Consider the following 57671-nt stretch of genomic DNA (forward strand, 5'->3'; position numbering starts at 1 on the left):
GATCATCGAGGTCTCGCCCTCCCAGACCACCATCCAGCTCGACTTCATCTCGCCCTTCGAAGCGCACAACGTCGCGGAGTTCACGGTCGAGCCGCGAGGCGACGCCACCAGCCTCACCTGGTCCATGCGCGGCCCGAGCACGTACATGACGAAGCTGATCGGCGTCTTCGTCAGCATGGACAGCATGATCGGGAAGGATTTCGAGACCGGCCTCGCGAATCTGAAGTCCCTCGCCGAAGCCGCGTGACGCGTCACGCAATGGAAAGGACCATCGACATGTCCACAGGCACCATCCGACTGCATCGCGTGCTCCGTGCGAATCCCGATCGCGTCTACCGGGCGTTTCTTGACGCCGACGCGATGGCCAAGTGGCTTCCGCCGTACGGATTCACCTGCAAGGTGCACCACATGGATCCCAGAGTGGGCGGCACCTACAAGATGTCGTTCACGAACTTCACCACCGGGAACGGCCACAGCTTCGGCGGCGAGTATCGCGAGCTCGTGCCGAACGAGAAGATCCGCTACACGGACCGGTTCGACGATCCGAACATGCCGGGAGAGATGCAAACCACGGCAACGTTGAGGCAGGTGTCCTGCGGCACCGAGCTCGAGGTCGTCCAGGAGGGGCTGCCCGAAGCCATCCCAACCGAGATGTGCTACCTCGGCTGGCAAGAGTCGCTCGCACAGCTCGCGACGCTCGTCGAGCCCGAGATCCCAGGGTAGCGGCGCCGGTCGGCTCGCGAGCAACCCGAGGCGTCAGCTTGCCCCCGCCGACGGGACGACCGTCGCCATCACCGCGCCCGATCCCTCGTCGGTGATCTCCACCTTCACCGGACCGCCGGGCGGATTCTTCGCGGCGGCGTCGCGCAGCGTGTCGGCGAGGCGGCTCGTGAACTTCTGCTTCACCTCGTCCGGCATCCCGCCCATCGGGAAATTCCGCATGACCACGCGGGCCGTGCCAGGCGTGGTCCAGTCGATCCGGGCGATGCGCGGCCCCATGATCTGGTGCGCGCGGAAGGCGTCCTCGACCTCCTTCTGGAAGGGCGTCGCGTTCGCGGCGGCCGATGGCTTCTCCGGGGTGCCCGCCGAAGGCTCGACCGTCGCCATCACGGCGCCCGACGTCTCGTCGGCGATCTCCACCTTCACCCGGCCGCCGGGCGGATTCTTCGCGGCGGCGTCGCGCAGCGTGTCGGCGAGGCGGCTCGTGAACTTCTGCTTCACCTCGTCCGGCATCCCGCCCATCGGGAAATTCCGCATGACCACGCGGGCCGTGCCGGGCGTGGTCCAGTCGATCCGCGCGATGCGCGGCCCCATGATCTGGTGCGCGCGGAAGGCGTCCTCGACCTCCTTCTGGAAGGGCGTCAGGCTCGCGGCCGGCGCGGCGGCGGGTGACGTATCCTCGGCCGTGGCCGCCGCCGGCGGCTGCCCGCTCATGCGCGCGATGGTCTGATCGATCTGCGCGCGCACGCTGGGCTCCGTCGCGAGCTCGCGGGCCTTCTTCACGGCCGCCAGGCCCGCGGCCTTGTCGCCCTGCTGATCGAGCGCGATCCCCAGGTAGTACTGCGCCGGCCACGTGTCGGGCTTCTTCGCGATCACGTCGCGCAGGATCGCGGTCGCCTTCTCGACGTTCCCGGCCGACAGGTACGACGCGCCGAGCGCCGTGCGCGTCGGCTGGTCGTCGGGCTTGATGGCGAGGTAGCGCTCGTAGAGCGCGATCGCCTCGTCGGGCTCGTCCTGCTCGAAGTGGACGCTCGCGAGGCCGCGGAGCGCATCGGCGTTCTTCGGGTCGATCTCCAGGATGTGCTCGTAGGTCTCGCGCGCCTTGTCGTAGTAGGCGGGATCGACCTGCGAGGTGCGGTAGTAGACCTGCGCAAGGCGACTCCAGGTGGCGATGTCCTTCGGGTCGGCGCTCGCCTTCTTGGCGAGGTCGTCGATGAAGGTCTTCACCTCGGCCGGGATCTGGATCGGCACGCGCGGGTGGTCGGGCGGAAGATCGTCCTGCGCCGTCGCCTGCGCCTGCGACGCGTTGGGCCGGCCGGCGCCGCGGCCCGGACCCGGCTTCGGACCCTCGGGCGAGAGAATGGCCGCCCAGATGCCGAGACCCGCGACCAGGAAGAACCCGAGCACGCTGCCGCCGACGGCCGTGAGCTGCCACCCGCCGCCGCGCGCCGCCGCGGCGCTGGCCCCGCCCCCGGTGAGCGACGCCCCGCACTCGATGCAGTACTTCGCCTTGGGGGCCGCAGGCGTCCCGCACTGCGGGCAGAATCGAGCCGGCATCGAAGCATCGGATCATTTCCGATGGTCCCGCGACGGTCAAACAGCTTGACAGCGAGGTCGAAGCTGGGCGAGCAGCAGCCATGGGCTGCGATACGTTCGTCGCGCTCGGCCCGGCCACCCGCGGCGGAGCGACGCTGTTCGCGAAGAACAGCGACCGGCCGCCGCGCGAGTGCCAGCGGATCGTGCAATTCCCGCGGCGTCGCAGCGACGCCGGCGCGCGCCTGCGCTGCCAGTACGTCGAGATTCCCGACGTCGCCGAGACGGCGGCGGTCGTGGGCTCGCAGCCCTGGTGGCTGTGGGGCTTCGAGCACGGCGTCAACGAGCACCGCGTCGCGATCGGCAACGAGACCGTCTTCTGCAAGGAGGGGCTCGGTCCGACTGGGCTCGTCGGGATGGACCTCGTGCGGCTCGGGCTCGAGCGGGGACGCACCGCGACCGAGGCGCTCGAGGTGATGACCGGGCTCATCGAGGCGCACGGGCAGGGCGGCTCCGGCCACGTGCACCTCGAGTGGCCGTACCACAACGCGTTCCTCGTCGCCGACCCGTCGCGCGCGTGGGTCCTCGAGACCTCGGGGCGGCACTGGGTCGCGCGGCCGGTCGTGAACGCCGCGAACATCTCGAACGGGCTCGCGATCGGTCTCGAGTGGACGCGCGGCTCGGGCGACGTGACGGCCTTCGCGGTCGAGCAGGGCTGGTGGCCCGCCACCGCGGGCCGCGTCGACTTCGCGAAGGCCTACAACGACGACGCGAGCATGCCGCCGAACCTGTGCGCCGCGCGGCGGCGACGCGGCGGCGCGCTGCTCGCCGAGGCGCACGGGCAGGTGACGGCGGCGACGCTCCGATCGGTGCTGCGCGACCACTACGACGCCGGCGCGGTTCATCGGCCGCTCGACATGACCGACCCGCACTACTTCTCGATCTGCATGCACGCCGATCCGCTCGACAACACGACGGCCTCGATGGTGATGGAGCTGCCCGCGGATCCCGACGCGCTGGTGCGCGGCTGGGTGTCGCTCGGGAGCCCGTGCGTGGGGGCGTTCCTGCCGTGTTATCCACAGGCGCCGCTGCCGCGCCGGCTCGCCGTCGGGGGTGCCGATCCCGATCCCGCGAGCCCGTGGTGGCGCATGCGCGAGCTGCTGACGCTCGTCGAGCAGGACGTCGCGCGCCACGGTCCCGTCGTGCGTGCGCGCTGGGACGAGCTCGAGGCGGTGCTGGCCGCCGAAGCCCGCGACGTCGAGGCGGCCGCCCGCCGGGACGTGGACCCGTCGGCGAGGCTGACCACGTTCATGGAGAGCGCCGTCGATCGCCTGCTCGTGCGCGCCGCCGCGCTCGCGCGCGAGATCGCCTGAAGGTCAGCTTCCGGTCGCGCGGCGCTCGACCTCGGCGTCGTGTCGCACGCGCTCGAGATCCTCGCGCGTCACCGCGCGCAGCGTGGGATCGCGGCGGAAGAGCAGGATCAGGCCGCCCGGGATCGAGAGCGGCACCTTCTCGATCCAGAAGCCGAGGTTGCCGATGAGGAACGCCTTCGCGGCGCCGGCCTTCGAGCCGAGGAGCCACACGAAGACGAGCTCGCGGACGCCCTCGCCCGACGCCGACGGCGCGACGAACGTGCCGAACGTCATCACGGCGGACGCGAACAGCACCTCGCTCGCGTGGACGTTCTGGGTCGCGATGGACATGGCGTTGCAGAAGTACATGAGGGTCGTCGTCAGCTGGCCGACGATCGCCATCGCGAGGGCGATGAGCAGATGGCCGCGGTGGGTCGAGTACGCGGTCGCGGCGTCGATCACGTTGCCGGCGAACTTCTTCGCACGCGCCGTCGGCACGAAGCGGAGCAGGCCGCGGAACCACGCCGGCTGGAGGAGGAGGAGCACGCCCATGAGGAGCGCGGCGGCGAACGGCACCTTCATGGCGCCGACCATCTCGCCGAACGATTGCCCCTCGGTGATCCGGCCGGCGAACGGCATGAACATCAAGATCACGGCGAAGAGCCCGACGAGCCCGATCACGCGCTCGACGGCAAGGGCCGTCGTGCACTCGATGGGCTTCCTGGTGAGTCGGATCGTTTCGTAGAGCCGCCAGGCGTCGAGCCCCATCGTGCTCGGCGTGACGATGCCGAAGTACCGCCCGATGAAGTACGTGCTGGAGAGGAACCCGAACTTGAGGTCGATCCCCTGGCCCTGCAAAAGGATCTGCCACCGCCACACGTTGGCGAAGATGCCGACCAGCTTCACCAGCATGGCCGCGATGAACCACGGCACGAAGATCGACGGCTTGAGGTTACGGATCTCCGCCCACAGCTCGGAGAACTCGGCCGGCACGAGCTGGAAGCCCTGCCGGCGGAAGTAGACCGTGCCCGTCGCCTCCGCGAGCGGGACGGGCTCGTAGGTGTCTTCACCGGTCTTGCGGTAGACCGTCGTGAGGCCGCCGTCGCCGCAGTGGCGGAGCGGCTTCCACCGCGCCCAGCCGCCATCGGCCGTGTGGACGAAGACCGCTTGCTCCGAGGCCTCGACGCACACCTTCTCGATCGTGGTCGCAATGCGAGCCGGCGGAAGCGTCGTTCCCCGCAGGCGGGCCTGGAGCTGGCCGACGATGCCGGACGCAGCCGGGTTCGACACCTCGAACGCGCCGGGTTGACGCAGCGACGACGCGTCGACCGGCACCCAGCCGCCGCCGAACTCGAGGAAGATGCCGACGAAGATCGCGACCGTGACGCCGAACTTGAGGAGGAAGCTCAGGAGCGCCTTCATGCGGGGGGCCACGACAACACGGGCCCGCCGCAAAACACAAACGGCGGAGGGGCCGTGGGGCCCGCTCCGCCGTGTGGTTTGCGATGCACGCGATCCGAGCGATCGGGTGGCTAGTCGCTCGCGTGACTCCTCTTCTTCATCTCATCGAGGATCCCACTCAGGTTGTACGACTCGGGCGCCTGCAGCGGCGGGAACTTCTCGTACGACATCAGCTCCTCCATCCACAGCTGCTGCCCGATGGGCAGCATGTTCCAGTCGTACTGGAAGGCGGTCATCGGAGCGCTGAGCGCACCACCAAGGCTCATGGCCGACTTCTGGTCTATGCCGACCATCTGCTCGAAGGGATCGCGCTTGATGTTCTGGACCAGGGTGAAGTGGAACGGGACGAGCGGCATGATCCAGCCGGCCGGCCCGGGCTGCGACATGTTGTAGTACATCTTCCAGTTCTTGTAGCGGACCGCCGACGGCGTCGCGCCGGAGAAATAGAAGAAGTAGTCGCGCGCCGACTTGTCGGTCTTGCCTTCGAGGTACTCGCGCTGGTCGAAGCCGTCGAGCGTCGTCTTGACGATGCCGGGATACTTGCCAGCCTCGATCTGCTGCTTCAGCCCGTCGCCCTTGGGACCGCCGGCGATGTCGACGAACGTGGGGACCCAATCGAGGGCGGCGAACAGTTGGTTGAACACGGTGCCGGGTTTGATGTGCCCCGGCCAACGGATGACGCAGGGCGCCCGGTAGCCGCCCTCCCACGCCTCGCCCTTCTGGCCCTTGAAGGGAGTGACGCCGCCGTCGGGGAAGCTGATCGACTCGGCCCCGTTGTCGGTGGTGAAGACGACGATCGTGTTGTCGAGCTGGCCCATGTCCTCCAGCTTCTTCAGGACGAGGCCGATGTTGTCGTCCATCTGCTTCATCCCGGCTTCGTTGACGCCCCAGTCCTTGCCGCCCTTCACGCCCAGCATGGCCTCGTACTTCGGCGACAGCACGGTCACGACGTGCATGCGCGCCGGGTTGTACCAGACGAAGAAGGGCTTGCTGGTCTTCTTCGGATCGTTGCGGTCGAGGAAGTCGATCACGTGGCTGGAGATCTCCTCGTCAACCGTTCTCGAACGGTCGAGCGTCAACGGTCCCTCGTCCTTGCAGGTCTGGTTCTTCTCCGTGCCGTCGGAGGACTTGCACGCGAGGACCGGGCGCGGCGGCATCAAGCAGAGCGTCGTCTTCTGGTCCACGGCACCGGGAACCTCCGGAACTCCAGGGATCGGCGTGTTCTTGCAGGGCGGAGCGACGCCCTGCACCGTCGGCGTGCTGTTGATGTCTGGGAAGCTCACCTGCTGCATCGCATCGAGGTGGTAGAGGTAGCCCCAGTACTCCTGGAAGCCGTGCGCCGTCGGCAGCGCCGCCGTATGGTCGCCCAGGTGGTTCTTGCCGAACTCGCCGGTGGTGTAGCCCTGGTCGAACAGGAACTGGGCGAGCGCCGGCGTACCGGGGCGGAGGTAGGAGGGGCTTCCGGGCAGCTGCGGCGGGATCATGCCCGTGCGCAGCGGATACATGCCGGTGAAGAATGCGTTGCGCCCGGAGGTGCAGCTCTGCATCGCGACGTAGTCCATGAAGATCGCGCCTTCCTGTCCGATGCGGTCGATGTTGGGCGTTTCACCGACCATGAGGCCGCGGTGGTAGATGCTCGGCTGCATCCAGCCGATGTCGTCTCCCATGATGAAGAGGATGTTGGGCTTGTCCGCCGCGGTGGCGGCGACGACCGGTACGAGCGAGGCGAGAACGAGTCCGACGACGGCGATCGCGTGCTTCATGTGCTCCTCCCTCTGGTTTTGCACGGCGCGCGAGACGATCCTCACGCTGCGCAGCCTCACATGAGTTCGTGTCGCCTCATTGGAAGGATGCGCGATCCGGGTCAATGGCCGTCTGGACATCACGACCACGGGTTGCCTCGTTTGGGCCAGCCTGTGGCATGCAGGGGCGCATCATTCCAGGCGCATCGAACTTCCGCAGCGTCGCCATCCGGACCGGCGCACGCGCGCTCGCATGAGAAGAAAACGACGACGGCGGAGAGGCCCGTGGCCCCTCCGCCGTCGATTTACCGCGCGAGATCCGAGGGATCAGGCGTCGTAGTAGAGGTGGAACTCGTACGGATGCGGGCGGAGGCGGAGCGCGTCGATCTCGCCCGTCTTCCACTCGATCCAGGTCTCGATCAGGTCCTCGGTGAAGACGTCGCCCTTCAGCAGGAACTCGTGGTCCTTCTTCAGGTTCGCGACCGCATCCGACAAGGAGCCCGGCATGGACGGAACGTCCTTCAGCTCCTCGGGCGTGAGGGAGTAGATGTCCTTGTCGAGCGGGTTGCCCGGGTTGAGGCGCCGCTCGATGCCGTCGAGGCCGGCCATCAACATGGCCGCGAAGGCGAGGTAGCCGTTCGCCGTCGGGTCGGGGAAGCGCACCTCGATGCGCTTCGCCTTGGGCGACGGCGAGTACATCGGGATGCGGACGGCCGCGGAGCGATTGCGGCTCGAGTACGCGAGGTTCACGGGTGCTTCGAAGCCCGGCACCAGGCGGTGGTAGGAGTTCGTGCCGGGGTTGGTGATGGCGGCGAGCGCCGGCGCGTGCTTCAGGATGCCGGCGATGTAGTGCAGGCCGAGCTCGCTCATCCCGCCGTACTTGTCACCGGCGAACAGCGGCTTCTCGCCCTTCCAGATCGACTGATGGCAGTGCATGCCGCTGCCGTTGTCGCCGAAGACCGGCTTCGGCATGAACGTCGCCGTCTTGCCCCACCGGCGCGCGACGTTCTTGACGATGTACTTGTACCACATGAGCGCGTCGCCCATCCTCGTGAGCGACAGGAAGCGCATGTCGATCTCGGCCTGGCCGGCCGTCGCCACCTCGTGGTGGTGCTTCTCGACGCGGATGCCGACCTTCTCCATCTCGCGCACCATCTCGGCGCGGATGTCCTGCTGGCTGTCGGTCGGGCCGACCGGGAAGTAGCCTTCCTTGTAGCGCGGCTTGAAGCCGAGGTTCTTGCCCTCGACGATGCGGCCGCCGCGATCGTTGACCGGATCGCTCGCGCGCGCGGTGTTCCACTGGCCCTCGGCCGAGTCGACCGAGTAGTAGCCGGTGTGCTGGTTCTGCTCGTAGCGCACCTCGTCGAAGATGAAGAACTCCGGCTCGGGGCCGAAGTACGAGATCTCGCCGATGCCGGTCTGCTTCAGGTACGCCTCGGCCTTCTTCGCGATGTTGCGCGGGTCGCGGCTGTACTCTTCCTTCGTGATCGGATCGATGACGCTGCAGGTGAGCGACAGCGTCGGGTTGGTCATGAACGGATCGATCACCGCCGTCGCCGGATCGGGGATCGCGAGCATGTCCGACGCGTTGATCGCCTGCCAGCCGCGGATCGACGAGCCGTCGAAGCCCGAGCCCTCTTCGAAGACCTCTTCGGAGAGCTCGCTCGTCGGGATCGTGAAGTGCTGCCAGGTGCCGAGGAGATCGCAGAACTTGAAGTCGACCGCTTCGACCTTGTTCTCCTTGGCGAACTTGAGAACGTCCTTGGGTGTCTGTGTTGCCATGCGAGCCCCTCCTAAGGCCCCGCGCCCGCGGCGCGTGTCTGCGTGTCGTTTCTGGGGATCAGATGGCGGCGCCGCCGCGCTCGCCCGTCCGGATGCGGATGATCTCGTCGACGGGAAGAACGAAGATCTTGCCGTCGCCGATGCGTCCGGTTTTCGCTGCCTTCTCGATCGTCTCGACCACCTCGGCGACCTGCTCGTCGCGCACGATGATCTCGAGCTTCACCTTCGGGAGGAAGTCGACGACGTACTCGGCGCCCCGGTAGAGCTCGGTGTGGCCCTTCTGACGACCGAAGCCCTTGACCTCGGTGACCGTGAGCCCCTGGACTCCGACCGACGAGAGACTCTCCTTCACCTCGTCGAGCTTGAAGGGCTTGATGATCGCCTCGATTTTCTTCATGGAACCCTCCGTTTGAAACCGGGGAAAGGGCTTCCCTTACGCCAAGCTCTCCGCGGTTGTAAAGATCGTCCGCTTCCTCGCTGCGTTTTGGCGGTCAGCACGACGGCTCGCTCGTCACATCGCATGCGCCGTCCCGCCCGCCGACGTCGTGGACTCGTAGCCGCCCGCGCCGAACACGTACGCGCTCTCGCTGTGCTGCGAGAGGTCGAGACCCGAGAACTCGTCGTCCTGCTGGACGCGGAGACCGCGCGTGACGAGGCTCGTGATCGCGAGGCAGACGACGCTGCCCACGATCGCGAGTGCGAACGTCACCAGCACGGCCTCGATCTGGATCACGAGCTGGCCCATCTCGCCCGACACGAACAGGCCCTGCGTCTTCACGACCGAGTTGACGGCGGTCGATGCGAAGAGCCCGGTCGCGAGCGCGCCCCACGTCCCGCCGACGCAGTGCACGCCGACGACGTCGAGCGCGTCGTCGTAGCGCTTGATGCGCATCTTGAGCGAGCACGCGTACCAGCACAGGACGCCCGCGACGCCGCCGATCACGATCGACGCCATGGGTGTGACGAAGCCGGACGCCGGTGTGATCGCCACCAGGCCCGCGACGGCGCCGGACGCCGCACCGAGCATGGTGGGCTTGCCGTTGCGGGCCCACTCGGCGAGCATCCAGGTGATCGCCGCCGCCGCCGATCCGGTGTTGGTGGCGACGAACGCGCTCACGGCAAGGCCATTCGACGCGAGCGCGCTGCCCGCGTTGAACCCGAACCACCCGAACCAGAGCAGGGCCGCGCCGACGAGCGTGAAGGGCAGGTTGTGCGGCGGCATCGGATCGGCGCCGAAACCGAGGCGCTTCCCGAGCGCGAGCGCACACACGAGCGCCGACATGCCGGAGCTGATGTGGACGACCGTGCCGCCGGCGAAGTCGAGCGCGCCGAGGCCGCCCGTGCCCGTGATGCCGAGGAATCCGTCCTTGCCCCACACCATGTGGGCGAGCGGATCGTAGACGAGCGTCGCCCAGAGAATCGAGAACACCAGGAACGCGCTGAACTTCATGCGCTCGGCGAACGCCCCGGTGATGAGCGCCGGCGTGATGATCGCGAACGCCATCTGGAAGGCCATGAACAGCATGTGCGGGATGGTGGCCGCGTAGTCCGGATTCGGATCCGCGCCCACGCCCGCGAGCCCGACCCAATCGAGGCCGCCGACGAAGTGGCCGTGGTCGGGTCCGAACGCCAGGCTGTAGCCGTACACGATCCACTGGATCGAGATGACGGCCATGAGGATGAAGCTCTGCATCAGCACGCTGAGCACGTTCTTCCCGCGCACGAGACCGCCGTAGAAGAGCGCCAGCCCCGGGGCGGTCATGAGCAGCACCAACGCGGTCGACGTGAGCATCCACGCCGTGTCGCCGGTATCGATCTTCGGCGCCTCGTCGGCGAAAGCGAGGGTGACGGGACCGAGGACGGCGGCAGCCGTCGCAGTCGCAGTCACCAGATGTCGGATTCTGGGCAAACGAAGTCCTCGCATCGAAAAGTCCCCCCTTGAGATGTGGTGAGCAACCGTGATGCCACCCCCGTCCGGAATTGGAATCGGAGGAAAATCCGCGAGCTGAGGGGTAGTCCCCCCTCCGCTGGTGCTTATTTCCCAAGCGCCGCCTGCTTGTCGAGCAGGACGTCCGGAGGTGGGGTCAGAGGCGGATTCGCGGGCGGCGGTCGCGGCGGACCTGCAGCGCCCAGTGCACGATCCATCCGATCATCGCGCCGATGGCGAGGAAAATGACGGCGGGACCCGCGCTCGGCTCCGGCCCGGAATCGATCGGCCCGGTGCCGTCGCGCTCGAGGCGCTGGACCAGCTCCTGCTGGTTGGTCGCGAGTCGGGCGACCTCGGTGCGCAGACGTTCGAGCTCGGCGCCCACGGCGGGCTCGGGCTCGGCCGCCGGCGCGGGCGGCGGGACCGGAGGTGGTGGAGTCGGGGTTCGCGCCTCGGTCGCGATGGTCGTGGGCGGGGCCACGGGTACGGTGGTCGAGCTCGATGCGGGCGCTGCAGTAGTGACCGTCGTCGGTCCCGACACGACGCGCTCGCTCGGGTCGAGGTTCAAGTGGTCCTGCCAGATGTACCCCGTCTGGCCGTCGGGCGTGTGCACGAGGTACCAGCCGGCGCGCTCGCCGTCGGTCGTGACGACGGTGCCTTCCTCGATCCAGCCGAGCAGGGTGGTGTCCTTGCTCGGCCCCACGCGCAGGCGCGCCTTCTTGTTGACGGTGGCTGCGTCGGCGCGGGCGAGCGCCACGAGAGCGGCGACGGTGGCAACGAGCCATCCCAGCTTCCACTGCGAGCCCCGCCCCACCGTCGTCGCGCCTACTCTCCTTGAGCCCGAAGGCCGTGGCACCCGATCGCCGTGAGGGAGATGGTCGGGGTGACTGGATTTGAACCAGCGACTCCTGCGTCCCGAACGCAGTGCTCTAGCCAGGCTGAGCCACACCCCGTGCAAATCACGGCAATCGAGCGAAGTCGGGCATTAACACACGCGTTTCCGAAAGGGAAGATTGCGACGGCGCTGCTATTTCGGGTGGATCCGGGTGATCTTGGCGCCCTGGATCCCGATACCGCCCATGAGCCCCTTCTGGTTGAAGATGAACGCGTAGACGTCCTGGGTGAGCGTGGTCGACGAGATCGACTTCGCGAACCCCTCGTCGACGATGACGAGGCTCGGACCCGAACCGAGCTCCCATCCCTTGGACTCGTTCAGGTACTTCACGGCGGAGTCGGTCATGAAGAAGAGCGCGTACCCGAACCACTGGACGCCCGCCTGAAAGCCGTACGACGCGGCGACGCTCCGGTAGTAGCCGACGGTCTTGCCGCCCTGGCGCATGACGCCGTCGCCGCCCTGCCCGCCGAAGATGAAACCGGCCTTCACGATCTTCGGGAAGACGAGCACGGCCTTCGCCTTCTCGCCGAGGATCTTCGCGCTCGGATTGGTCGCGTACAGCTGCTTCAGCGCAGCGCTGGAATCCGCCCGCAGCGACGCGGCGCTCGCATGCGCCGCGGTCGGGCGCATGGCGAGGACGGCTACGGTCGCGGCGGCGAGGATCATCGTTCGTCGTGTGGCGTTCATGGCGCCCGCTTAGGACGCGAGGCCATGCGCCGTCAACAGCGGGCCTCTTGACGCGGCAGTCGCTCCCGGGTCTTGGTGCGCGTCACGGGAGGGGATCGATGAGCCCGAACGCCGCCCAGGACGTCCCGCCGTTCCTGCTGACCGAAGGAGGGCCCGGCGCCGTCCTGCTCCGCACTTTGCGGCTCGCGCCGATCGCGCCGGGCTCGCGGCGAGAAGCCCTCGTGCTCGCCGGGGTGGCCTGGGTGCCGCTCCTCGTCCTGTCGCTGAGCGAAGGGCTCGCGACGGGCGGGGTGCCGATTCCCTTCCTGCGTGACATCGCTGCGCACGTGCGGTTCCTGTTCGCCCTGCCGGTGCTGGTGCTCGCCGAGATCCCGATCGGGCGCCGGCTCCGGCAGGTGACGGCGCACTTCATCGTCTCCGGGCTCGTGCGCCGGGAGCAGCACGAACGGTTCGCCAAGATCATCGTGGACGCGGTGCGGTTCCGCGATTCGCGCGTCGCCGAGCTCGTGGTGCTGGCTGCGGCGTACATGACCGCCGTCGGCGTCCTCACGAGGATCACCACCCAGCAGGGCGACATCTGGTTCTCGCCGCACGAGGGCGAGATCTCACGCTCCGGCTACTGGTACGTTCTGGTCTCGATACCGATCGTCCAGTTCCTGGTCTACCGCTGGATCTATCGCATGGTCGTCTGGACGCGTTTCCTCGCCAAGGTCCAGTCGCTCGACCTGGAGCTCACGCCGACGCATCCCGACGGCGCCGGGGGTCTCGGTTTTCTCGGCGCGGCATGCGTGCCCTTCGGCCTGCTCCTGTTCGCGATGAGCGCCGTCGTGTCGAGCCAGATCGCGAACCGCATCCTGTTCACCGGAGCCAAGCTCGAGCAGTACCAGTTCAGCTACGCGGCCCTCTTCGTGCTGGCGCTGGCCATCTTCGGAAGCCCGCTCCTCGTCTTCGTGCCGAAGCTCGCAAAGCTGAAGCGCGAGGCGCGTCTGGAGTACGACACCTTCGCGACGCAGTACACGCAGCTCTTCGCGCGCAAGTGGATCGACCCGGGCACGCCCGGCGAGTCGCCGCTCGGCTCCGGGGACATCCAGTCGCTGGCCGATCTCGGGACCAGCTACGAGCGAGTGAAGAACGTCCGCCTCGTGCCGGTGCAGCTCGGCGACTTCATCGGCATGGTGGTGCCCGGCCTGATCCCCGTGCTGCCCCTGGTCGCCACGGTGATGCCGGTGTCGGAGATCGTGAAGGGGTTGCTGCACCTGCTCACGTGAGCGCGCGGCTCTCGCGCAAGTCGCGCCGCGCGACCTGCGCGCGACGGGGAACGGCGATCACGAGAGGTGCCGCGATGGCGCGGCCGTGATCGAGCCGTCAAGGGACTTTCGTCGCAGCAACGCGACGTTTCGAACGGTCGTTGCGCCGTCGGCGGCGTCGGCCCGCCGATCCGTGGCGAGTTCGTGGCACCTCGCTTGCACTTCCACCTTCACACCAGCGGCGCCCGCAGAGGCGCCACGCAAGGAGGTGGATGATGACGGCATGGAAGAAGGTGGTGGCAGCGGGGCTCCTCTGCGGGCTCACCCTGGCGCCGGTCGCGCGCGCCGTCGCGGCCGACGCGCCCGGAGCGCGCGTGAACCTCAACACGGCGAGCGCCGCCGAGCTCGCGCGGCTGCCCGGCATCGGTCCGGCGAAGGCGCAGGCCATCGTCGAGTACCGGGCGAAGGAGCCGTTCGAGAAGCCTCAGGACCTGCGCAAGGTGAAGGGCATCGGCGACAAGCTCTACGACAGCATCAAGGACCAGGTCACCGTCGGCGACGCCGCGTCGCGGGCGGGCCGCGGTAGCTGACCGCGGCGTACGGCCGGATACGGGGGCGGGTCGATCACCTGGGCGGGCGGCCCGTCCCCCCGGCCTCAGCCGCGCAGCGCGCGGATGGCGGCCGCGTAGTCGGCTTCCTTGAAGACGGCGGTGCCGGCGACCAGCACGTCGGCCCCCGACGCGACGGCTTGCGCAGCGTTGTGCGGGTAGATCCCACCGTCCACCTCGATGGGGAAGTCGGCGCCAGCCTCGGCTCGCATGCGCCGCGCGATCGCGAGCCGCTCCATCGACCCGTCGACGAACGGCTGGCCGCCCCATCCCGGATTGACGCTCATGACGAGGAGCAGGTCGATCGAGTCGAGGTACGGTTGCACCGCATCCATCGGCGTCGGTGGGTTGAGGGACAGCCCCGGCTTCACGCCGGCCTTCCGGATCGCATCGAGCACCGAGGGCACGTCGCGACACGCCTCGACGTGCACCGTGAGGCGGTCGGCGCCCGCCTTGACGAACTCGTCGATCTGCCGCTCGGGCGACTCGATCATCAGGTGGACGTCGAGCGGAAGCCGCGTCATCGGGCGAAGGCTTCGCACGACGAGCGGGCCTATCGTGATCGGCGGAACGAAGTGCCCGTCCATGACGTCGACGTGGATCCAGTCGGCGCCGCCAGTGGTGACGGCGGCGACCTCCGCGCCGAGACGCGCGAAGTCCGCGGACAGGATCGACGGCGCGACGAGCGGCACGGCGCTCTCCTACCGGAGCGCCGGGACGTGCGCCAGGCGCGTCGCGGTCAGCTCGCCGCGCGCAGGCGTGCGGCGAAGAAGCCGTCGAGACCGTGCGTGTGAGGCGCCGTACGCAGGAAGCCGTCCGCGCCGGCGCACGCGATGGCGAGAGGTTCGACGGCGAACCTCGGATGCGCGGCGAGGAAGGCGTCGGTCACGCCGGTCGTCTCTTCGGTCGTCTGCGTGCAGACGGCGTAGACGAGCGCGCCGCCGGCGACCACGAGCTGCGCGACGCCGGCGAGAATCTGGAGCTGCAGCTCGGCCAGACGGGGAATGTCTTCGGGGCGGCGGTGCCAGCGCAGCTCGGGATGCTGGCGGAGCGTGCCGAGCCCGGAGCACGGCGCGTCGACGAGCACGGTGTCGAACTGCTTCCGCGTCGCCGGGCGGCGGGCGTCGGCGGCGATCGCAGGTGCGGCCGGCTCGCCCAGGCGCCGGCGCTCGGCGACGAGGCGCCGGAGCCCGGCCCGCATGGGATCCATGGCGACGACCATCCCTTCGGAGCCGAGCCGCTCGGCGATCGCGAGCGTCTTGCCGCCCGCACCGGCGCAGGCGTCGAGCACCCGCGGGCCGGTGGCGAGGGATGCGACGAGCTGTGAGGCTTCGCCCTGGAAGGCGAACCGACCTTCCCGGTAGGCGGCCAGGGAGCGGAGCCGTCCGGCGGCGCGTTCGATCACGATCGCCGTCGGAACGTACGCCCCCTCGACGGCCGCGAGACCGGCCTCGCGCAGCTCGGTGAGCAGCGCCGCCCGCGTCGTGCGCCGGAGGTTCGTCCGCAGGACGGTCGCGGCCGGCCAGTCGTTCGCCTCGAGGGCCCGAGGGAGCACGTCGAGGCCGAGCTCTCCGGCCCATCGCTCGACGAGCCAGCGCGGGTGCGACCACTCGACCGCCAGCCGCGCGATCGGGTCGGCAGCGTCGGGGAGGGAAAGTCCCGATCTCCCGAGGCGGCTCGCCCGCCGCAGGACCGCGTTCACGAGCCCCTTGGCTCCGCGCCCCGACGACCCGGCGAGCCGCACGCTCCCGTCGACGGCGGCGTAGGCGGGGACGCGGTCGAGGAACAGGAGCTGGTAGAGGCCGAGACGCAGCGACAGCAGGACCGGCAGGTCGAGGGCCCCGAGCCCGCCGCGGACGAGAGAAGATAGATGATGGTCGATCCGGCCCTGCCAGGTGAGCGTCCCGTAGACCAGCTCGGTCGCGAGCCCCCGATCGGCCCCCTCGAGCCCGGCCGACTCGAGGCGGTGCGACAGCAGGACGTCGGCGAAGGCCCCGGTCGTCGCGACGCGCTCCAGGACCTCGAACGCGACCCGGCGAGGATCGGCACCCGCGGCTACACGCCGAGGCATGTGCCCGGAGCGACCCGGTTCCCGGCGAGGAACGGTCCGATCGCCATCCGGCGCCGGCCCTGGAGCTGGACCTCGTCGAGCGCGAGGCCCCCGTCCCCGCACGCGACGACGAGACGGCGCGAGGTCGCCACGACGACGGTGCCCGGCACCCCCGCGGGCGCGTCGCTCGCCACGGTCGCCCCGTACACCTTCAGCGTCGCACCCCGCAGGGTCGTGAAGGCGGCCGGTTCGGGGGCGAAGGCGCGCACGGCCCGCTCGAGCTGGTTGGCGGGCTTCGTCCAGTCGAGCCTCGTGTGCTCGTGCTCGATGCGGGGCGCGAACGTGATGCCCGTCGCCGGCTGGGGCGTGGGGTGGATGGCCCCCGCCGCGAGGCCGTCGATCGTCTCGCCCAGCGCCTCCGCGCCGAGCTGCGCGAGGCGGTCGGTGAGCGTGCCGCCGGTGTCGTCCGGCAGGATCGGCGTCCTGCGGACCAGCAGCACGTCGCCGGCGTCCATCTCCTCGCTCATGGCCATGATGGTGACGCCGGTCTCGGCGTCTCCCGCGAGGATGGCGTGCTGGATCGGCGCCGCGCCACGGTGTCGCGGGAGGATCGATGCGTGCACGTTGATGCAGCCGCGGGGCGGGAGGTCGAGGATCGCGCGCGGCAGGATGCGTCCGTAGGCCGCCACCACGATGAGATCGGGGGCGAGCGTTCGCAGCGCATCGAGGAACGCGGGAGCCCGGACCTTGTCGGGCTGGAAGACCGGCAGGCCGTGGCGGAGCGCCAGCACCTTCACCTCCGGCGGAGCCAAGGCGAGCCCGCGGCCCCGAGGTCGGTCCGGCTGGCACACGACGCCGACCACGGGATCGGATCGAGCGAGGAGCGCCGCCAGGCTCGGGCACGCGAAGGTGGGCGTACCCATGAACACGATGCGCCAGGGCGCCTGCGACGTGGTGGTCAGATGATGTGGGGCGTACGCCCGGTCGGGCCGGGGCGTCCCTGCCGATCGAGCTTGCGTTGACGGGCCCGATAGAGATCGCGCTTCAGGCGCGACAGGCGATCGATGAAGAGCTTGCCGTCCAGATGGTCGAGCTCGTGCTGGAGGGCGACGGCGAGGAGCCCGTCGGCCTCGATCTCGATCTCCTTCTCGTCCGGCGTCCAGGCCCGCAACAGGATCCGCTCGGCGCGTTTCACCTCGGCGGTGAAGTCCGGCACCGAGAGGCAGCCCTCCTCGAAGACGATCTCGCCTTCGCGCTGGGCGATCTCGGGGTTCACGAGCTTCATCAAGCGCTTGCCGGGGCCTTCCTCCTTGTCGTGGACGTCGAGGACGATGACGCGCACGGGCTCGCCCACCTGCGTTGCGGCGAGGCCGATCCCCGGCGCGGCATACATGGTCTCGGCCAGATCCTCGCACAGACGCGCGATGGGCGCGTCGATGTTCGTGACCGGGGTCGCGACGTCCTTCAGGCGCGTGTCCGGATAGGTGAGGATCTTGCGCAGCGCCATCGACGTTGCGGCGAAACGCTACATGCTCACCGGGTCGACATCAACGACGAGTCGAAGCCCGCGCTGGCGGATCTCGCGCGCGAGCCCGCGCGCCGCGCGTGCGAGCGCCCGCAGGCTGCGGACGTCGGCATGGCGCAGCAGGAGCTGCCAGCGATAGCGCCCCCGGACGCGCTCCACGGGCGGCGGCGCGGGACCGAGCACGGCCTCGTCGCCCATGCCGAGCGCACGTGCCTGTGCCCGCAAGCGCTGGGCGAGGCCGCGCGCCGCCCGCTCGACCCCGGCGTCGACCTTGCCGTCGAGCCGCAGGAGCACGAGCCGCGCGAACGGCGGGTAGCCGAGCGCCTTGCGGCGCGCCAGCTCCTCGGTGACGAAGGCACGATAGTCGTGCGTGCGCGCCGCGACGAGGCTCGGATGCGTCGGCCGCAGCGTCTGCACGATCACGCGACCGGCCCGCGCGCCCCGCCCCGCGCGCCCCGCCACCTGGACGAGGAGCTGGAACGTCCGTTCGGCGGCCCGGAAGTCGGGCACGTTGAGCGACTGGTCGGCGAGCAGGACGGCGACCAGCGTGACCCCCGGGACGTCGTGGCCCTTGCTCACCATCTGGGTGCCGACGAGGACGCTGATCGACCCGTCGTGCCAGTCGCGCAGGATGCGTCGCTGCGCGCCGGCGCGCGCCGCCACATCGCGGTCGAGGCGCTCGACGTTGACGCCCGGGTGCGCCGCTCGCAGGGTCGCCTCGATGCGCTCGGTGCCGATGCCATAGGCTTCGAGCGGGGGGCCCTGACAGCTCTCGCAGCGCGCCGGCGGCCGTCGATGGAACTGGCAGTGGTGGCAGGCGAGGGCCCCGCGCGCGCGATGCCACGTGAGCGTGACGCTGCAGTGCGGACAGCTCGCCGTGGCGCCGCACGAGGGACACTGCAGGTAGGTGGCGAAGCCGCGGCGATTCAAGAACACGAGCGCCTGCTCGCCGCGCGCGATCGTTTCGTCCAGCGCGGCGCGGAGCTCGTCCGAGAAGAGCCCCGGCTCGTCCGTCCGCGGCCGTCCCCGGAGATCGACGAGATCGACGGCCGGAAGCGGCTGCGCGGTAGGACGGGCATGGAGCTCCAGGAGGCGATGCCGGCCGGTCGTCGCCGCGTGATAGGTCTCGGCGCTCGGCGTCGCCGAGGCGAGGACGACGACGCCACCGGCGAGACGGGCTCGCACCACGGCGAGGTCGCGCGCGTGGTAGCGGATGCCGTCCTCCTGCTTGTACGACCCGTCGTGCTCCTCGTCGACGACGACCAGCCCCAGACGGCCGACGGGCGCGAACACGGCGGATCGGGCACCGACCACCACGCGGGCCTCGCGTGTGACGATCCGCCGCCACTCGCTCCAGCGCTCGCGCGGACCGAGCCCGCTGTGCAGGACGGCGACCGTATCGCCGAAGCGCTCCCGGACGCGGGCCACGGCCTGATGGGTGAGGGCGATCTCGGGTACGAGGACCAGGACGTCGCGCCCCGCGGCGAGGGTCGCCTCGGCGGCCGCGAGGAAGACCTCGGTCTTGCCGCTGCCCGTGATGCCATGGAGGACGAAGGAGGCGTGCTGCCCTGTCCGCACGGCGTCCGCGATGGCGTCGGCGGCCGCCTGCTGCTCGGAAGTGAGGGGCGGCCGCGGCGCCGGCGCCGGCTGGGCAGGCGCCGTGCGCTCGGCGGGCTGCTGGAACCGCTCCGCGAGACCCGCGATCACCAGTCCGCGGATGGCGTCGGATCGAATACCGGCGGCCTGGGCGTCGCGGGCGAGGAGCGCACCCGCCGCGGTGCCCGCCAGCGCACGATACGCGGCGGCCCGTGCGGGCGCCCGGCGCAGCAGGCGCTCCTCTTCCTCCGGATCGAGGCGGCGCAGGAGGCGGACGCCGAGCTCCTGCGTCGCCTCGGGAACCCGTCCCGGGACGATCGTGCCGATCACCTCGGCGAGCGAGGCCAGATAGTAGCGTGCCGTCCAGCGACACAGCTCGAGCAGATCGGCGGGCACGAAGGGTGCGGTGTCGAGGAGGTCCAGCACCGTCCGGACGTCGCCCCGCGCCGGCGCATCGGCTGTGAATCCCGCCACGAGCCCCGTGCGGGTCTGCCTCCCGAGCGGCACGCGCACGCGCATGCCGACCTGGATGTGCTCCCGCATCGCGGTCGGGACGAGATAGGTGAACAGGTCGTGCTGCGGGACGGGCGGAAGCGGTGCGATCTCGACGAGCCCGTTCATCCGTGCACCGAACTAGGAGCGGGCGCTCGGGGTGTCAAATTTCTCCCGCCGTCAGCTTGCCGGCGCGCGTGGCAACATCTCGACGCGACGGCGCATGCGTCGTCGAGGGATTTCGCGGCGTTTTCTCGGATCTTCGTGGCACCACGCTTGCACCACTGCGTCTCAGCCCCTCCTTTCTGCACACGAGGAGACCTGGTCGTGGAGACACGACCGGGTCTTCTCGTTTTTGGGGCATCATCTGCATTCGAGAGGCGCGGAGAGGAGTCCGCGCGGTCGGGCACGCTGGTTGCTGAAGATCAACGAGTGCGAGGCAGGAAGTGACGGTGGATGCTTTGACAACCAAGGGGCTAGCGGAGCATACTAGTCTTGCAGAGTCAGATTTTTGGACTTTTGCGACAGGCGAGCGGACCACCCGTGGGGGTGGTGAGGGTGTGGTGATGATGGGGAGGATGTGGCCGTGGCGCTGCCAGACCTGTTGAATCCGGCTGGGCTCGTACGCAGATTTCAGCTGGGCAAGCTGCAATCGCTGCTCGGTGCGAACCTCCAGAACCCGTTCAAGCGTCAGGACGGCATGCTCGTCCTGGACATCGGCTCGAGCAGCATCAAGCTCGCCGAGGTGTTTCACGGTCCGTCGGGCCCGCGTCTGACGGCACTCGCGACGGCCCCCGTGCCGCCGACCGTGATCCAGTCGAACGTCATCCAGGACGAGGGACCGGTCGTCGATGCGATCCGGGCGCTCGTCCAGAAGACGGGCGCGCAGTCGACCGGCGTGATCACCGCGGTGCCGGGTCCGGCCGTGATCGTGAAGAAGGTCGTGTTGCCCGCGCAATCCGGCAGCAACATCGACGGCGCGGTGCTGGCCGAGGCGCAGCAGCTGATCCCCGACTCCCTCGACAACGTCTACCTGGACTACCAGGTCGTCGATTGGATGGAGGACGGGAACAAGATGGAGGTGCTGGTGGTCGCGGTGAAGCGCGACATCATCAACAGCTACACCGCCGCCATCCGCGCCGCCGGGCTCGATCCCGCGATCGTCGACGTCGACTACTTCGCGCTCGAGAACATGTTCGAGCTGAACTACGACGTGAGCGAAGGCGGTTCGGTCGCCCTCGTCAACATCGGTGCGCGCTACTCGTCGATCAACATCCTGAAAGACGGTCGCTCCACGTTCACCGGCGACGTGCCGGTCGGCGGCGCGGAATTCACCGACGCGCTCGTGCGGCAGCTCGGCGTGTCTCCGCAGGACGCCGACGCCCTCAAGCGCGGCCAGTCGGCGGGGAATCTCACGCCCGACGACGCCGAATCCGTGCTCAGCTCGGTCACCGAGTTCATCGTCGAGGAAGTGCAGCGGGCGCTCTCGTTCTTCTGGACCGCCGCCACCGACGAGCCGCTCGGCGCCGTCCTTCTGTCGGGCGGTCCGGCCCGCATGCCGGGGCTTTCGGCGCAGCTGAAGGAGCGACTCGACACCAAGGTCGACGTCGTCGACCCCTTCCGCCGGATCACCCTCGACGGGAAGGTCGACCGCAGCGTCATCGAGCAGAGCGGGCCTGCGCTGGCCGTCACCGTCGGGCTCGCGACCCGCCGTCCGGGGGACAAATGATCCGCATCAATCTGCTTCCCACTGAAGAGGCGCAGCGTGCCGCGGATCAGCGGCAGCAGCTCGCGACCGTCGGCCTGATCGTCGCGGTCGGCGCCTTCCTGCTGGTCATCGGGCACTCGATCCAGGCGGCGCGGTACGCCGCCACGCAGCGGCGCGTGACGCAGGTCACCGAAGAGCTCCAGGCGATCGCCGGGCCGTACGGCGACGTGTTGCGCATCCAGGCCCAGCAGAAGGAGCTCGAGGAGAAGCTGAAGGTCATCTCGCAGCTCGAGGCGCGCAGCGCCGGGCCCGTGCGCATGCTCGCCGACCTCTCGAGCGCCACGCCGGACAAGCTCTGGCTCACGGAGTTCGCCGAGGCGGCGGGCACGGTGCACATGCAGGGCTTCAGCGTCGACGAGCAGACGATCGCCGACTTCCTGCGCAAGCTCGGCACGTCCACCTACTTCCAGAACGTCGACCTCGAAGAGACGACGCAGGTGAACCAGGACGGCGTCAAGCAGAAGAAGTTCGCCCTCAAGGCGCACGTCAACTACGCCGGCGCCACGACGACCCCGGCCGTGCAGAAGCCCGGGGCGGCGCCGCAGCCGCCGAAGCGGACGGCCGCGCTGTCGGACGATCCGACCGTGACGGCCTCGCGCGGGAGGATCACGCCATGATGGAGGGGTTGATCGACTCCATTCGCGACTGGCCCATCGCCCAGAAGCTCGGCGCGACGATCGGCCTGATCGCCCTCATCTTCCTGATCGACTACCAGTACGTCTACGGGCCGAAGGCCGCGGCACTCACCGAGCTGAAGGACCAGCTCGGGGGGCAGCAGGCCCAGCTCGAGCAGAAGCGCATCAAGGTGAACGCCCGCGCGGACGAGGAGAAGCGCATCCGCGACCTGCAGGCCGACGTGAAGCGGGCCGAGGCGCGCCTCCCCGAGGGCCGCGAGATCGCGGATCTGCTCTCGAACATCGCGGCCAGCGCGCGCGCCGTCGGGCTCGACCTGACGCTCTTCCGGCAGAAGCCGGAGGCGTACTCGGAGTTCTACGCCGACGTTCCAGTCCAGATGGAAATGCGCGGCACGTACCACGAGCTCGCGCTCTTCATGGACCGCGTGAAGCGGCTCGACCGCATCGTGAACGTGTCCGACATTCAGCTGAAGAAGCCGCGCATCGAAGGCGACGTGCTCCTGCTCGACGCCGCCTGCACGGCGACGACCTTCCGCTTCCTCGACGAGACCGAGCGCAAGCAGCGCGCCATCGAGAAGGAGAAGGAAGGCAAGGGCAAGCCCGGTGGGGCGCCGGAGAAAGACGCATGAAGCGGCATATGACGACACTGCTCGTGGGGATGGCGCTGCTGGTCGCCCGCGCGGCCGTGGCGGCCGAACCGGAGAGCGCCGGAGCGCCCGCTGCCCCGCGCGCGCTCGCGCATTCGCCGTCCGCGGGGGACGCGGCCTACGATCCGGCCGGACGCCGGGATCCCTTCCGGCCGCCGCGCGCGAATCAGACGACCGCCACCGGCGAGATCCGTTCGCCGCTCCAGCGCTACGACATCGGCCAGCTGAAGCTCGTGGCCGTGATCTATCAGGCGAACGAGCCGCGCGCGGTCGTCGAGGACGACGCCGGGCTCGGCTACATCGTGAAAGTCGGCACCGCGATCGGCGCCAACGGCGGCGCGGTGAAGGCGATCGAACAGGGCAAGCTTCGAGTTGAAGAGGAATCCGTCGATTTCTACGGGGATCGCCAGACGTCCGAAGTGGTGATGGAGCTGGCGACCGAGGAGAGGGGGAAGTGATGAGGGCGCTCGGACGTGGGTTCATGCTGCTCGTGTTCGCCGGCTGCGCCGCCGCGACGATCGGGTCGCGCGGGGTGGCCGCGACGCTGGAAGAGCAGCCGATCGCCGTGCCGGAGACGGAGCCTGGGACCCCGACGCAGGCCGCTGCGGTGCAAGATGCACAGTCACTCGCCATTCGCGACGTTCGCGTCGAGGCGACCACCGAGGGCCGCAAGGTCGTGGTCGCGCTGACGCGCGCGCCCGACGGCGTCCGCAACTTCTCGCTCGCGTCGCCCCCGCGCGTCGTCGTCGACGTCGCCGGTCCGTACGCGGACCGCATCCGCGAGAAGCGCTACGCGATGACCGACCCGGTCGTGTCGCGGGTCCGCGTGGCCCCCTACGCCGGGCAGCTTCGGATCGTGCTCGATCTCAAGCAGAAGGTCGAGATCCGTGACGTCCGCCAGGAGGGCGACACGGTGGTCGCCGACCTCGGCAATCCCGCGACGGCTGCGCCGAAGACGGCGCGCGAGCGCGCGACCGACGAGACCTCGCAGCCCGTGTTGGCCGCGATGGTCGAGACGCCCGCGCCGGCCCCGCAGGCTGCGCCGGCTCCGAAGGCGGAGCCGGCTCCGAAGGCGGCTCCGACGCCCGAGCCGACGCCCATGCCCGAGGCCGGCCCGATCGCGACGCCGTCACCGTTGCCGGATCGCAATCGGCCGCAGCCGATCGCCTACGAGCCGCCCGCGGTGCCCGAGGCGGTTCGGCCGCAGCAGCCGTCGCGCGTCGTCCGTAAGGACAGCAAGGACACGCTCGGTCCCGTGGTGCCGACCCCGGTCTTCCACGGCGAGAAGATCTCGCTCGATTTCAAGGACGCGGACATCCAGAACGTGCTCCGCGTGCTGGCCGACGTCAGCGGTCTCAACATCATCGCGACCGACGACGTGCAGGGCAAGGTCACGCTCCACCTGACCGACGTGCCGTGGGACCAGGCCTTCGACCTGGTGCTCCGCACGAACCGGCTCGAGAAGACCGAGGACGGCAACGTCGTCCGCGTGTCGTCCGTGAACCGCCTGAAGGAAGAGCGTGATTCGCTGAAGGCGGCCGAAGACTCCGAGAACGAGCTCGAGCCGCTGCGCGTGAAGTACGTGCGGGTGAACTACGCCCGCGCCGACGAGTCGCTGGTCGACAAGGTGAAGGGCGTGCTGACGGATCGCGGCGCGGTCACGTTCGACGAGCGCACCAACACCGTCATCGTGCGTGACATCGGCCGGGGCGTCGACGATGCGAGCCACCTGATCAAGGAGCTCGACGTCCAGAGCCCGCAGGTGCTGATCGAGGCGAACATCGTCGAGGCGACGCAGGACTTCGCGCGCGGCCTCGGCGTGCAGTGGGGCTATCAGAACCAGCAGGGACCATCGACGGGAACGCCGACGGGCGCGAACTTCCCCGGCACGATCGGCGTCGGTGGAAGCGGCCTCGGCGTCGGCACGGCGCCGCCGCCCTCGGGGACGGGCGCCGTTCCGCTGCCGGTTCCGTTCCTCGCCGACTTCCCGGTGCCGACGGGGTTCGGCAACGGCTTCGGTGCCGGATCGGGCTCGGCGATCGACCTGGCGCTCGGTTCGCTCAACGGCGCGAACACGCTGTCGGTTCGCCTGACGGCGCTCGAGAACGAGGGCAAGGCGAAGGTCATCAGCCGCCCGCGCGTCATCACCATGAACAACGTCGCGGCGACCATCCAGAGCTTGACGATTCTGCGCGTGAAGCTGCCCTCGACCGGCACCGTCATCAACACGGGCGCCGGCGGGTCGGCGGGCGGCGGGACCACCGCGACCGAGAAGATCAACACCGGCATCACGCTCGTCGTGACCCCGCAGGTCTCGTCGGACGGATTCGTGCTGATGAGCATCTACGCCAAGTCGAGCCAGCCCGACTTCACGCGGGCCGTCGACGGGATCCCGAGCGAAGTCAGCCGCGAGGCCAACTCGAACGTTCTCATCCGCAATGGAGACACCGTCGTGCTGGGCGGCATCTACCGCACCATCGGCGACGACCGCGAGGACGGGATGCCGTACCTGAGCAAGATCCCGGCGCTGGGGTGGCTCTTCAAGCGGACCCTCGAGTCCAAGCACCACGAGGAGCTGATCGTGTTCCTCACGCCGAAGGTCGTCGATGCGGGCACGGCGAGCCTCCCGCCCTCGAATCAGTTGTGGGCGGAGCGCCGCGGGGGCTAACGTCCGCGAGGTCGTGGCGCAGATCATACTCACGGGCTTCATGGGGACGGGAAAAACCGAAGTGGGACGCCGACTGGCACGTACGCTCGGACGCACGTTCGTCGACACCGACCGCTTGGTCGAGATGAAGGCGGGGCGTCGCGTGGCCGAGATCTTCGCCACCCAGGGCGAGGCGGCGTTCCGCGCGCTCGAGCGCGAAGCGGTGACGGAAGCCTGCGCGATCCCCGACGCCGTCGTCGCCACGGGCGGCGGCGCGCTCCTCGATCGCGACAACCGGCGCCGGCTCGCGGCGGCCGGACCGATCGTGTGTCTCACCGCGTCGCCGGAGGAGATCCTGCGGCGCATTCCGGACGCGTCAAGTCGTCCGCTGCTCGCATCGGCCAAGACGAAGAGCGAGCGGCTCGAGCGGATCCAATCCCTGCTCGCGGCGCGGGAGTCCGCGTACGCCAGCGCCACCCACGCGATCGATACGACGGGTCTCACGGTCGACCAGGTGGTCGACCGCGTGCGCGCGGCAGTGGACGTGCGGTGAGCGGACGATGGCGACTCGGTGGGCGGAGGCGATGGTCGTGTCGGCGGTGAGCTCGGAGGAGATCCGAGTCGATCTCGGCCCGCGCTCGTACGCCGTCGTCGTCGGCGAGGGGCTGCTCGGCGAGCTCGGTTCGCGCCTCGCCGCCCTCGGGTTCGGCGGACGGTGCGGGGTCGTGACGAGCGATCGGGTCGGCGCGCTCTATCGTACGCCCGTCGAGCGCTCGCTGCGCCTCGCCGGCTTCGAGCCGGTCGTGGTCGTGGTGCCGGACGGCGAAGAGCACAAGAACCTCGCGACGCTGTCGCGCGTCTACGATGCGCTGCTGGCGGCGGGCGTGGAGCGCACGATGCCGCTCGTCGCCCTCGGCGGCGGCGTGATCGGCGATCTCACCGGCTTCGCGGCGGCGACGTTGCTGCGCGGCCTGCCCGTCGTGCAGGTCCCGACGACGCTGCTGGCGCAGGTCGACGCCGCCATCGGCGGGAAGACCGCGGTGGACCACCCGGCGGGCAAGAACCTGATCGGCGCCTTCCACCAGCCGCGCCTGGTCGTGGCCGACGTCGCGACGCTGGCGACCCTGCCGCGCCGCGAGCTGCTGGCGGGACTGGCGGAGGTCGTGAAGTACGGCGTCATCGGCGACGCGGCGCTGTTCGCGCGCCTCGAGCGCGCGCCCGAGGCCCTGCTGTCACTCGACCCCGAGGCGCTCGTGGCCGTCGTGGCGTCGTGCGCCCGCCAGAAGGCGGCCGTCGTGTCGGCCGACGAGCGCGAGGAGCGGGGCGAGCGCGCCGTGCTCAACTTCGGGCACACGGTGGGCCACGCGGTCGAGGCCGCGACTACCTACGGTCGCTACCTCCACGGCGAGGCGGTGGCGATGGGAATGGTCGCGGCGGCGCGCGTCTCGCACGCGCTCGGCATCTGCGACGCCGGGACCGTCGACCGCCTCCGGGGCGTCCTGCGGGCGCTCGGGTTGCCCATGGATCTGCCCGGGGACGTGCCGCCGGCCGCGCTCGTCACGGCGATGCGAGCGGACAAGAAGTCGTCGAAGGGACGCATTCGTTTCGTTGCCGTCGAGCAGGTGGGCCGCGTGCGGTTCGTCGAGCTCACGGCACAGGAGATCGCACAACACCTCTGAGGCGTGCAGCCGTCGGAGCAAAAGGGGCTGGGAGGAGAGGAGTCATGGGGATTCGTAGAGGTACTGCGATGCGGGCGGCGCTCGCGGCCGTGGTCATGCTGGCCATGGTGGGCGAGGCCGGTGCGGGCACCGACGGGCTCGTCCTGCGGGCGGCCGGGTTCTTCGAGGCCGAGGCATCGGACGACGGGAAGTGCCAGATCCCGACCGTGGACTCGGGCATTCCGGTCAGCTCCGACGAGATCGGGCTCTGGAACACGCTCGGCTTCCCGACGGTGAGCTACCCGCTCACCCGTTGCGGCGGCTGGATGGAGCTCGTGAACATGATGACCCACCAGGGCATCTCGATCGACAACGTCCAGCTGAAGATGCGCATCGCCGGGGCCGGCCGGTTCCGCCAGTTCGTCCCGACGCGCAACGGCTTTCCGACCGCGTGCCGTTCGCTGCGCAAGGTGCAGGTGTTCTCCGGTGCGCACCTCTTCCCGTTCGGCCTCACGCCCGACGGCACCGGCAACACGGGCAGCGGCGCGCCGCACGTCGCCTTCGTGAACCTCTTCCCCATGGTGAACTCGCAGATCATCCACTGCCTGCGGGCGCAGTACGCCGCGCTGCCCTCGGACGTGTACGTGTCGTTCCCGCTCATCATCCAGGCGGTGGCGTCCGGCGTGGCCGACGACGGCAAGAGCTTCAAGTCGAACCCGATCAGCTTCACGCTGACCCTCGACCACCTGTGCGGGAACGGGCGCATCGACAACGCCGAGGTCTGCGATCCGAACGCCCCGAACACCTGCCTCGCCGGCACCTGCGACACCGCGAGCGGCGCCTGCTCGGTGGTGAAGTCGATTCCCTGCTCGTCGAACGCCGATTGCATCGGGACCTGCCTGCCGCAGGGTGACCTGATGGAGTGCAACTGCGTGTACTAGACGCGATTCGATTGCGCGATCAGCGAGCCGGCGGTAGAGCGATGCGCATGCATCCCCGCCGGCTCGTGTGTTTCTGGGCGCTGGTGCTGCTCGCGCGCGCGGTGGCGGCACCGGCCGCGGACGGCGCCGCACGGGCCGTCGTCGACGAGCCGGTATACGACTTCGGCACGGCCGAGCAGGGCCAGGTGATCGAGCAGATCTTCCGCGTCCGCAACACGGGCGGCGAATGGCTGCGCATCGATCACGTGAAGGGCACCTGCGCGTGCACCGTCGGCGTCGCCTCGGGCGATCCCATCGCGCCCGGCGACGCCAGCTCCGTCATCGTCCGCCTCGACACCGCGCGCCTCTCGGGCCACACGACGAAGACGGTCACCGTCTACACGAACGATCCCGCCGGGACGCCGCTCACGGTGACGCTCACCGGCCAGGTGCTGACCGACCTCGTGATCACGCCGACGCCCCTCTACCTCGGGCACGTGCGGCGCGGCACGGTCGTACGGCGCTCGCTCACCGTCGTCGCGGGGCGCCCGGGACCCGCCGCCCTCGTCACCGCGGTGGAGGCGACGAATCCCCACGTCCGGTCCTGGATCGATTCCGCAGCCGACGACCACGGCCAGCAGGTGGTCGTCGAGCTCGATGGCGACCTGCCCGTCGGGCGCTTCAACGCGGACCTCGTCCTGCGCACGACGAGCGAGCGGCAGCCGCAGGTGACGGTACGCGTCCTCGGCACCATCGAAGGCGACATCGCGGTCCTGCCGCCACAGGTGACGTTCGCCCTCGCCGAGGGGGAAGCCGCCTCGCCGCGCGAGGTCTACATCCGCAATCGCAGCGAGCACCCGATCGCGGTCACCAAGGTGATCGTGCCGCAGGCCGTGACCTACGACCTCACCACCATAGAGGACGGCGTCGAGTATCAGTTGAACCTGCGGCTGCGCGATGGCCTTCCACCGGGCAAGATCGAGGGCAACGTCGAGATCTTCACGACCCATCCCGACGAGAATCGGGTCGTCGTCCCACTCTACGCGATCGTCCGCTCGCCGAGCCGCCGCGGCTGACGGCGATGGACTCGGCGTCCGGGCGTCCCTTTCTCACGGCACGCTGGGCGAACCTCCTGCTGGCGTCGTACGTCGCGCCCGACTACCTGCTGCGCCGCCATCTCCCGCCCGGCCTCGAGCTCGACCGGCGCGACGGGCACACCTACGTCAGCCTGGTGGCGTTCGACTTCCTCGACACGCGGGTGCTCGGGGTGCGCTGGCCGGGGCTCGTCGACTTTCCCGAGGTGAACCTGCGCTTCTACGTCCGGTCGGGCGCCGAGCGAGGCGTCGTCTTCGTGCGCGAGCTGGTGCCGAGCCGCCTGGTCGCGGCGGTGGCGCGACGACTCTACAACGAGCCGTATCGCGCGACCGCGATGGGTCGCTCCGTGCGCCACGACGACGGGCGGATCGCCGTCACGCATCGCTTCGAGTGGGAGGGCCGGCTGCAACGCTTCTCGGCCGTTGCGAGCGAGCCGCCCTGCCCGGCGCCGACGAATGGGGTGGAGCACTTCTTCAAGGAGCACCAGTGGGGCTTCGGGATCGACCGGCGCGGTCGCACCATCCGCTACGAGGTGCGGCACCCGGTCTGGGAGATCTATCCGAACGCGGCAGCCGCGATCGACGTCGACTTCGGCGCGGTCTACGGCCCGTCCTGGTCGTTCCTCACCGGGTCCGCGCCCGCGTCGGTCGTGCTCGCGGTGGGCTCCCCGGTCGCCGTCTTTCGCGGACGGCGACTGGAGTGACGCGAGCGCGTCGGGCAGACTGCGACGCCGAGCCGTGTCTGCGCCGGCCTTGTCCGACGTCGTCGCGCGCGCGGCCCGCGCGCTCGAAAAACCTGCTCCGCAGCCCATTCGGCTGACCGGGCTGCGCGGGAGTGCGCCCGCGCTCGCCCTCGCGCGCTTGTACGCCCAGATTCCCCGCCCGGTGCTCGTGCTCGCGGTCGACACGGCGAGGGCCGAGGCGTTCGCGTCCGACCTTCGCTTCTTTCGGGGTGATCGGGAAGGGACGAACCCGCTCGAGCGCCGGGTGCAGGTGCTGCCGGGGTGGGAGGTGCCTGCGTTCGAGCCACTCTCGCCGACGCGCGAGACGGTGGCCGCCCGGATGGAGGGCTTCTATCACCTCCTGCAGACGCCCGACCCCATCGTCGTGACGACGATCGAGGCATGGGGGCAGCGCGGCCTGCCACGTCGGGTGTTCGCCGAGGCCATCACCTACGTCGTCGCGGGCGAGACCACGGCTCCCGCCGACCTCGCCTCGCGCCTGGTCGCGTGGGGCTACCATCGCGTGCCGCTCGTGCAGGATCCGGGCGACGTCGCCGTGCGCGGCGGCATCCTCGACGTCTTCCCGGTCGGGTACGTGCGGCCCGTGCGCCTCGAGTTCTTCGGCGACGAGATCGAGAGCATCCGGCTCCTCGACGCGTCCTCGCAGCGATCGCTCGATGCGATCGAGGACCTGCTCCTGCTGCCGCTGCGCGAGTTCGGGCAGCATCAGCTGGGTCCGTCCGTGGCGCGCGCGATCGACGAGCGCGCGGCGGACGTCGCTCTCGCCCGCCAGGAGCGGCGCGACCTCGTGGAAGCCGTGCGCTCGGGGCTCGTGCTGCCGGGCATGGAGGCCCTCCTTCCCTACCTGCATCCATCGCTCGGCACGCTCGCCGACTTCCTGCCCGAGGGGACGCTCGTCTGGGTCGAGCAGGGCAGCGGTCTCGAGGCGGCGGTCGAAGCGACCTGGCAGCAGGTCGTGACCCACGCGACGGCGGCAGAGGCCGAAGGACGATTTCATCCCCCGGCCGAGGCGCTCTACCTCCCGCCGTCCGAATGGCGGGAGCGTCTGGGTGGCTGGCCGCGGGTCGAGGTGGAGGGCCTCGAGAGCCTCGCGGGCGACGACCTGCGCGCGACGACGTACGCGACCGACGGGATCGTCCTGCGCGGCACGACCACGACCGACGCTCCGCTGAAGGCGGTCGCCGACCGTCTCCACGAATGGGAGCGCGACGGTGCGCGCCTGGTGCTCGTGGCGACGACGCCGGCGCGGCGAGACCGGCTGCGCGGCCTCCTGGCGCCCCACGGCATCGACGCCCTCGCGACCGACGCGCCCTTCGCGCAGGCGCTCGGTGCCAAGGGGCGCGGGCCGCTCGCGTTGACCGGCGAGCTCTCGCGCGGCGTGCGGCTGCCGGCCGACGGACTCGCCATCGTCACCGAAGCCGAGCTGTTCGGTGAGCCGCGCCAGGTGCGCCGCACCCGGCGGGAGCGGCCGACCGACGTGTTCTCCACGCTCGCGCAGTTGCGGCCCGACGACTACGTCGTGCACGTCGACCACGGCGTCGGGTTGTATCGGGGCCTCAAGCACATGCAGGTCGCCGACACCGAGGGCGACTACCTGCACCTCGAGTACGAAGGGGGCGACCGGCTCTACGTCCCCGTCGACCGCATCAACGTCGTGCAACGCTACGTGTCGGCCGACGGCGGCGCGCCGCCGCTCGACAAGCTCGGCGGCACGTCGTGGGAGCGCGCGAAGGCGAAGGCCAAGGAATCGCTCCTCGCGATGGCGCACGAGCTCTTGAAGGTCTACGCCGCCCGCGAGGCACACGGGCGCCGGCCGTACGCCCAGTCGGATCCGCTCTATCAGGAATTCGTGGCGCGGTTTCCGTTCGAGGAGACGCCCGGGCAGACGCGCGCCATCGACGAGGTATTGGGCGATCTCGGGGGCGCCCGGCCCATGGATCGCCTCGTGTGCGGCGACGTCGGCTTCGGCAAGACGGAGGTCGCGATGCGCGCGGCGTTTCTCGCCGTGCTGGGCGGCAAGCAGGTTGCCGTGCTCGTGCCCACGACGATCCTCGCCCAGCAGCATCTCGAGACCTTCGCGGCACGCTTCCAGGGCTATCCGATCACGATCGAGATGCTGTCGCGCTTCCGCACCGCGACCGAGACGAAGGAGACCGTGGGCGGCCTCGCGAGCGGGCGCGTCGACGTGGTGATCGGAACGCATCGGCTCCTCCAGAAGGACGTCCAGTGGAAGGAGCTCGGTCTGCTCATCGTCGACGAGGAGCACCGCTTCGGCGTGAAGGACAAGGAGCGCATCCGGATGCTGCGCGCGACCGTCGACGTCCTGACGCTCACGGCGACGCCGATCCCCCGCACCCTCAACATGTCGCTCTCCGGCATCCGGGACCTCTCCGTGATCGAGACGCCGCCCGTCGACCGCCTCGCGATCCGGACCTACGTCACGAAGTACGACGAGGGCGTCATCCGCGACGCGGTGGTGCGCGAGCTCGGGCGCGGCGGGCAGGTGTTCTTCGTGCACAACCGCGTCGAGAGCATCGAGCAGGTCGCCGCGCGCCTGCGCGAGCTCGTCCCCGAGGCGCACATCGGGATCGCGCACGGGCAGCTCGGCGAGGCCGATCTCGAGCGCGCGATGCTCGCCTTCATGCACGGCCAGACGAACCTGCTCGTCACGTCGGCGATCATCGAGTCGGGTCTCGACATCCCGAACGCGAACACGCTCATCGTGAACCGCGCCGACACGTTCGGCCTGGCGCAGCTCTACCAGATTCGCGGGCGGGTCGGACGGTCGCATCACCGGGCGTATGCCTACCTCCTCATTCCCGGCGAGCACCTGATCACGTCGGACGCGCAGAAGCGGCTGACGGTGCTCCAGGAGCTGGACGACCTGGGCGGCGGCTTCCGCCTCGCGGCGCACGACCTCGAGATCCGGGGCGCCGGGAACCTCCTGGGCAAGCAGCAGTCCGGCAACATCACCGCGATCGGGCTCGAGCTCTACACGCACATGCTCGAGCAGGCGGTCCGGGAGGTGCGCGGCGAGCCCGCCGAGGCGGAGATCGAGCCCGAGATCCAGCTCGCGATCCCCGCCTACGTGCCGGAGTCCTACGTCCCCGACGTGAGCCAGCGGCTCATGCTCTACAAGCGGCTCGCGGGCATCCGCGGCGTCCCCGACCTCGACGCCATCCGCGAGGAGCTGCAGGACCGCTACGGGCCGCCGCCGCTCCTCGTCGACACCCTGCTGCGCATCATGGCGCTGCGGCGTTGGCTGAAGGACCTGCGCGTCTCGCAGGTCCGCCGGCGGGGCGACGACGTCGTCATCGAGTTCGATGCGGCAACGCCGGTGCAGGTGCCGTCCCTGCTGGAGTTCATCCGGGGGTCGAAAGGACGCCTGCGGCTCACGAGCGGCTCGGCGTTGCTCGTTCGTCCGGAGGCGACCGACCACGACGGGCTCATCGCGGAGCTCACGTCCGTGTTGCAGAGGCTCGCAGCCGCATGATACCCACCCGCGCCATGTTGCTCGGCCGCACCGCGGCCATCCTGGTATTCGCGTTGGTCGCTCAGCGGCCGGCTGCAGCCGGCGTGGTCAACCGCATCGTCGCCACCGTCGACGGCGACCCCATCACTGCGCACGAGGTGCAGCGCTACGGCGAGGAGCGGCGTGCCCACGGGGTGTCCGACCAGGACCTGCTGGAAGCCGTCGTCACCGACAAGATCCTCGAGAAGGAGATCGTGGCGCGGAAGATCTCTGTGAAGGCCGAAGACATCACGCACTACGTCGACGAGGTGATGGCCCGCAACAAGCTCAGCGAAGAGCAGTTCAAGGCGGCGCTCAAGCAGCAGAACATGACGATCGAGCAGTACCGCGCCAAGGTGAAGGAGGAGCTCGAGAAGACGGTGCTCCTCCAGCAGGAGATGCGGGGCTCGACCATCACCATCAGCGACGAGGACGTGGAGACGTACTACCAGCAGCACAAGGAGGAGTTCGCCACCCGCAGCGGCGTGGTCGTGCGGGACATCTTCTTCGGCTTCAAGGCGGGCATGACCCAGCAGGACGCCGTGCGCGTCGTCGAGCAGGCCAAGGCCGTGAAGCAGATGGCCGACTCGGGGCAGTCGTTCGAGGCACTGGCTCGCCGGTACTCGGAGGGGCCGGGCGCCGACAACGGCGGCTTGCTCGGCACCTTCAAGAAGGGCGAAATGTCCCCGATGCTGGAACGCGTGGCGTTCAGCCTGCGCTCGGGCGAGGTGAGCGAGCCGGTCGTCACGCCGAACGGCATCCACCTCCTGAAGGTCGAGGGTATCCAGGGCGGCGGCCCGGTACCCTTCGACCAGGTGAAGGATACGATCAAGCAGATGCTCTACAACGCGAAGGCCGACGAGCGCTTCCGCCAGTGGATCTCGAAGAACCTTCGGGACCGCCACCACGTCGAGGTGCTCAACTGAACCCGACGATCTTCCGCGAATACGACATTCGCGGCATCGCCGAGCGCGACTTCGACGCGAGCTTCGCGCGACTCCTCGGACAGACGTTCGGCACGCTCGCGCTCGAGCACGGCGCCGCGCGCGTCTGCGTGGGTCGCGATTGCCGGCTCACCTCCGACGGCTACGCGGCCGCCCTCATCGACGGCATCCGCTCGACCGGGCTCGGTGTCGTCGAGATCGGCGTCGTGTCGACGCCGCTCGTGTACTTCGCGATCTTCCACTGGAACCTCGACGGCGGCATCCAGATCACCGGCAGCCACAATCCGTCGGACTACAACGGGTTCAAGGTCTGCCTCGGCAAGGAGGCGCTGCACGGCGAGCAGATCCAGGATCTGCGCCGGCGTCTCGAGGCCGGGAAGTTCCGCAGCGGGCGAGGGACGCTGGAGCAGCGTCCGGTGGCACCCGAGTACGAGGAGTACGTCGTCGAGAACATCGGCCGTCTCGCCCGCGAGATCAACGTCGTGGTGGATGCGGGCAACGGGACGGCGGGTCCCGTCGCGCCGGGCATCTACCGCCGCCTCGGCGCGCGCGTGACCGAGCTCTTCTGCCAGATGGACGGGCGCTTTCCGCACCACCATCCCGATCCGACGGTGGCCGAGAACATGCAGGATCTCGTCCGCGCAGTCGCGAAGGAAAAGGCCGAGCTGGGCATCGCCTTCGACGGCGACGCCGATCGGATCGGCGTCGTCGACGCACGCGGCCGCATCATCTGGGGCGACGAGCTGCTGGTCCTGTACGCGCGCGACGTGCTTGCGCGCAACCCGGGCGGCACCATCGTCTCCGAGGTGAAGTGCTCGCAGCGCCTGTACGACGACATCGCCAAGCACGGCGGCACGGGCATCATGTGGAAGGCCGGCCACTCGCTCCTGAAGGCCAAGATGAAGGAGACCGGGGCCCTGCTCGGCGGCGAGATGAGCGGCCACATCTTCTTCAAGGAGCGCTACTTCGGCTTCGACGACGCGGCCTATGCCGGCGCGCGGCTGCTCGAGATCCTCGGGCGCACCGGCAAGACCGTGGCCGAGCTGCTCGCCGATCTGCCGCCGTCCGTCACGACGCCGGAGATCCGCGTCGACTGCCCGGACGAGGTGAAGTTCAAGGTCGCCGATCGCGTCCGGGACGAATTCCGGAAGGCGGGGCGCGACATCATCGACGTCGACGGCGTGCGGGTCCGCTTCGATCACGGCTGGGGGCTGTTGCGGGCCTCGAACACGCAGCCGGTCCTCGTCATGCGATTCGAGGCGCAGACCAAGGCCCAGCTCGCCGAGTATCAGGCGACCGTCGAAGCCGCGGTCGAAGCCGCCCGCGCGGCCCTCGGTGCCTAGAGGCGATTGCGACCGATGGCGGGTGTGATCCGCATTCGCGGCGCCCGCGGGCACAACCTCAAGAGCATCGACGTCGACATCCCGCGCGAGCGGCTCGTGGTCGTGACCGGCCTTTCGGGCTCGGGCAAGTCGTCCCTCGCGTTCGACACGCTCTACGCCGAAGGCCAGCGCCGCTACGTCGAGTCGCTGTCGGCCTATGCGCGCCAGTTCCTCGAGCAGATGGAGAAGCCGGACTGCGACGGGATCGACGGCCTCTCGCCCGCCATCGCGATCGAGCAGCGCGGCGTCGGGCGCAATCCGCGCTCGACGGTCGGCACCATCACCGAGATCGCCGACTACCTGCGACTGCTCTACGCCCGCGTCGGCGAGCCCGTGTGCTGGAGCTGCGGGAAGGCGATCACCGCCCAGAGCGTCCAGCAGGTGGTGGACCGTCTGGCCGCGCTGCCCGAGGGCACGCGCCTGTGGATCTACGCCCCGGTCGTCCGCGATCGCAAGGGCGAGCACAAGAAGGAGCTGGAGGATCTGCGGCGCGGCGGCTTCGTGCGCGCGCGCGTCGACGGCGAGCTGCGCGAGCTCGGCGAGGAGATCGCACTCGCCAAGACGCAGCGCCACACGATCGAAGTGCTGGTCGATCGGATCGTGCGGCGCGAGGGCGCGCTCGGGCGGCTCGCCGACTCGATCGAGGTCGCGTTCCGGCACGGCGACGGCATCGCGCTCGTCGACGTCGCGGAACCCGGCGCGGCGGCGCCGGTGCCACAGCTCTTCTCCGAGCGGCACGCCTGCCCAACCTGCGGCGTATCGTATCCCGAGCTGTCGCCGCGATTCTTCTCGTTCAACAGTCCGCTCGGCGCGTGCGAGGCCTGCGGTGGTCTCGGCGTGGAGCGGCGCTTCGACCCGACGCTGATCGTGGCCGATCCCGGGGCGCCCTTGCCGCGCGCGCTGGCCGGCGCGGTGCTGCGCGCGCTCCCCGGTCTCGATGAAGCGTTGATGGCCCTCGCCGTCCACTACACGTTCGCTCCGGCGACGCCGTGGAAGGATCTGTCCGAGGCGGTTCGCGAGGTGGTGCTCCGGGGCTCCGGCGACCAGGCGATCGCGTTTCCCGCCGGGCGCGGTGGCCGTGGGATGGTCCGCCGGCCCTTCGAGGGGCTCGTTCTCTGGCTCGAGCGGCGGCTCCGCGAGACGCGCTCCTCGTGGATCCGCGACGAGATCGAGGGTCTGGTCGCCGAGACCCACTGCACGACCTGCGACGGCACGCGTCTGCGTCGCGAGGCGCGTTTCGTTCGTATCGGCGGCAAGAGCATCGTCGACCTGTCGGCGCTCGCGATCCGGGACGCGGCGCGGTTCCTGGGCGGGCTCGCGCTGACGCCCGTGCAGGACGAGATCGCACGGCCCATCTTGAAGGAGGTGCGCGCGCGGCTCGGCTTCCTCGCCGACGTGGGCCTCGACTACCTGACGCTCGATCGCGGGGCGGCAACGCTCTCGGGGGGCGAGGGCCAGCGCATCCGCCTCGCCACGCAGATCGGATCACGCCTGACGGGGGTGCTCTACGTGCTGGACGAGCCGTCGATCGGCCTCCACCAACGGGACAACGAGCGCCTGCTCCGCACGCTCGTCCAACTCCGCGACCTCGGCAACACGATCGTCGTCGTGGAGCACGACCGCGACCTGATCCTGGCGGCGGACCACGTGATCGACATGGGCCCGGGCGCAGGCGTGCAGGGGGGACGGGTGGTCGCCGTCGGCACGCCCGCCGAGATCATGGCGAACCCGGCGTCGATCACGGGGCGCTATCTCGCGCGGCACGAGCGCGTGCCGGTGCCGCAGCAGCGACGGCGCGGCTCGGGATGGTCGATCGGCGTCCGCGGCGCGCGCGCCAACAACCTGCGGAGCATCGACGTCGCCATCCCGCTCGGGACCATGACCTGCGTGACCGGCGTGTCCGGATCGGGGAAGAGCACGCTCGTCATCGACACCATCTACCGGGCCCTGGCCCGCAAGCTCGGGCTCGGCAGTGACGAGGCGGGTGCCCACGACGAGCTCACCGGCTGGCAGCTCGTCGACAAGGTCGTCGAGATCAACCAGGCGCCGATCGGCCGCAGTCCGCGCTCGAACCCCGCGACCTACACCGGCCTCTTCGGCCCCATCCGCGAGCTGTTCGCGCAGCTTCCCGAAGCCCGCGCCCGCGGCTACGGGCCGGGACGCTTCTCGTTCAACGTGAAGGGCGGTCGCTGCGAGGCGTGCACCGGCGACGGGGTCATCGCGATCGAGATGCACTTCCTTCCCGACGTGTTCGTCACCTGCGACGTGTGCCGGGGGCGTCGCTACGACCGGGAGACGCTCGAGGTGCGGTTCAAGGGCCTCTCGATCGCCGACGTCCTCGACCTGACCGTCGCGGAGGCCCTGGACGTCCTGGGCGCCGTGCCCCACGCGCGCCAGCGCCTGGACGTCCTGCGGGAGGTGGGCCTCGACTACGTGCGGCTGGGCCAGGCCGGGAACACGCTGTCGGGCGGCGAGGCGCAGCGGGTGAAGCTCGCCAAGGAGCTCGCCCGGAGAGCCACGGGCAAGACCCTCTACGTGCTCGACGAGCCGACCACCGGCCTCCACTTCGCCGACGTCCAGCGCCTGCTCGACGTGCTGGATAGGCTGGTAAATGCTGGAAATACCGTGCTGTTGATCGAGCACAACCTGGACGTCGTGAAGGCGGCGGACTGGGTCGTCGACCTGGGTCCCGAAGGCGGCGAGGCGGGGGGCCGGGTGATCGTCGCGGGGACTCCCGAGGACGTCGCGAAGTCCGAAGCGTCCCACACAGGGCACTTCCTCCGGCGCGAGCTCGAAGCTCGTCCGAATCCTTGACAGGACCCCTGACCGATAATATCTGATCGACCAGGTCCGGATTATCCGGTATCCTCGCCGGCAAGGGAGCAGAGCGTCATGATGACCAAGGGCATCTACATGGACAACCACGCGACCACGCCGGTCGACCCGCGCGTGCTCGAGGCCATGCTGCCGTACTTCTCCGAGCACTTCGGGAACGCCGCCAGCCGCAGCCACGGGTTCGGCTGGGACGCCGAGAAGGCGGTCGAGACGGCCCGGGAGCAGGTCGCTCGGCTCGTCGGCGCAAAGGCGAAGGACATCGTGTGGACGAGCGGGGCGACCGAGTCCGACAACCTGGCGATCCAGGGCGTGGTCGAGTTCTACAAGGACAAGGGCACCCACGTGGTCACCCAGGTGACCGAGCACAAGGCGGTGCTCGACACCTGCCGGCACCTCGAGCGCACCGGCCGTGCGACGGTCACCTACCTCCCCGTCGACAAGTACGGGATGATCGACCTCGACGACCTCCGCAAGGCGATCACCGACAAGACGGTGCTCGTCTCGATCATGTTCGCGAACAACGAGGTCGGCACGATCCAGCCGGTCGCCGAGATCGGGAAGATCTGTCGCGAGCGCGGCGTCCTGTTCCACTGCGACGCGGTGCAGGGCGCGAGTCTGCTGCCGATCGACGTCGACGCGATGTGTATCGACCTCATGTCGCTGAGCGCCCACAAGATGTACGGTCCCAAGGGCGTCGGCACGCTCTACGTACGGTCCCGAGGGCCGCGCGTGCGGCTCACGCCGATCCTCCACGGCGGCGGCCACGAGCGCGGGATGCGCTCGGGGACGCTCAACGTGCCGGGGATCGTCGGGTTCGGACGGGCGGCGGAGCTCGCCAAGGACGGCATGGCCGACGAATCGCAGCGCATCGCCCGCCTGCGCGAACGGCTACGCGCCGGGATCTTCGAGCAGCTCGACGAGGTGTACCTGAACGGCCATCCGGTCCATCGCCATCCCGGGAACCTGAACGTGAGCTTCGCCTACGTCGAGGGCGAGTCGCTCCTGATGGGCCTCAACGGCTCCGTGCACGCGCTCGCGGCGTCGGCCTCGCTCCCGGCGATCGCGGTGTCGTCGGGCTCGGCGTGCACGTCGGCGACGCTCGAGCCGTCCTACGTGCTGAAGGCGCTCGGCGTGGGCGAGGACCTCGCGCACACGTCGATCCGGTTCGGGCTCGGTCGATTCAACACGGAAGAGGACGTCGACTACGTCCTCGATCGCGTCGTCACCGAGGTGCGGCGCCTGCGCGATCTGTCGCCGCTCTACGAGATGGCGAAGGAAGGCATCGATCTCAACTCCGTCGCCTGGCAGCGCGAGTGAAGGAGAGGAAGCAATGGCGTACAGCGACAAGGTACTGGATCACTACTCGAACCCGCGCAACGTGGGTGCGCTCGACAAGAACGATCCCAACGTCGGCACGGGCGTCGTGGGCGCCCCGGAGTGCGGCGACGTCATGAAGCTGCAGTTGAAGATCAGCGACGCCGGCGTGGTCGAGGACGCCAAGTTCAAGACGTTCGGTTGTGGCAGCGCGATCGCCAGCTCGAGCTACGTCACCGAGCTCGTGAAGGGAAAGACCGTCGACGAGGTGCTGGAGATCAGGAACACGCACATCGTCGAGGAGCTCTCGCTGCCGCCGGTGAAGATCCACTGCTCGGTGCTGGCGGAGGACGGCATCAAGGCCGCCATCTCCGACTGGAAGAAGAAGCGCGCGGGCGAGATGCCCGCGCCCGCCAAGAAGACCGCGTAACGAGGACCTCGATGATCGAGATGACGGACACCGCCGCGGACAAGATCAAGAAGCTCGCGGCCGAGAAGGGCATCGAAGACGGCGGCCTGCGCGTGAAGGTCGTCGGCGGCGGGTGCTCGGGCCTCACCTACAAGATGGACGTCGATCAGCGGCGCGACGGCGACAAGGTGTTCGAGCACGGCGGCGCGAAGCTGGTGATCGATCGCAAGAGCTTTCTGTACCTCAACGGAACGATTCTCGACTACAAGGACGAGCTCATGTCGTCGGGGTTCATGCTGCAGAACCCGAACGTGAAGCGCTCCTGCGGCTGCGGCTCGTCCTTCATCGTGTGACGGCGTGCTGGCGGTTCATCGCGATGGCGAGTGCTGGCACTGCACCCGGCGGACGGGCCTCTCGGCCGCGTGTTCGTCGTGCAGCGCGCCGCAGCCGATCGGCGACGCCGACCTGTTCGCGGTATTGGATCTGCCGCGCCGGCTGACCATCGGCCGCGACGACCTCGAGCGCCGCTATCTCGACGCGTCCCGCGCCGTCCATCCGGACCGCCATCAGACTGGCGATGCCCGCATGCGGGAGCTCTCGCTCACCGCGAGTGCCGCGGTCAACCGCGCCTACCGTACGCTGCGCGACCCGGTGGAGCGGGGCCGCTACTGGCTGGAGCTCCACGGTGAGCCCCTCGGGCGCGACAACAACCGCGTACCACCGGCGCTTGCCGAGCTCGTCTTCCAGACGCAGGAAGCGCTCGAGGAGCTGCGTGGCGCGCCGAACGATCCAGCGCTCCGCCGCTCGGTCGAGGGGATCCACACGAGCCTCGACGAGCGCCTGCGAGGCCTCGAGCGCGATCTCGAGGAGCGCTATGCCGCCTGGGATTCCGGGAATGCGACCGCTCCAGCCATTCTCGCGGACTTGAAGCGCCGGCTCTCGGAGATCGCCTACTTGGGGACGCTCGCCGACGACGTCGACGAGACGCTGGGCGTTTGATGGCACGGGTCATCGGCATAGACCTCGGGACGACGAACAGCCTCGTCGCCCTGCTGGAAGGCGGGACGCCACGCTGCCTCCCGAATCCCGTGACCGGCGAGGTCCTGCTGCCGTCGGCCGTGACCTTCCTCCCGGGCGGCGAGGTCGTAGTCGGGCGAGATGCGAAGGCGCTCGCCGCCGAGCGTCCCTTCGATACCATCCTGTCCGTCAAGCGCTTCATGGGGCTCGGCTACGAGCACGTGACCGACGAGGATCGCCGGCGCTACCGCTTCGCCGAGCCGCGCGACGGGCGCAGCGACGTCGTGCGCTTCGTGGCCGGCGGTCGCGAGGTGACGCCGCCGGAAGTGTCGTCGTACGTGCTCCGCGAGCTCAAGCGGTGGGCGGAGGCGGCGATCGGCGAGCCGGTCGAGCGAGCCGTCGTGACGGTGCCCGCCTACTTCAACGACAGCCAGCGCCAGGCGACGCGAGCCGCCAGCCGTCTCGCGGGTCTCGAAGTGCTGCGTCTCGTGAACGAGCCGACGGCCGCCTCGCTCGCCTACGGGCTCGACAAGGGCGACGAGGGTGTGGTCGCGGTCTACGACCTCGGCGGCGGGACGTTCGACGTGTCGATCCTGCGCCTGCGCGGCGGCGTCTTCGAGGTGCTCGCGACCGGCGGCGATACGCGCCTCGGCGGCGACGATCTCGACACGCGCCTCGCCGACGTGATCGCCCGGGACCTGCCGGAGGCGATCCGGAGCCACCCGCAGGTACGCGCCCAGGTGCTGCAGCTCGCCGAGCAGACCAAGCGCGCGCTGTCGTCGCAGGAACGCGCCGAGATCGTGCTCGTGCCTCCCGGAGGAGCGGGGGAGGTTCGCCGTACGATCACGCGTGCCGAGTTCGAGGAGCTCGTTCGGGACATCGTCGAGCGCACGAGCCGGCCCTGCCGGCAGGCCCTCAAGGACTCCGGACAGAAGACGGAGGACGTCCGCAACGTCGTCGCCGTCGGCGGGTCGACCCGCGTGCCGCTGGTGCGCCGCCACATGGAGGCGCTCTTCGGGCGCCCGCCGCTCGCCGACATCGACCCCGACCAGGTGGTCGCGCTCGGCGCCGGCATCCAGGCGGGCATCCTCACCGGCGGGCGCAAGGACATGCTGCTCCTCGATGTGGTCCCGCTCTCGCTCGGGATCGAGACCATGGGCGGCGTGTTCACGCGCCTCATCGATCGCAACACGACGATTCCGACCGGGGTGAAGGAGACCTTCACGACCGCCGCCGACGACCAGACCGCCGTCGACGTGCACGTCCTGCAAGGCGAGCGCGAGCTCGCGGCCGACAACCGGAGCCTCGCGCGGTTCCGGATTCCGATCGAGTCGATGCCGGCGGGCGTTCCGCGCATCGAGCTCACCTTCCTGGTCGACGCGAACGGCATTCTCTCGGTCACGGCGGCGGATCTCCGAACGGGTCGCGAGCGCACCGTCGAGGTGAAGCCCTCCCACGGTCTCACCGACGACGAGCTCGAGCGCATGCTCGAGGAGTCGATCGATCATGCCGAGGACGACGTGCGGCAGCGAATGGTGCGCGAGGCTCGCGTCGACGCCGAAGTGATCCTCCACGCGACGCGCGCGCAGCTCGCAAAGCACGCGGGCCTGCTCGAGCCGGGTGAGCGGGAGCACCTCCAGGCGGCCGTGCAGGCCCTCGAAGCGGCGGCCGCCGGCGACGACCCGGTCGCGATCCGCGACGCGTACGACGCGCTCAGCCAGGCGAGCGAGCCGTTCGCGCGGCGGATCATGGATGCGGCGCTCGTCGAGAGTGTCGGCGGACACACCCTGGAGGAGCTCTGATGGAGCTGCGGTGGGACGACGCCGAAGAGATCGGCGAGGCCCTGGCGGAGGCGCATCCGACCGTCGATCCTCTCGGGGTCCGCTTCACCGACATGCATCGCTGGATCTGCGCGTTGCCCGACTTCGCCGACGACCCGAGCCGATCCAGCGAGGGGGCCCTCGAACGTATCCAGATGGCCTGGGCCGAGATCCGGAACGAAAAGGAATAGGAGCGCATCGATGTCGTTCATGCAGGTGAGCCGCAAGGTCGACTATGCCCTCCGGGCCGCCATCCACCTCGCGAGTGACGCGCATCGCGAGCGGGCCTGCTCGGTCGCGGAGATCGCCGAGCGCGAGCGCATTCCGCGGCAGTTTCTCGAGAAGATCATCCGGGACCTCATCAGGACCGGCCTGGTGCGCTCCCGGCGCGGACCCCACGGGGGCTACGTGCTGGCGCGCGCCGCCGAGGAGGTCACATTCAAGGATGTAATCGAAGCGGTCGAGGGGCCGATCTCCCTCAACGTCTGTGTAGGGGAGCATGCGGAATGCTTCCTGCTAGGCACCTGCGGCATGAACCGCGTCTGGGCCGAGGGGCAGCGCCGGGTCATGGATCTGTTTCAGAACACCACGATCGCGTCGGTCCGTCACGCGCTTCCGGGAGGGGATTCCGGCCCGATTCGCCCTGAATATTCGTCACCTGCGGGGGTCTAATCGGCGTGACTCAGATGCCCCCCCACGTGTTGCTGCAGCACCGGCTCCAGGGACGAGCCACCACCACAATGAAGACGCGAGACATCAGTGCCGAGGAGAAGGTCCAGGAGCTGTTCCAGCCGGATACGCTTCTGCCTTCCCAGTACTTCGACCGCATCCGGCGCCGCGCCAGCTTCGACGGCGAGCGCCGACTCATGGTGGCGATCCTCGAGGACGCGGTCGACGTGTACCGCAAGCAGGTGGGCGCGCGCGATCGCAAGCGCCACCAGCTCTTCGAGGACGCCGAGGCCTGGATCGAGAGCGCGGACAAGTCGTGGATCTTCTCGTTCGAGAACATCTGCGACGTGCTCGGCATCGAGGCCGCCTACGTGCGCAAGGGCCTGCGCGCCTGGAAGGCGCGCGCCGGCGGCGAGCGTGGTCAAGTGGTCGCCTTTCGCACCGACGACCGCGAGGACGACGTGGATCGCGACGAGGCGGCCGAGCTGGCGTGATCCGCAGACGTCGCTCGCGCGGCGGGCGACGAGAGCGACGAACGAGGAGGATGGTGAACATGGAGCGGGTGTCGGCTCGACGACAGGACCCGACGGGCTGCGGGCATCTGGGACTGCGGGAGCTTCTCGAACCGCAGCTTCGGCGGCTCGTCGCCGAGCGTCTCGGTACGCCGGAGGAATGGCTCCGGCCGGAGGTTTCTCTCGTGCACGATTTGGCGGTCGATTCCCTCGATCTCACGGAGATCGCCGTGGAAGCCGAGCAGCGCTTCGACGTCAGCCTCCCCGAGGCGACCATGGATCGAGTTCGCACCTACGGCGATCTCGTCGACGTCGTGATCGACGCGCGTCTCACGACGTCCCCGCCGGCGGTACCGTCCGTGTTCGTTCGGGCGTCCGTGCTTCCCGCGGCGCGCGACGGGCGCGGCGTCGTCACGCGTTCGGCGTGGCTCTCGGCCTACACGGTCGAGACGCTCGCCGCCGATGCGCGACGTGCCGGTCCGGGCGCCAAGCTCGCCATCACCGTGCCGGCGGCGGCTCCACTCGCGACCGCCGAGCGCGTCGAGCGGTGCTTCGCGCATCTGGGACCGCTCGGCGTCGCGGTCGACGTGCACCACGAGCGGCCGCGCGACCGCCGCGCCGTCGCGTAGGCACGAAGTTTCCCTGGCTGCGGCCTTTGGGTAGAAGGCCCGGGTGCCGATTCGCCAGCACGTCGCGTGCCCGAGCTGCGACACCGCGCTCCTACGCACGCCCGGGGGGCGATGCCCGACGTGCGGCACGGCGATCGGTGACCACGTGCGGAGCGAGCGCGCGCGCGAAGAGCGCATCGAGAAGGTGGTGGCCGTCATCGGCACCGTGCTCGTCGTCGGCGTGCTGGCTCTGACGTCCGGCCTCGGGCTCATCGAAGGCGTGCTCGCCTATGCCGTCGCGGGCTCGATCATCCTGTACCTCGCGAGGAAGACATTCTGACCATGGACAACGCTCTCCCGACTCTTCGTGTCCGGTCCGGCAGCCCGAGCGCCGTTCGTGCCGATCTGCTGGTCGTCCCGGTCTCGTCCGACGACGTGCGCGGCGCGCTCCGCAAGCTCGGGCGCAGTGCGGCGGCCACCACGCGCCGCGCACGGGCGGCCGACTTCCGCGGCCGTCCGGACGATACGCTCGTGCACCACGACGATCGTGGAGCGATCATGCTCGCCGGTACGGGTGGCGAGGCGGACCTCGACACCTGGCGCAAGCTGGGCGCGCGCGCTCGCCGCGAGGCCGAGCGCAGCGGTGCACGACGGGTGGCGATCTACCTCGGCCGTGCGATCGAGCGCCGCGATGTGCTGGCAGCCGTCAGCGAGGGATTCCTCCTGGTCGGCTACCGGTTCGATCGCTACAAGATCGATCGCAAGGCGTCGAAGGTGACGAGCCTCGCGCTGCTCGGCGAGGGCGCGCCAAGACCGGCCGTTTGGAGGCCGGTCGTCGCCGACGCTGCAGCAATGGCGCGGCTCGTGTTCGCGGCGCGCGACCTCGTGAACGAGCCCCCGTCGATCGCGACGCCCTCGTTCATCGCCAAGCACGCCGAGCGACTCGCCGTGGAGACGCCCGGTCTCAAGGTCGAGGTCTGGGCCGGGCGCCGGCTCGAGCGCGAGGGTCTCGCCGGTCTCCTCGCCGTCGCACGTGGCACGCACGAGCAGCCGCGCTTCATCCAGCTCAGCTATGCGCCGCGGGGCGCGAGGCGACGGGTGGCGCTCGTCGGCAAGGGCATCACGTTCGATTCCGGCGGGCTGTCGCTCAAACCCGCGAAGTCGATGGAGACCATGAAGTACGACATGGCCGGCGCGGCGACGGTGCTGTCCGCGGTCGCCGCCGTCGCGCGCCTCGGGCTGCCGGTCGCGGTGACCGCCTACGCGCCGACGACGGAGAACCTGCCCGGTGGAGGCGCGCAGAAGCCCGGCGACGTCATCAAGTTCATGAACGGCAAGACGGCCGAGGTGCTGAACACCGACGCCGAGGGCCGACTCGTCCTCGCCGACGCCCTTGCGCTCGCCGCGAAGGCGAAGCCCGACGCCATCGTCGACCTCGCGACGCTCACCGGCGCGGCCCGCGTCGCCCTGGGGACGAGCTACGCGGCGATCCTCGGCAACGACCAGGCGACGATCGATTCTCTCATCGCCGCGGGCCGGTCGGTCGGCGAGCCGCTCTGGCAGCTCCCGCTCGCCAAGGAATACAAGGACGACATCCGCTCGCCGATCGCCGACGTGAAGAACGTCGGAGGCGGCGAGGCCGGTACGATCACGGCGGCGCTCTTCCTCGAGGAGTTCGTCGGTGACGCGAAATGGGCGCACCTCGACATCGCCGGCCCGGCGTTCGCCGAGAAGGATACCTCGCTCGGCGGACGGGGCGCGACCGCGTTCGGCGTTCGGCTCCTCGTCGAGTGGATCCGCGGTCTCGTGCGCTGATCGCTCAGGCGCCGAAGCGCTCGCGCACCCACGTCTCGGCGCCCTCGCGGGTCGTGACCTCGCCCTCGAGCTGCGCCGTCTCGAGCGCCCGCAGCATCTCGCCGAGCCGCGGCCCCGGCGCGAATCCCATGGCGATGAGGTCATCGCCACCGAGCAGGCGCTGCGGGCGCACCGCCGCCGCGAGCTCCCGTCGCCGCCGCTCGCAGAACTCGACGAACTGGAGGTCCTTGTTCGAGGCGAGCGCGTCGATGCGCGCGAGCGCGAGGAGATCGTCGAAGCCCTCCTCGGCCAGCATCCGCTTCAGGGTCGAAAGGCGCATCTCCGGCGCCTGGACGAGCCGGAGGTGGCTGCGGACGAGGTAGGCCACGCGCTCCCAGGTCTCGCGGCTGCGCTTCAGGCGCTGAACGATCGCGATCGCCATCTCGGCGCCGACGTCCGGATGGCCGTAGAACGTGATCCGCCCGTCCTCGCGACGGCTCTGGCACCGCGGCTTCGCGACGTCGTGGAGCAGGCAGCCGAGCGCGAGCGCCTCGGACGTGCCGGCCGCGAGCTGCTCCAGGAGGAGCAGCGTATGCGTCCACACGTCACCCTCGGGGTGGTAGTCGGACGACTGCTCGACGCCGCGCATCGCCGCGACCTCGGGCAGGACGACGTCCAGGAGCGTGGTCGCGGCGAGGAGCTCGAAGCTCGTACGCGCCGCCCCCTCGGTCAGCATCTTCACGATCTCGTCACCGATCCGCTCGGCGGCCATGTCGGTCACCGACGCTGCGGCCGCGACGATCGCCGCGTGGGTCGCGGGCTCGATGCGAAAGGCGAAGCGCGCGGCGAGACGGACCGCGCGCAGCATCCGCAGGCGGTCCTCGGCGATGCGCGCTCCCGCGTCGCCGATCGCACGGATGATACCGGCGCGCAGATCCGCCTGGCCGCCCACGAAGTCGATGACGTCGCCCGAGATCGGGTCCTGGAAGAGCGCGTTGATCGTGAAGTCACGGCGCTGCGCGTCCTTCTCGGCCGTCGCGAAGTGCACGGCGCTCGGCCGGCGGCCGTCGATGTAGGCGTCGTCGGATCGGAACGTCGCCACCTCGAACTGCGCATCGCCTTCGAGCACGAGGATCACGCCGAACTTCGCGCCGACCGCCACCGTGCGCCGAAAGAGCTTGCGGACGACCTCGGGCGGCGCCGCGGTCGCGACGTCGAAGTCGCCCGGCTCGCGCCCGAGCAGGCGGTCGCGCACGCAGCCGCCCGCGAGGTACGTCTCGTAGCCGGCGGCGCGCAGCCGCCGGACGACGTCAGTGGCGACTCGCCCCCGGTCGCCCATTGCCGTCGAAGTCGAACAGGACCTTGATCGCCCCCGATTCTCGCTGCTCGCCACATGCGAGGAAGGCGTCGCGATAGTCGTCGAGCCGGAAGCGGTGCGTGAGGATGGGTGTCACGTCGATGCGGCCGCTCTTCACGAGCTCCAGGTAGATCTCCATGGCGTGCCGGCGGCGGCCCTCGAACTCCTCGACGCCGAAGGCGTTCGACCCGATGACGGCGATCTCCTTGAAGTAGAGCGGCGTCCACTCGAAGCGCTTCGGGGCTTCGACGCCCGTGATGACGATCGCCCCGCGCGAATCCGCGATCCGTACGCCGGCCTCGACCGTTTCGGGGAAGCCGACCGTGTCGTAGATCACGTCGATGCCGCCGCCGTAGAGCCATGGCAGGCCGAACCACGGCTTCAGCACCTGCGCGCCGGTTTCGCTCGCGATGCGCTCGATGAGCTCCCGGACCGGTTCGTGCGGGAGCACGACGTGCGCGCCGAAGCGCTCGGCGATCCGGCGCTGGTGCTCGAAGCGCGCGACCGCGAACACGCGAACGTCCGGGTGCACGTGGCGCAGGATGGCGATCGCGAGGAGCCCGAGCGTGCCACAGCCGTAGACGAGCGCGGTCGCACCCGGCTGCGGCGGGCGCTTCAGGATGCCGTGGAGGGAGACCGAGAACGGGTCGGCGAGCACGGCCTGCTCGTACGAGACCCCGTCGGGGATCGGGATGCACATGGACTCGTGCGCGGGGACGAGCGGCGCGAAGCCGCCCGTCGCCTTGCTCGAGTTCCCCGTGTGGATGCCGGGTGGGATGATGCCCCGGGCGAAGTTTCGGCAGATCGAGTACTGGCCTCGCTGGCATTCGGGGCAGGGTGGCGTGATGCCGCGCGGCCCGCACGAGAGCCACGGGTTCAGCACGACGCGATCGCCCACCTTGCGCGTCGTCACCGCGGGTCCGATCTTCGCGATCGTGCCCACCACCTCGTGCCCCAGCACCTGGGGGAACGAGATGATCGCGGTCATCGGGTTGTCCATGTTGCCGTTCAGGAACATCTGCTTGTAGTCGCTCCCGCAGATGCCGCACAGGCGCGTCTGGATGACGACCCAGTCGTCGGCGGGAAGCTCGGGCTCGGGAATGTCCTTCAACGCGGCGGGCGAGAACGGGCCGAAGAAGAATCGCTTGTCGAGACGGCCGAGGAGCCCGGACACGACCTGTCGCGGCACGCTCACGTCACACACGAGGGCTCGCATCTGCGCCCACCCCTCTCATGCGAGGGCGGGGCGGGCAAGTGCGAGAGCTTGGCACGGCCCTGTCGCGTGGGGCACGATGCGCACGTGGCCGGAGGAACGAACCCGCTGCGCGCGATCCCGTCGGTCGAACGGCTCCTGCGCCATCCGGACGCCGTCGCTCTGGTGGCGCGCTGCCGGCGCGAGCGCGTGGTCGAGGCCCTGCGGATGGCGCTCGCCGACACGCGGCGGGCCCTCGCCGACGGAGGCGTGCTGCCGTCCGACGCCGCGCTCGTCGCCGCCGCGACCGCGTTCCTCGACGCCGGCACGGCACCCCGCCCGACCCGCGTCGTCAATGCGACCGGCGTCGTCCTGCACACGAACCTCGGGCGCGCCCTCCTCGCCGACGACGCGATCGCGGCGATGGCCGACGCCGCACGCGGCGCCATGAACCTGGAGCTCGACCTGATCACCGGGCGGCGCGGCGATCGCGACGCGCTCCTCGCGGACGACCTGTGCGCGCTCACGGGAGCCGAGGCCGGGCTGGTCGTCAACAACAACGCCGCCGCCGTCCTGCTCGCGATCGCGGCGCTCGCGGGCGGTCGCGAGGTCGTGGTGTCGCGCGGCGAGCTGGTCGAGATCGGCGGCAGCTTCCGGATGCCCGAGGTGATGGCCGTGAGCGGCGCCCGGCTGCGCGAGGTGGGGACGACGAATCGCACCCATGCCGACGACTACCGCAAGGCGATCGGCCTGGAGACCGGCCTGCTCGTCAAGATCCACACGAGCAACTATCGGATCGTCGGCTTCACGGCGGACGTCGAGCTGCGAGACCTCGTCACAATCGGCCGGGCGCACGGCGTTCCCGTCCTCGACGATCTCGGGAGCGGCGCCCTCGTCGACCTCGCCATCCTCGGACTCCCGTCCGAGCCCGTCGTGCGCGACCGCGTCGGCGCCGGCGCCGACCTCGTGTCGTTCAGCGGCGACAAGCTCCTTGGTGGGCCGCAGGCGGGCATCGTCGTCGGCCGGCGCGATCTCGTCGAACGGCTCGCGGCGCACCCGCTTCGCCGTGCGCTCCGATCCGACAAGATCCGCCTGGCGGCGCTCGCCGCGACGCTGCGCCTGTATCGCAACGCACCCGATCTGCCCGCCGCGCTGCCGACGCTGCGCTGGCTCACACGGCCGCTCGCCGAGATGGACACGGTCGGCCGCGCCGTCGCGCCACACCTCGCCGCGCGACTCGGCGAGGGCTATCGCGTGACCGTCGTCGATTCCGAGGCCGAGGTCGGCAGCGGCGCGGCGCCGACGGCGACGCTTCCCAGCCGGGCGCTCGCGGTCGAGCATCCCGACCTCTCGCCCGACGACGTGGCGGCCCGCTTCCGCCAGGCGACTCCACCCGTGATCGGTCGCGTGCATCGCGGGCGCTTCCTGCTGGACCTCCGCGGCGTGTTCTCGCCGGACGATCTCGCCGTCACGTTCGCTTGAGCGATGCCCGTCGTCATCGGCACGGCGGGGCACATCGATCACGGCAAGACCGCACTCGTGCGCGCGCTGACGGGTCAGGACACCGACCGCCTGAAGGAGGAAAAGGAGCGCGGGATCTCCATCGACCTCGGCTTCGCCTGGTTCGACGCGCCCGACGGCACGCGCGCCGGCGTCGTCGACGTGCCGGGACACGAGCGCTTCATCCGCAACATGCTCGCCGGGGCGCACGGGATGGACCTCGTCCTCTTCACGGTCGCGGCCGACGACGGCGTCATGCCGCAGACCGAGGAGCACCTCGACATCCTCCACCTCCTCGGCGTGCGCCGGGGGATCTGGGTCGTGACCAAGATCGATCTCGTCGATGCGGAGCGGGTCGCCGCCGTACGGGAGGAGATCGAGATCCTCGCCGTCGACTCGACGCTCGAGGGTGCCCCGATCCTGCCCGTCTCGGCGACGACGGGCGAGGGAGTCGAGGTGCTCCGCGCGGAGATCGCGCACCAGCTCAGCCTGCCTGCACCGCCGGCGGGTGCGGGGCCGTTCCGCCTACCGGTGGATCGTGCCTTCGTGATGCGCGGGCACGGCGTCGTGGTCACCGGCACGGCGATCGCAGGCACGGTTCGCGATGGCGATGTCGTGCGGATCCTGCCGGGCGGAGACGAGGTCCGGGTGCGCAACCTGCAGGTCCATGGGACGGCGGTCGCCGAAGCCCGCCACGGGCAGCGCGTGGCACTCAACCTCGCCGGCATCGAGCGGCAGGACCTCGGGCGCGGCCACGTCGTGTGCGACGTGCAGCTGGCTCACACGACGACGCGCTTCGACGCCTTCGTCGAAGTGCGACCCGGCGCGCGCCGTCCGCTCGCTACGCACGGCCGTGTTCGCGTCCATCTCGGAACCGCGGAGGTGGTCGGCAAGGTGGTCGTGCTGGGCGGACGTCCCGGCCTGGCACCTCGCGAGCGGGGATGGGCGCAGCTGGCGCTCGCCGAACCCGTGCTCGCGCTCCGCGGCGACCGGTTCATCCTGCGTGACGAGACGGCGCGCTGGACGCTCGGCGGCGGGGTGGTCGTGAACCCGTTCGCCGACCGGCATCGACGCGACGAGCCGGACCTCGCCGAGAAGCTCGCCGCCCTGCGCGACGGCGACGACGCGACGGCCGCGCGCACGCTCCTCGGCCTCGTGCCATCCTTCGCTTGTGACGGGGCGACGATCGCGTCGGCGCTCGGCGTCGATCCGGGTCGCGTGGGCCCGTCGCTGGCGCGCGCGCCGGACGTCGTCCCGATCGCGGAGACCGGGGCACCCGAAGCGTACACGACCACCGAGAAATGGGAACGCCTGCGAGCGGATGTTCTCGCGCGCGTCGCGGCGGCACACGGCGAGCGGCCGCTCGAGCCCGGCGTCGAGATGGAGCACCTCCGCTCGCAGGTTCCGTTCGAGGTGTCGGCGAGGACATTCCGGTGGTGCATCGAGCGCCTGTGCGCGGAGAAGGTGCTCGTGCGCGAGGAGAGTCTCGTCCGGCTCCCGGAACACAAGGTGGCGCTCGCGACCGACGCCCGTGCGTTGGGCGAGCGTCTCGAACGCCTGCTCGCGGAGGGCCGCTTCACGCCGCCGGATCTCCGCCAGTTGGGGGACGCGCTCGAGATCCCCCGCGCGCGGCTCGCCCAGGTGCTGGGTGTGCTCGAGAAGGAGCGGCGGGTCGTGCGCGTCGCTCCGGATCTCTACTACGCCCCCGATGCGGCCGAGGAGGCGAAGCGCCTCCTCGCCGACCACTGCCGGACGCACGGCGAGATCTCGGCAGGCGCGTTCCGCGATCTGATCGGTGCATCGCGGAAGTTCGCGATCGCGTTTCTCGACTGGTGCGATCGGACGGGTGTCACCACGCGCGTCGGGGACCTGCGTCGGTTGCGGCGCTGAGCGGGGTGGTCTCGGTGGCGCGAGGTCGGGAGCGCTGCTTCGGCTTCGGCTCCGCCGCGCGACGACACATGCGGCTCGTCTCGGCCCCCACAGTTCGTCGCGCCGCTTCGCAGGCGCCTCCGCATCGCCCCCGACCTCGCGACGCGACGCGCTGGCTCAGCGACGTTCGGCCGCACGGGCGACGCGCCTGGACACCTCGTCTGCGGGGGGTTAGCGTCGGCGGCATGTCGGATCCCGCGCGCGCGTCGGCTTCGCCGTTTCGATTGACGGATCGGGCACGCGCGGCTGGTTGTGCGGGGAAGATGGGGCCGGCGGATCTATCGAAGATCCTCGGGGCGCTGCCGCAGATGGTGCATCCGGATCTGCTGGTCGGGACGGCGACGTCGGACGACGCCGGCGTGTATCGGCTGACGCCGGAGCTCGCGATCGTGCAGACCGTCGACTTCTTCGCGCCGATCGTCGACGACCCGTTCACGTTCGGACAGATCGCGGCGGCCAACGCGATGTCGGACGTGTACGCGATGGGCGGCGAGCCCCGCACGGCGCTCAACGTCGCGGCCTTTCCGCAGGCGGACGTTCCGATCGAGATCCTCGGCGAGATCCTTCGCGGCGGGATCGAGAAGGCGCGCGAGGTCGGCGTGGTCGTCCTCGGCGGCCACACCCTCGTCGACGAGGAGATCAAGTACGGCATGGCGGTCACGGGCGTGGTCCATCCCGATCGCATCTGGCGCAACGTGGGCGCGCAGCCGGGCGACGTCCTGCTCCTGACGAAGCCCCTCGGAACGGCGATCGTCACCACGGCCGCGAAGCGCGGCGAGCGGGTCGGCGACGCCCTCGCGGCCGCGACCGCGAGCATGACGACGCTCAACGCGGCGGCGGCACGGGTGCTCGCGAGCGTCTCTGTCCACGCCTGCACCGACGTGACCGGTTTCGGCCTCATGGGCCACGGCTACGAGATGGCCCATGGAAGCGGCGTGCGCCTGGTCGTCGACGCGACGGCGCTCCCGACGCTGCCGCGCGCCCGCGAGCTCGCCGCCGCCGGCACCTCCACCGGCGGCTGCCGCCGCAACCGCGCCTGGCTCTCCGACAAAGTCGCCGTCGCGCCGACCGTCCCGCCCGATCTGGTGGAGGTCGCCTTCGACCCCCAAACGTCCGGCGGCCTCCTGGTCGCCATCCCCGAGCGCGAAGCAAACCGAGCGCTCGACCTCCTCCACGCCGCAAACGTCCCAGCCGTCCGCATCGGCCAGGCCGAGCCGCGCGCGTCTGGTCCGTTCCTCACCCTAGGCTAGAGCCGCCGACGACGGGCGCGACCCCGAGCGCGCGCCTCGGCGCGTCGCGAGGTCGCCGGGGGCGAGGTGGAGGCGCCTGCGAAGCGGCGCGACGAAATGTCGGGCCGAGACGAGCGGCATGTGTTCCCGCGCGGCGGAGCCGAAGCCGAAACCTCGCCCCCGGCGACCTCGCGACGCGGGACCGATCCCCGAGCGCTCAGTGCCCGCCCGTCATCGGTGTCTCCGACCCGGTCATGCCCTGCGGCACCTGGAGCTTGTCCAGCACCATGTCGTCGACCTTGACGTTGGCGTTCTGCTTCAGCTCCGCGTAGCGCTTGTCCTGCTGGTCCTGGATCGCCTTGTTGCGGAGCGTCGCCTTGATCTGCTCCTTCACCTGGTCGAACGGACGGCGCTCGCCCTCCTTGCGCTCCACGACCATGATGATGTGGTAGCCGTACTGCGTTTTCACGACGTCGCTGATCTCGCCCTGCTTCAAGGTGAAGGCGGCCCGCTCGAACTCCGGCACCATGCGGCCCTGTCCGAACATGCCGAGGTCGCCGCCCTTCGCGCCGCTCGTCTTGTCGGTGGACTTCTCCTTCGCGATGTCGGCGAACTTCGTGGGGTCGGCCTTCACCTGCTCGAGGATCTCCTTGGCCGTCGGCTCGTCCTTCACGAGGATGTGGCTCGCCCGGATCTGCGTCGTGGAGTAGAGGTTCGGGTTGTCGTCGTAGTAGGCCTTCGCCTGCTCGTCCGTGATCTCCGGCGGCTTCTGGAACTCGCGCACGAGGCGCTGCACGACGAGCCGGCGCCGCAGGTCGTTCACCTGCCGCTCGACGTCGTCGTCCTTGTCGTAGCCGAGCTTCTGTCCCTCGGTGAAGAGGAGGTCGTTCAGGATCATGTTGTCGACGAACTGGCGCTTGCGATCCGGCGCGGTCAGATAGGCGCGCGACGGCGCAGGCAGGCGGGAGATCTCCTTCAGCACGCGATCGGTCGTGAGTCGCTTGCCGCCGTAGGTGGCGACCACCTCGCCGCCGTCGTCGGCTTGCGTTGCGGTCGTCGCAGAAGGCGCGGCGGGCTTCGCGGCGGGCGCGGCCTTCTCCTCCTTCTCCTTCGGCTGGCAGGCGACGATCCCGAGCGCGACGGCGAATGCGAGCGACACGACCTTCCGATGCATGCGAGCGCCTGTACCGGTCGTCCGGCTGCCTGTCAATTTTGTGAAGCGTGCCGACGACCGATTGACGGATCGCCGCATGTCGCGAAAGTCCCCTGTACGCCGCCCGTGGCATGTGGCTTGCTGCCCGTAGTCTCGTGTTCTGGTCCGTCGAGCTCGGCGCCGACGACGTCGACGCGCAGCACCTCGCTGCACAGATCGCGTCGCTGACGCAGGTCGCGACCGACATCGATGCGAAGCTCACCGTCCTCGGGGCCGGTGGTCTCGCGGGCGCCGTCGGTCTGTACCAGCGGATGACGTCGGTGGTCGACGCCGCTGGCGGCCCGGAGCTCGACCGCATGACGACTCGCGTGGAGGAGCTGATGCGCGCGCTCGAGGAGGTCGATCGCCGGCTCACCGCGCTCCGCGAGCTGAAAGCCCTGCTCGAGCGGATCGACGAGCCGCGCTAGTCCGGACACTAGCGAGCCAGGAGACGGCGAACGGCGACCAGCACCTGGCCGGTCGCCGCGCCCGCCGTGTCGATCAGGACGTCGCCGACCGCCGCGACCCGCCCGGCCACGAAACGCTGATGGATTTCGTCGGACGCCGCGTAGAGGGCGGCGAGGGCGGTCGCCAGCAGCGCGTGACGCGCGCTCCAGGGTGCGTCCGCCCGCAAGGCGCGTACGAGAAGCAGGCCCAGCACCAGATATTCGGCGAAGTGGCCGATCTTTCGCAGCACGAGGTGCATCGCTTCCAGCGTGGCGTAGTCCGCCGACGGGAACAGCCAGCGCAGCAGCGGCATGAGGAACGCGCCCGTGTGCTCGCCGGCGCCCCAGCTCGTCGATGCGAAGAAAATGACCAGCGCCCACGCCACGGGCGGCGTCCAGCGCTCGAGGGTGGAACGCCTATCCGACAAGCTCGCTGACGGCCTTGCTCACGAGCGCGAGCGTTTCCTCGTCGAACTCGGCGTCGATGAAGCTCTCGATCTTCTCGCGCTGCGACGCGTAGCGCTTGCCGCCCGCCGCGTCGGCGAGCTGCGTGCCGGCGAGCAGATCCAGGTAGCGCAGCATGGCGGGATAGCGCCCGGGGTCGCCCGACGAGAGCTTCTGGTCGAAGGCCAGACGGATGGTGAGGAACGCGAGCCGGTACTTCAGATCTTCGCTGAGCTCCATCTAGGGTCTCCCTGAGGCCGTGGCCCCCTGCGCCTTCTCGAGGATGAGCGCATAGTCGTAGTAGGTGCGTTCGAGCGCGCCCGAGACGCGCCGGCCGTTGATGAAGAGCGTCGGCGTCGACTCGATGCCTGCCGCGATGCCGGCGCGCACGTCGGTGCCGACGCGGTCGCGCGTCATCGGGTCGTCGAGGCACGTCCGGAAGGTCGGGATGTCGAGCCCGGCCTCGCGTGCGTAGCGGAAGAGGCTCTCGCGATCGAGCGTCTTCTGGTTCTCGAACAGGAGGTCGTGATATTCCCAGAACCGGTTCTGGGCCTGGGCGCACTCGGCGGCAGCGGCGGCGAGGCAGGCGTCGACGTGGACGGTGCGGGACATCGCCTCGTTGCACGACGAGTCGAGGGGGAAGTGACGGAAGACGAGGCGCACGTCGGTGCGCGCCCTCAGCAGGTCGTGAAGGTCCTTGAACGCCTGCCCGCAGGCCGGGCACTCGAAGTCGGAGAACTCGACGATCGTGACCGGAGCGTTGGCCGGCCCCTTCGAGGGCGCGTCGGGACGCACCACGTCCCGGAGCGGGACCACGGGCAGCTTCACGTACTGGCGCGCGAATTCGGGATCGCGCGCCTCGACGTCGGCCACCGTATCGGCCGGCGCGGGGCTCCGGACGGCGGCGAAGGTTCCGCCGGCGAGGGCGACGGCGAGGGCCAGCGCCGCGGTCGCGTGCGCGGCGACCCGCCGGCGCAGCCACCCGGCGCCCGGCGCGGCGTGGAAGTTCCGCGCCAGCGGCAGCACCGTTACGAACCACGCCACCACGACGAGGTCGAGCGTGAGGCACAGGAGACACGCGTAGTGCAGCACCACCGCCATGATCGTCGCGAGCACCGCGGAGAACCCGAGGCCCCCCGAAGCAAGCGCGATCAGGACGAGATCGGCGAGACCACCGTAGATGCCGAGGACGGCGCCGGGGATCGCCGCGACGACCCCGGCCGCGAAGGCTACGCCCGCCCACAGCGCGACGGGCATGTCGAGGAACGTGCCGTAGCGGCTCGAGAGGACGGCGTCGCAGTTCACGACGCCTCCCATGTTGCAGAAGCTCGTGTACCCCGCCTGGGTCGCGAGCCGTCGATCGACGTCCAGGATGACCCCGCTCACCGCGAGGCCCACGAGCGCGATGACCAGCGCGACGCGGTGACGAGTGGGGCGCGGAGCCATTTGCGGGCGAGGGCCGGAGTCTATCCAGGCCCCCGCCCGCTTTCAATCCGGGGGCGCCGCAAGCGACGCGCTAGAACTGATACGTGAGGCGGATCGACGTCTCGGAGCGACCGTTATTGAGACCGGCGAGCCCCCACGTCTCGAAGATCGGCGAGGAGTGTCCGACCGGCGTGATGAAGTACTTCTGTCCGACGTTCACGACCATGTCGTTGCGCACCAGGTAGTCGACGGACCAGAACGCTTCCATGTTCCACGAGTTCACCGGATCGACGGCCATGCCGAGAACCGGCACGATGGAGCCGCCGCGGTAGAACGAGAAGGCCGCCAGGGTGAACAGCGCCTCCCAGCCGCGGATCTTGTCGCGGAAGGCGACCGACTGCGGGCGCTGGCTC

54 protein-coding genes and 1 tRNA gene (1 of these 55 running past the window's edge) are annotated in these 57671 nt (G+C 69.9%); 34 read left to right on the plus strand and 21 right to left on the minus strand.

The window, feature by feature from the left end; genetic code table 11:
* Together VMS22_20635 and VMS22_20640 are read left to right on the plus strand one after the other, a co-directional pair.
* Window positions 1–247: SRPBCC family protein (locus tag VMS22_20635; protein ID HXJ36450.1), on the plus strand; the 247-nt coding region annotated here is incomplete at its 5' end.
* Window positions 248–276: 29 nt separating this feature from the next.
* Complete coding sequence (locus VMS22_20640) at window positions 277–723, plus strand: SRPBCC family protein (GenBank protein ID HXJ36451.1); 447 nt, start codon at window positions 277–279, stop codon at window positions 721–723.
* Between the two features lie 33 nt (window positions 724–756).
* On the opposite strand, the gene VMS22_20645 is transcribed toward VMS22_20640, so the two are convergent.
* Window positions 757–2277 carry a tetratricopeptide repeat protein gene (locus tag VMS22_20645; protein HXJ36452.1) on the minus strand — a complete coding sequence of 507 codons (1521 nt, stop codon included), beginning with the start codon at window positions 2275–2277 and terminating at the stop codon, window positions 757–759.
* A gap of 80 nt (window positions 2278–2357) precedes the next feature.
* Here VMS22_20645 and VMS22_20650 point away from each other — a divergent pair, with 80 nt between their 5' ends.
* Window positions 2358–3626, plus strand: coding sequence for a C69 family dipeptidase (locus tag VMS22_20650; GenBank protein ID HXJ36453.1), 1269 nt, complete (start codon window positions 2358–2360; stop codon window positions 3624–3626).
* Window positions 3627–3629: 3 nt separating this feature from the next.
* Here the strand turns inward: VMS22_20650 and VMS22_20655 are convergent, their stop codons facing one another.
* The 8 genes from VMS22_20655 to VMS22_20690 all read right to left on the minus strand — a co-directional run bounded on the left by VMS22_20655 (window position 3630) and on the right by VMS22_20690 (window position 12099).
* Entirely contained in the window at window positions 3630–5027 is a 1398-nt protein-coding gene (locus VMS22_20655; protein HXJ36454.1) for a lysylphosphatidylglycerol synthase transmembrane domain-containing protein, read from the minus strand.
* 110 nt (window positions 5028–5137) lie between these two features.
* Window positions 5138–6829 (minus strand): arylsulfatase, encoded by a 1692-nt coding sequence (locus tag VMS22_20660; GenBank protein ID HXJ36455.1) that lies wholly within the window; start codon window positions 6827–6829, stop codon window positions 5138–5140.
* A 306-nt stretch (window positions 6830–7135) separates the two neighbouring features.
* Window positions 7136–8590 (minus strand): type I glutamate--ammonia ligase, encoded by a 1455-nt coding sequence (gene glnA / locus VMS22_20665; GenBank protein ID HXJ36456.1) that lies wholly within the window; start codon window positions 8588–8590, stop codon window positions 7136–7138.
* 58 nt (window positions 8591–8648) lie between these two features.
* The gene (locus VMS22_20670; protein HXJ36457.1) at window positions 8649–8987 is read right to left on the minus strand and encodes a P-II family nitrogen regulator; all 339 of its coding nucleotides are present in this window, start codon (window positions 8985–8987) and stop codon (window positions 8649–8651) included.
* A 114-nt stretch (window positions 8988–9101) separates the two neighbouring features.
* Window positions 9102–10490 carry an ammonium transporter gene (locus VMS22_20675; GenBank protein ID HXJ36458.1) on the minus strand — a complete coding sequence of 463 codons (1389 nt, stop codon included), beginning with the start codon at window positions 10488–10490 and terminating at the stop codon, window positions 9102–9104.
* Window positions 10491–10674: 184 nt separating this feature from the next.
* Window positions 10675–11331, minus strand: coding sequence for an SH3 domain-containing protein (locus VMS22_20680; protein HXJ36459.1), 657 nt, complete (start codon window positions 11329–11331; stop codon window positions 10675–10677).
* Between the two features lie 61 nt (window positions 11332–11392).
* Window positions 11393–11470, minus strand: a tRNA-Pro gene (locus tag VMS22_20685).
* A 74-nt stretch (window positions 11471–11544) separates the two neighbouring features.
* Window positions 11545–12099 (minus strand): YSC84-related protein, encoded by a 555-nt coding sequence (locus tag VMS22_20690; GenBank protein ID HXJ36460.1) that lies wholly within the window; start codon window positions 12097–12099, stop codon window positions 11545–11547.
* A gap of 98 nt (window positions 12100–12197) precedes the next feature.
* Between VMS22_20690 and VMS22_20695 the strand changes: the two genes are divergently transcribed.
* Entirely contained in the window at window positions 12198–13367 is a 1170-nt protein-coding gene (locus VMS22_20695; GenBank protein HXJ36461.1) for a hypothetical protein, read from the plus strand.
* Between the two features lie 254 nt (window positions 13368–13621).
* On the plus strand, window positions 13622–13936 hold the full coding sequence (locus VMS22_20700; GenBank protein ID HXJ36462.1) for a helix-hairpin-helix domain-containing protein: 315 nt from the start codon (window positions 13622–13624) through the stop codon (window positions 13934–13936).
* Between the two features lie 65 nt (window positions 13937–14001).
* Here the strand turns inward: VMS22_20700 and rpe are convergent, their stop codons facing one another.
* The 5 genes from rpe to priA are packed head-to-tail and all read right to left on the minus strand — an operon-like array spanning window position 14002 to window position 19746.
* On the minus strand, window positions 14002–14646 hold the full coding sequence (rpe, locus tag VMS22_20705; GenBank protein ID HXJ36463.1) for a ribulose-phosphate 3-epimerase: 645 nt from the start codon (window positions 14644–14646) through the stop codon (window positions 14002–14004).
* A gap of 47 nt (window positions 14647–14693) precedes the next feature.
* A complete protein-coding gene (gene rsmB, locus VMS22_20710) occupies window positions 14694–16025 on the minus strand; it encodes a 16S rRNA (cytosine(967)-C(5))-methyltransferase RsmB (GenBank protein HXJ36464.1) in 1332 nt (443 codons plus the stop codon).
* Window positions 16010–16927, minus strand: coding sequence for a methionyl-tRNA formyltransferase (gene fmt / locus VMS22_20715; protein ID HXJ36465.1), 918 nt, complete (start codon window positions 16925–16927; stop codon window positions 16010–16012). The genes rsmB and fmt overlap by 16 nt, the downstream gene beginning before the upstream one ends.
* A gap of 35 nt (window positions 16928–16962) precedes the next feature.
* Window positions 16963–17511 carry a peptide deformylase gene (gene def, locus VMS22_20720; protein ID HXJ36466.1) on the minus strand — a complete coding sequence of 183 codons (549 nt, stop codon included), beginning with the start codon at window positions 17509–17511 and terminating at the stop codon, window positions 16963–16965.
* Window positions 17512–17529: 18 nt separating this feature from the next.
* Window positions 17530–19746: a primosomal protein N' gene (gene priA / locus VMS22_20725; GenBank protein ID HXJ36467.1), complete on the minus strand. Its 2217-nt coding sequence runs from the start codon at window positions 19744–19746 to the stop codon at window positions 17530–17532.
* 457 nt (window positions 19747–20203) lie between these two features.
* Between priA and pilM the strand changes: the two genes are divergently transcribed.
* From pilM to VMS22_20850, 25 genes are all read left to right on the plus strand, one after another.
* Entirely contained in the window at window positions 20204–21346 is a 1143-nt protein-coding gene (gene pilM / locus VMS22_20730; protein HXJ36468.1) for a type IV pilus assembly protein PilM, read from the plus strand.
* Window positions 21343–22002, plus strand: a complete 660-nt coding sequence (locus tag VMS22_20735) for a PilN domain-containing protein (GenBank protein ID HXJ36469.1) — start codon at window positions 21343–21345, stop codon at window positions 22000–22002. The genes pilM and VMS22_20735 overlap by 4 nt, the downstream gene beginning before the upstream one ends.
* On the plus strand, window positions 21999–22649 hold the full coding sequence (pilO, locus tag VMS22_20740; protein ID HXJ36470.1) for a type 4a pilus biogenesis protein PilO: 651 nt from the start codon (window positions 21999–22001) through the stop codon (window positions 22647–22649). Before VMS22_20735 ends, pilO begins: the two co-directional genes overlap by 4 nt.
* A gap of 8 nt (window positions 22650–22657) precedes the next feature.
* Window positions 22658–23125, plus strand: a complete 468-nt coding sequence (locus VMS22_20745; protein ID HXJ36471.1) for a pilus assembly protein PilP — start codon at window positions 22658–22660, stop codon at window positions 23123–23125.
* On the plus strand, window positions 23125–25335 hold the full coding sequence (gene pilQ, locus VMS22_20750; GenBank protein HXJ36472.1) for a type IV pilus secretin PilQ: 2211 nt from the start codon (window positions 23125–23127) through the stop codon (window positions 25333–25335). The genes VMS22_20745 and pilQ overlap by 1 nt, the downstream gene beginning before the upstream one ends.
* A 13-nt stretch (window positions 25336–25348) precedes the next feature.
* Window positions 25349–25867, plus strand: a complete 519-nt coding sequence (locus VMS22_20755) for a shikimate kinase (GenBank protein HXJ36473.1) — start codon at window positions 25349–25351, stop codon at window positions 25865–25867.
* 7 nt (window positions 25868–25874) lie between these two features.
* On the plus strand, window positions 25875–26993 hold the full coding sequence (gene aroB, locus VMS22_20760; protein ID HXJ36474.1) for a 3-dehydroquinate synthase: 1119 nt from the start codon (window positions 25875–25877) through the stop codon (window positions 26991–26993).
* A gap of 44 nt (window positions 26994–27037) precedes the next feature.
* On the plus strand, window positions 27038–27913 hold the full coding sequence (locus VMS22_20765) for a hypothetical protein (GenBank protein HXJ36475.1): 876 nt from the start codon (window positions 27038–27040) through the stop codon (window positions 27911–27913).
* A gap of 47 nt (window positions 27914–27960) precedes the next feature.
* The gene (locus VMS22_20770) at window positions 27961–28968 is read left to right on the plus strand and encodes a DUF1573 domain-containing protein (GenBank protein ID HXJ36476.1); all 1008 of its coding nucleotides are present in this window, start codon (window positions 27961–27963) and stop codon (window positions 28966–28968) included.
* Between the two features lie 5 nt (window positions 28969–28973).
* Entirely contained in the window at window positions 28974–29690 is a 717-nt protein-coding gene (locus tag VMS22_20775; GenBank protein HXJ36477.1) for a DUF2071 domain-containing protein, read from the plus strand.
* Between the two features lie 49 nt (window positions 29691–29739).
* Window positions 29740–33222 (plus strand): transcription-repair coupling factor, encoded by a 3483-nt coding sequence (mfd, locus tag VMS22_20780; protein ID HXJ36478.1) that lies wholly within the window; start codon window positions 29740–29742, stop codon window positions 33220–33222.
* A complete protein-coding gene (locus VMS22_20785) occupies window positions 33219–34166 on the plus strand; it encodes a peptidyl-prolyl cis-trans isomerase (GenBank protein HXJ36479.1) in 948 nt (315 codons plus the stop codon). The genes mfd and VMS22_20785 overlap by 4 nt, the downstream gene beginning before the upstream one ends.
* Window positions 34115–35527, plus strand: coding sequence for a phosphomannomutase/phosphoglucomutase (locus VMS22_20790; protein ID HXJ36480.1), 1413 nt, complete (start codon window positions 34115–34117; stop codon window positions 35525–35527). The genes VMS22_20785 and VMS22_20790 overlap by 52 nt, the downstream gene beginning before the upstream one ends.
* 15 nt (window positions 35528–35542) lie before the next feature.
* Complete coding sequence (uvrA, locus tag VMS22_20795; GenBank protein ID HXJ36481.1) at window positions 35543–38380, plus strand: excinuclease ABC subunit UvrA; 2838 nt, start codon at window positions 35543–35545, stop codon at window positions 38378–38380.
* 78 nt (window positions 38381–38458) lie between these two features.
* Window positions 38459–39718: an IscS subfamily cysteine desulfurase gene (locus VMS22_20800; protein ID HXJ36482.1), complete on the plus strand. Its 1260-nt coding sequence runs from the start codon at window positions 38459–38461 to the stop codon at window positions 39716–39718.
* A gap of 13 nt (window positions 39719–39731) precedes the next feature.
* Window positions 39732–40145 carry a Fe-S cluster assembly scaffold IscU gene (gene iscU / locus VMS22_20805; protein HXJ36483.1) on the plus strand — a complete coding sequence of 138 codons (414 nt, stop codon included), beginning with the start codon at window positions 39732–39734 and terminating at the stop codon, window positions 40143–40145.
* A gap of 11 nt (window positions 40146–40156) precedes the next feature.
* On the plus strand, window positions 40157–40477 hold the full coding sequence (locus VMS22_20810; protein ID HXJ36484.1) for an iron-sulfur cluster assembly accessory protein: 321 nt from the start codon (window positions 40157–40159) through the stop codon (window positions 40475–40477).
* A 4-nt stretch (window positions 40478–40481) separates the two neighbouring features.
* Window positions 40482–41123, plus strand: a complete 642-nt coding sequence (gene hscB, locus VMS22_20815) for a Fe-S protein assembly co-chaperone HscB (protein HXJ36485.1) — start codon at window positions 40482–40484, stop codon at window positions 41121–41123.
* Window positions 41123–42943: a Fe-S protein assembly chaperone HscA gene (hscA, locus tag VMS22_20820; protein HXJ36486.1), complete on the plus strand. Its 1821-nt coding sequence runs from the start codon at window positions 41123–41125 to the stop codon at window positions 42941–42943. Before hscB ends, hscA begins: the two co-directional genes overlap by 1 nt.
* Window positions 42943–43152 (plus strand): Fe-S cluster assembly protein IscX, encoded by a 210-nt coding sequence (gene iscX, locus VMS22_20825; GenBank protein ID HXJ36487.1) that lies wholly within the window; start codon window positions 42943–42945, stop codon window positions 43150–43152. The genes hscA and iscX overlap by 1 nt, the downstream gene beginning before the upstream one ends.
* A gap of 10 nt (window positions 43153–43162) precedes the next feature.
* The gene (locus VMS22_20830) at window positions 43163–43633 is read left to right on the plus strand and encodes an Rrf2 family transcriptional regulator (protein ID HXJ36488.1); all 471 of its coding nucleotides are present in this window, start codon (window positions 43163–43165) and stop codon (window positions 43631–43633) included.
* Between the two features lie 68 nt (window positions 43634–43701).
* Complete coding sequence (locus tag VMS22_20835; GenBank protein ID HXJ36489.1) at window positions 43702–44124, plus strand: hypothetical protein; 423 nt, start codon at window positions 43702–43704, stop codon at window positions 44122–44124.
* Between the two features lie 59 nt (window positions 44125–44183).
* Window positions 44184–44771: an acyl carrier protein gene (locus VMS22_20840; GenBank protein HXJ36490.1), complete on the plus strand. Its 588-nt coding sequence runs from the start codon at window positions 44184–44186 to the stop codon at window positions 44769–44771.
* Between the two features lie 43 nt (window positions 44772–44814).
* The gene (locus VMS22_20845; GenBank protein ID HXJ36491.1) at window positions 44815–45090 is read left to right on the plus strand and encodes a hypothetical protein; all 276 of its coding nucleotides are present in this window, start codon (window positions 44815–44817) and stop codon (window positions 45088–45090) included.
* A gap of 2 nt (window positions 45091–45092) precedes the next feature.
* On the plus strand, window positions 45093–46565 hold the full coding sequence (locus tag VMS22_20850; GenBank protein ID HXJ36492.1) for a leucyl aminopeptidase: 1473 nt from the start codon (window positions 45093–45095) through the stop codon (window positions 46563–46565).
* 4 nt (window positions 46566–46569) lie between these two features.
* Here the strand turns inward: VMS22_20850 and VMS22_20855 are convergent, their stop codons facing one another.
* Together VMS22_20855 and VMS22_20860 are read right to left on the minus strand one after the other, a co-directional pair.
* Window positions 46570–47883 (minus strand): CCA tRNA nucleotidyltransferase, encoded by a 1314-nt coding sequence (locus tag VMS22_20855; protein HXJ36493.1) that lies wholly within the window; start codon window positions 47881–47883, stop codon window positions 46570–46572.
* Window positions 47855–49117 (minus strand): alcohol dehydrogenase catalytic domain-containing protein, encoded by a 1263-nt coding sequence (locus VMS22_20860; protein ID HXJ36494.1) that lies wholly within the window; start codon window positions 49115–49117, stop codon window positions 47855–47857. Before VMS22_20860 ends, VMS22_20855 begins: the two co-directional genes overlap by 29 nt.
* 84 nt (window positions 49118–49201) lie before the next feature.
* Between VMS22_20860 and selA the strand changes: the two genes are divergently transcribed.
* From selA to selD, 3 genes are all read left to right on the plus strand, one after another.
* The gene (selA, locus tag VMS22_20865; GenBank protein HXJ36495.1) at window positions 49202–50575 is read left to right on the plus strand and encodes an L-seryl-tRNA(Sec) selenium transferase; all 1374 of its coding nucleotides are present in this window, start codon (window positions 49202–49204) and stop codon (window positions 50573–50575) included.
* Window positions 50576–50578: 3 nt separating this feature from the next.
* Window positions 50579–52483: a selenocysteine-specific translation elongation factor gene (gene selB / locus VMS22_20870; protein HXJ36496.1), complete on the plus strand. Its 1905-nt coding sequence runs from the start codon at window positions 50579–50581 to the stop codon at window positions 52481–52483.
* Between the two features lie 224 nt (window positions 52484–52707).
* Window positions 52708–53772 (plus strand): selenide, water dikinase SelD, encoded by a 1065-nt coding sequence (gene selD, locus VMS22_20875; protein ID HXJ36497.1) that lies wholly within the window; start codon window positions 52708–52710, stop codon window positions 53770–53772.
* A gap of 196 nt (window positions 53773–53968) precedes the next feature.
* On the opposite strand, the gene VMS22_20880 is transcribed toward selD, so the two are convergent.
* Window positions 53969–54925 carry a peptidylprolyl isomerase gene (locus VMS22_20880; protein ID HXJ36498.1) on the minus strand — a complete coding sequence of 319 codons (957 nt, stop codon included), beginning with the start codon at window positions 54923–54925 and terminating at the stop codon, window positions 53969–53971.
* A 134-nt stretch (window positions 54926–55059) separates the two neighbouring features.
* Here VMS22_20880 and VMS22_20885 point away from each other — a divergent pair, with 134 nt between their 5' ends.
* Window positions 55060–55371 carry a hypothetical protein gene (locus VMS22_20885; GenBank protein HXJ36499.1) on the plus strand — a complete coding sequence of 104 codons (312 nt, stop codon included), beginning with the start codon at window positions 55060–55062 and terminating at the stop codon, window positions 55369–55371.
* An 8-nt stretch (window positions 55372–55379) separates the two neighbouring features.
* Here the strand turns inward: VMS22_20885 and VMS22_20890 are convergent, their stop codons facing one another.
* The 4 genes from VMS22_20890 to VMS22_20905 all read right to left on the minus strand — a co-directional run.
* Entirely contained in the window at window positions 55380–55775 is a 396-nt protein-coding gene (locus VMS22_20890) for a VanZ family protein (GenBank protein ID HXJ36500.1), read from the minus strand.
* Window positions 55776–55806: 31 nt separating this feature from the next.
* Window positions 55807–56073, minus strand: a complete 267-nt coding sequence (locus VMS22_20895) for a hypothetical protein (protein ID HXJ36501.1) — start codon at window positions 56071–56073, stop codon at window positions 55807–55809.
* Entirely contained in the window at window positions 56074–57279 is a 1206-nt protein-coding gene (locus VMS22_20900; protein HXJ36502.1) for a thioredoxin domain-containing protein, read from the minus strand.
* A 70-nt stretch (window positions 57280–57349) separates the two neighbouring features.
* Window positions 57350–57671: the 3' end of a DUF1302 family protein gene (locus tag VMS22_20905; GenBank protein ID HXJ36503.1), read on the minus strand. Its footprint extends 1562 nt past the window's final position; only the last 322 of its 1884 coding nucleotides appear in the window; the start codon falls outside the window, past its right edge; it ends in the stop codon at window positions 57350–57352.

Source organism: Candidatus Eisenbacteria bacterium (assembly GCA_035577985.1).
Lineage (GTDB): Bacteria > Desulfobacterota > Binatia > DP-6 > DP-6 > DATJZY01.

Bases quoted from the DNA above. Each gene is read 5' to 3' on its own strand.
- VMS22_20640 (HXJ36451.1), top strand. From the start codon at position 277: ATGTCCACAGGCACCATCCGACTGCATCGCGTGCTCCGTGCGAATCCC.
- VMS22_20645 (HXJ36452.1), bottom strand. From the start codon at position 2,277: ATGCCGGCTCGATTCTGCCCGCAGTGCGGGACGCCTGCGGCCCCCAAG.
- VMS22_20650 (HXJ36453.1), top strand. From the start codon at position 2,358: ATGGGCTGCGATACGTTCGTCGCGCTCGGCCCGGCCACCCGCGGCGGA.
- VMS22_20655 (HXJ36454.1), bottom strand. From the start codon at position 5,027: ATGAAGGCGCTCCTGAGCTTCCTCCTCAAGTTCGGCGTCACGGTCGCG.
- VMS22_20660 (HXJ36455.1), bottom strand. From the start codon at position 6,829: ATGAAGCACGCGATCGCCGTCGTCGGACTCGTTCTCGCCTCGCTCGTA.
- glnA (HXJ36456.1), bottom strand. From the start codon at position 8,590: ATGGCAACACAGACACCCAAGGACGTTCTCAAGTTCGCCAAGGAGAAC.
- VMS22_20670 (HXJ36457.1), bottom strand. From the start codon at position 8,987: ATGAAGAAAATCGAGGCGATCATCAAGCCCTTCAAGCTCGACGAGGTG.
- VMS22_20690 (HXJ36460.1), bottom strand. From the start codon at position 12,099: ATGAACGCCACACGACGAACGATGATCCTCGCCGCCGCGACCGTAGCC.
- VMS22_20695 (HXJ36461.1), top strand. From the start codon at position 12,198: ATGAGCCCGAACGCCGCCCAGGACGTCCCGCCGTTCCTGCTGACCGAA.
- VMS22_20700 (HXJ36462.1), top strand. From the start codon at position 13,622: ATGACGGCATGGAAGAAGGTGGTGGCAGCGGGGCTCCTCTGCGGGCTC.
- rsmB (HXJ36464.1), bottom strand. From the start codon at position 16,025: ATGCCTCGGCGTGTAGCCGCGGGTGCCGATCCTCGCCGGGTCGCGTTC.
- fmt (HXJ36465.1), bottom strand. From the start codon at position 16,927: ATGGGTACGCCCACCTTCGCGTGCCCGAGCCTGGCGGCGCTCCTCGCT.
- def (HXJ36466.1), bottom strand. From the start codon at position 17,511: ATGGCGCTGCGCAAGATCCTCACCTATCCGGACACGCGCCTGAAGGAC.
- priA (HXJ36467.1), bottom strand. From the start codon at position 19,746: ATGAACGGGCTCGTCGAGATCGCACCGCTTCCGCCCGTCCCGCAGCAC.
- VMS22_20735 (HXJ36469.1), top strand. From the start codon at position 21,343: ATGATCCGCATCAATCTGCTTCCCACTGAAGAGGCGCAGCGTGCCGCG.
- pilO (HXJ36470.1), top strand. From the start codon at position 21,999: ATGATGGAGGGGTTGATCGACTCCATTCGCGACTGGCCCATCGCCCAG.
- VMS22_20745 (HXJ36471.1), top strand. From the start codon at position 22,658: ATGACGACACTGCTCGTGGGGATGGCGCTGCTGGTCGCCCGCGCGGCC.
- pilQ (HXJ36472.1), top strand. From the start codon at position 23,125: ATGAGGGCGCTCGGACGTGGGTTCATGCTGCTCGTGTTCGCCGGCTGC.
- aroB (HXJ36474.1), top strand. From the start codon at position 25,875: ATGGCGACTCGGTGGGCGGAGGCGATGGTCGTGTCGGCGGTGAGCTCG.
- VMS22_20765 (HXJ36475.1), top strand. From the start codon at position 27,038: ATGGGGATTCGTAGAGGTACTGCGATGCGGGCGGCGCTCGCGGCCGTG.
- VMS22_20770 (HXJ36476.1), top strand. From the start codon at position 27,961: ATGCATCCCCGCCGGCTCGTGTGTTTCTGGGCGCTGGTGCTGCTCGCG.
- VMS22_20775 (HXJ36477.1), top strand. From the start codon at position 28,974: ATGGACTCGGCGTCCGGGCGTCCCTTTCTCACGGCACGCTGGGCGAAC.
- VMS22_20785 (HXJ36479.1), top strand. From the start codon at position 33,219: ATGATACCCACCCGCGCCATGTTGCTCGGCCGCACCGCGGCCATCCTG.
- uvrA (HXJ36481.1), top strand. From the start codon at position 35,543: ATGGCGGGTGTGATCCGCATTCGCGGCGCCCGCGGGCACAACCTCAAG.
- VMS22_20800 (HXJ36482.1), top strand. From the start codon at position 38,459: ATGATGACCAAGGGCATCTACATGGACAACCACGCGACCACGCCGGTC.
- iscU (HXJ36483.1), top strand. From the start codon at position 39,732: ATGGCGTACAGCGACAAGGTACTGGATCACTACTCGAACCCGCGCAAC.
- VMS22_20810 (HXJ36484.1), top strand. From the start codon at position 40,157: ATGATCGAGATGACGGACACCGCCGCGGACAAGATCAAGAAGCTCGCG.
- hscA (HXJ36486.1), top strand. From the start codon at position 41,123: ATGGCACGGGTCATCGGCATAGACCTCGGGACGACGAACAGCCTCGTC.
- iscX (HXJ36487.1), top strand. From the start codon at position 42,943: ATGGAGCTGCGGTGGGACGACGCCGAAGAGATCGGCGAGGCCCTGGCG.
- VMS22_20830 (HXJ36488.1), top strand. From the start codon at position 43,163: ATGTCGTTCATGCAGGTGAGCCGCAAGGTCGACTATGCCCTCCGGGCC.
- VMS22_20835 (HXJ36489.1), top strand. From the start codon at position 43,702: ATGAAGACGCGAGACATCAGTGCCGAGGAGAAGGTCCAGGAGCTGTTC.
- VMS22_20840 (HXJ36490.1), top strand. From the start codon at position 44,184: ATGGAGCGGGTGTCGGCTCGACGACAGGACCCGACGGGCTGCGGGCAT.
- VMS22_20850 (HXJ36492.1), top strand. From the start codon at position 45,093: ATGGACAACGCTCTCCCGACTCTTCGTGTCCGGTCCGGCAGCCCGAGC.
- VMS22_20855 (HXJ36493.1), bottom strand. From the start codon at position 47,883: ATGGGCGACCGGGGGCGAGTCGCCACTGACGTCGTCCGGCGGCTGCGC.
- VMS22_20860 (HXJ36494.1), bottom strand. From the start codon at position 49,117: ATGCGAGCCCTCGTGTGTGACGTGAGCGTGCCGCGACAGGTCGTGTCC.
- selB (HXJ36496.1), top strand. From the start codon at position 50,579: ATGCCCGTCGTCATCGGCACGGCGGGGCACATCGATCACGGCAAGACC.
- selD (HXJ36497.1), top strand. From the start codon at position 52,708: ATGTCGGATCCCGCGCGCGCGTCGGCTTCGCCGTTTCGATTGACGGAT.
- VMS22_20880 (HXJ36498.1), bottom strand. From the start codon at position 54,925: ATGCATCGGAAGGTCGTGTCGCTCGCATTCGCCGTCGCGCTCGGGATC.
- VMS22_20895 (HXJ36501.1), bottom strand. From the start codon at position 56,073: ATGGAGCTCAGCGAAGATCTGAAGTACCGGCTCGCGTTCCTCACCATC.
- VMS22_20900 (HXJ36502.1), bottom strand. From the start codon at position 57,279: ATGGCTCCGCGCCCCACTCGTCACCGCGTCGCGCTGGTCATCGCGCTC.